Origin of the sequence: Streptomyces inhibens (assembly GCF_003389455.1) — a bacterium.
GTDB lineage: Bacteria > Actinomycetota > Actinomycetes > Streptomycetales > Streptomycetaceae > Streptomyces > Streptomyces inhibens.
On record NZ_QUAC01000014.1, the window covers coordinates 113,999 to 165,011 of the forward strand.

A 51,013-nucleotide genomic window follows, 5' to 3' on the forward strand; every position below is an offset into this window, starting at 1 on the left:
TGGCGGCCCACCCCGCCCGCCCACCTGCCCTTCATCGACACCTGGCTCGGCACACTGCGCCCCCTGCTGCTCACCTCCCCGGCCCAGTTCCGCCCCGTCGAGCCGCCCGCCCTGTCCTCGGCCCGCTACGCCCAGGACGTGAACGAGGTAAAGGTCATGGGGACGAAGACCGGCTCGCCCCGCACCGCGCACCAGACCGAAACCGCCCTGTTCTTCGGCGGCAATCTGGCCGTGCAGCTCCAAACGGCCTTCCGGGACTACACCGCCCGGCACCACCTCGACATCGCTGACACGGCACGGATGTTCGCCGCGGCGAACGCGTCGGCCACCGACGCCGTGATCACCGCATGGGACGCCAAACTCCACTACGGATTCTGGCGGCCGATCACCGCCATCCAGCTGGCCGACACCGACGACAACCCCGCAACCGAAGCCGACCCGCAGTGGCAGCCACTGCTCATCACGCCACCGCACCCCGACTACATCAGCGGTCACGCCGCGGTCACCGGCGCCGTCACCCAGACCCTGACCGGGGTCCTCGGCACCACACACCTCGACCTCAACATCCCCTCCGAAGTCACGGGCACCACACGGCACTACGAATACGCCGACCAGTTCAACGAGGACATGATCAACGCCCGCGTCTGGGCCGGAATCCACTTCCGCACGGCGGACATCGCCGGGTGCCAGGCCGGCAACCGCATCGGCGGCTGGACGCTCACCCACTACTTCCAACCCCTCCGCCCGACACACCCGCAAGCCTCGCCGCCGGCCCAGCCGACGTGCCCGCACGACGGCGCGAGCTGACCAGGCCCGCTCGCCGCTCGCCGATCACCGAACGCACGGACCGCGGCCAGGAGGAGCCGTACGCACCCGCTGGTCGGCGAGCTGATCAAGATGCCGTACCGGCTGACGTACTTCAGGGGGGAACAGGGCACGCCCAGGATCGCCTGGCACCCGGAAGGCGGGGTGCCGCCGGCACTCAGCAGTCCTGTAAGCGGCGCCGATCAGTCTGACTGTGACTGCCTGTCATACGCAGAGATCACGACCTGCGCTCGCAGGGAGGGGACCGACGTCGTGAGCGACGGCTGGTCTTCGCTGTGGAGTACGAGGACCCGACCGGCAGTGCACGGCTGCCGGCCGACATCTCACGCGCCGGTATGGAAGCGGTCGTTTTGGACCCCGACTCTTAGCCCGAACACCCGCCGAAGCGGTCCCTACGCCAGGACGCTGAGCAGCCCGGATGGCCCGTGGGAATACGCCTCGTCAGCCAGGATCCGGTCGGTCGGCGTCGTGGCCTGCCCGTCCCGGGCCGGGGCGTGAGGATGACGTCCAGCACTGCTGTCTGGAACATCGTGCAGTCCTTGACGTTCCCCGGCGCCAGGACGATCGACAGCGGCAGGCCGTGTCCGTAGACGGCCAGGTGGACTTCTCTATGCGGGCTCCGACGGCGTTCTGGTGAGCGCCGCTGATGGTGGGGCCCACCGGCACCGTCCACTCGATCCTGCCACCACGTCATCGCGGACCTGCACGTGCCCGAGCCGTCTGAGCCATGTGCCACGTGCCACGTGCCATGGGAATGCTCCCGCTGGGTGCGAACGCGAGGCCAACCAGCCCCTCCTCAGCAGCGAGACCCAGTGCCACCCAAAGCGTCAGGCGAAGTAACCAGTCGCCACAAGCTGCTTGACCGTCCTTGACCGCCGGCCCACGGCGACCCAACAGCTGACACCGCACGCCACACCTAAACCCGTCACTCGAGCAACCCGTCAGCGCCGTGATCTTCACTCACTCGGGCTGCCAGCCGAACCGGTCATGGGGCATGGGTCACGGGCCATGGTCATGCCTAACCACCCCAGACCGATCCAGCTCCTCCTTCCACAGCGCGGCGGTGTCGCGGCGAGCGCAGGCGCCGGGCGCCTCGTAGATTGGATCGGGCGGGCGGGCCGTGAGCGGCAGGGATGGGCAGGGAGCGCGTGAGGAGACCGGATCTCGATCATGCGGCGCTGTTCGCCGCGACGCCGAGTGCATGCCTGGTCCTCGATCCGGACCTGGTGATCGTGGACGTCAACCGGGCCTACCTCCAGGCAACCGGACGGACTCGGGACGATCTGATCGGCCAGTACGTCTTCCACGCCTTCCCGGACAATCCCGCCGACCCGATGCCGAAGGGGTGCAGAACCTCCACCCCTCGCTGCGCAGGGTTCTGGCTTCCCGGGAGCCCGACACGATGGCGGTCCAGAGGTACGACATCCCCGTCGCCGGCCGGCCGGGGGTGTTCGAGGAGCGCTGGTGGTCCACGATCAACACCCCTGTCCTCGGGCCGGACGGCACGGTCGCGTGGATCATCCACCGGGTGGAAGACGTGACTGCGTTCGTCCACTCCCGCCGGGCCCGTCAGATGCCCGGCGGGCATCTGAGCGAACGGGAGGAGGCGATGGAGGCTGAGCTGTATGTCCGGGCACGCGCGCTGCAACACCTCAACGAGGAGCTGCGCCGCGCCCACGCCCGCGAGCGCCAGGTCGCCGTCACCCTGCAGGAGGCCATGCTCCACTCGCCCGACCTTGCCCGGCACCGCGATATCGCTGTGCGCTACCTCCCCGCCATCGGCTCACTGAATGTCTGCGGCGACTGGTACGACGTCGTCGACCTCCCGGGGGACACCTTCGCCGTCTCTGTCGGCGATGTCGTCGGCCACGGACTGGAAGCCGCCGCCGTCATGGGCATGCTCCGCAGCGCCCTCAGTGCCGCCGCCCGCTCCGTCGACGGCCCCGCCCAGGCACTGACAGTGCTGGGCCTGTACGCCCATTCCGTAGACAAAGCCCTGGCCACCACCGCCGTCCAAGTGCTGATGGACACCGCCGGCCGCCAGATCATCTACAGCAGCGCCGGTCACCCACCGCCGGTCCTGCTGCACGCCGACGGCACCCACCAACTCCTGGACCAAGCCACCGACCCGCCGCTGGGCGCCCGCCCCGAACATGTGCCCCGCCCCCAGGCCCACCTTCCGTACACACCTGGCGACACCCTCGTCCTCTACACCGACGGGCTCATCGAACGCCGTGACGAAGACATCGACGCCAGTGTGGCTCGCCTCGCCGACGCCCTTTCCCACTGCAGCAAGTTGAGCCCGGAACGCCTCGCGGATGCACTGCTGGCACGCCTCGGCGTCAGCGCCGGCGCCCGCGATGACATCGCCCTCGTCATCGTCCGGCTGTAACGCCCGTACGACTTCGGGATCTTGAGAGACGGGCCGTTGGTAAGATCACCTGCCCATGGACGCGAGCGCACGATACGAGATGATTGCCATCCCACCGGGGCAGGTGACGCTGTCGGACCGGCGAACGCAGCGCAGCTGGTCGGTCGAGGTTGCGCCTTACCAGCTCGCGGCGTTCCCGATCACCCAGGCGCGATACGCACAGGTCACCGGCCGGCGGCCGAGCGCCGCCCAAGGTGACCGCTTGCCCGTCGAGGGCGTTTCGTGGCTGGACGCCGTCCGGTTCTGCAACGCCCTGTCCCAGCAGGACGGGTTGACGCCCGCGTATCGCCTCCACGCCGACGTCGAGGGTATCGAGCGGGACGCATCCGCTGACGGGTACCGGCTACCGACCGAGGCCGAGTGGGAGCACGCATGTCGTGCCGGTACGGCCGGTGCGCGGTACGGGCAGCTCGACGAGATCGCTTGGCATCGCGGCAACTCGCACGAGCGGATTCACGACGTGGGCGGCAAGCAGCCCAACGCATGGGGCCTGTACGACATGCTGGGCAATGTCTGGGAGTGGTGCTGGGACATCTACGATGCCGAGGTCTACGGCACCTATCGGGTGCTGCGTGGCGGTGGCTGGTTCGACGAGCCGTGGAGCTGCCGGGCCTCGGTGCGGCGCCGCAGCCACCCGACCTTCCAGATCGACGACGTGGGATTCCGCATCGCGCGTTCCATCGCGTGCTGATGGGCGGGCCGGCTCTCCGTGACGAGGGTCGCTTCCCGTTCGCCAGCGCTTCCAGGTCGGCCGGCACCTCGCCGTGCAGTGTGCGCGGAGGGCGGACGGGGCCCTCGCCACAGTGCCCTGAGCTGACCTGACCTGACCAACTCGGCCAACAACCCCGGCCGGAACACTACGATCGCGGCATGTCCACATCCTCACTCCTGCTGGCCAGCAGGATCCCCTCCGATTCGCCGATCCTGGATTTCGACATCGTCGTCGTCGGCGGAAGTCCGCTCCTTGTCTGCACCGACTTCAGCGGTGACGTCTTCAGCTGGGATCCGCTGCGCGATCAGTGGGCCGGGCATCGGCTCGACATGCCGTGGCGGCCGGAGGACGAGTACGAGTTCAGCGACATCCTCACGATCGGTGCCGCGGTCGTCGACGGGCGGGTCGTGGTGGGCGGGGGAGGCGACCACCAGCCGTTCGCGCAGTGGGATCTGGCGAGCGGTGCCGTACGGACGTACGCCCGCTACGAGCACGGCGGGGTGGCCTCCACGACCACGATGGAGCTCGACGGCCGGACGCTGTTCCTCAGCGGCTGCACCGGCCCCGCCGTACATCTGTGGGACGCCTCGAAAAGCGACCCCGATCCCGCGGCCGACGAGGTGGAGCTGGCCGGGCACGGCGACGGCGTCGGCGGTGTCACCGCGGGCCGGCTGTGGGACCGGCCGGTTGTGGTGTCCGGCGCCTATGACGGCAGCGTGCTGGTGTGGGACATCGGAGCTGAAGAGCCGTTGACCCAATTCGACGACCTCGACTTCGTGGTTCGCGGAGTGGGACTTGTGACTGTGGACGGCCACGCGCGCGTGGTGGCCGCCGGGGGCCGGGCGCTTGTCATGGGCGATCCCGACACCGGTGCATGGGAAGCGCCGTTCGCCGTGCCGGGGGACGCTATCGAGTGCATGGACGTCGGTGTCGTCGACGGGTTGCCGGTGGCGGTGACCGGCGGTGAGGACGGCACGGTGTGCGTGTGGGATCTTGCGGGCCGGAGGCTGCTCGGGGTGCCGCTCACCGAGCACGAGAAAGAGGTCTTCGCCGTCCGTATCACCCACTTCGACGGCCGTCCCGTCGCCGTCACCGCGGGCCGGGACCGCCGTATGCGGCTGTGGGACCTTCGGGCGTTGCTCAGTACGTGAGTCGGCGGGACCGCGCGGTCTGCTCGTCGCTCGGTCACAGACCAAGCAGACCAACGATCTGATGATCTGACAGAGATGACCGAAGGGCCTGTCTGGCAAAGAGCAACGGCTGGCTGAGCCTCGGCAGAGGCAAAAAGGTCTTGCTGCAGTGATAGTGGGGCCGCGAAGCTGGGTCCGTGCCAGGGCAGAGGAAGCGGAAGAGGCAGCGACAGCAGCAGGGGATGCGTCAGGGGGATGCCGATCGCTTGGCCGCTGACGCGGGACGCTGGGAAGTGGTCTTCGAGACTCAGGACGTGTCGGAATGGCGAACCCAGGTGCGCCGACTGCGTGCCGAGCGCAACCAGATCGACTGGTCGATGGCCCGAATGGACACACTGTGCGGGCGCTTGGTGCATCCGACCACCTATCGGTTGAGTGTGTTCGTGCCGGGCTCCGCGCCTGCCCCCACCAAGGGCAACCCCGGTAATTGATTACGTAATTGATCACGTGGCGGGCAGCGGAGAGCTGACGGATGTCGCACGGGAACGGAGTCTTTCCTCCAGCGCCGCCGCTGCCAACGTTCGCCCTGTTGCGGGGCGGGTAACCGGTTGGTAACCGTCGACGGTGCGTGGATACTGTCGCGGTGTTCTCAGACGCTGACGCTGCCGCGCTGTATGACCTGCTGAATCCGTGGGACCCCGAGCTCTGGCCCGGTGATGGCTTCTACGACGAACTGGTCATGGCCGCCGACTCGGTTCTGGATGTCGGCTGCGGGACCGGCTCCATGCTGCACCGTACGCGCGAGCAGGGCCACACCGGACGTCTCGTCGGCCTCGACCCGGACGGTGCCGCGCTGGCCCGGGCCCGGCGTCGTACCGACATCGAGTGGGTCGAGGGCACCGCGGCGGACGCGGGGTGGGATACCGAATTCGATCTCGCGACGATGGCCGGTCACGCATTTCAATGCCTTGTCACCGACGACGACTTGCGCGCCTCACTCGCGGCGATCCATGCAGCGTTGCGCGAGGGTGGCCGCTTCGCGTTCGAGACGCGCCACCCGCAGGCGCGTGCCTGGGAGGGCTGGAACCCGTCGAGGGTATCCGAGATCGCCGACAAGGCCGGCCGCGCCCTGCGCATCTGGCACGAGACCGAGTCCGTCGCCGACGACGTCGTCACCTTCACCGAAACGACGGCCGAGCCTGACGGCAGCGTCCTCCGCGTCGACCGCACGAGCCTGCGCTTCCTCGACGTTGTGAGGCTCGACGCGTTCCTCGTCGGCGCGGGCTTCGAGACCGAGGCCCGGTACGGTGACTGGCACCGCGGACCGGTCACCGATACGAGCCGGGAGATCATCACGATCGCCCGCCGGAAATAGCCCCACCGGGCATCGGGCCGCAGCCATGAGGCCCGGAGCCTGCACCCCGTCCGTCGGCATGTGGCCCGCGATCATGTGGGCGTCAGGTCGACCGACGTGGGCGTGGCAGCGGCCGGCGTTCATCGTCGATGACGTGCCGCACAGGGGTGCCTGCTCTCCGCCTGCACGGTGGGTGGTTCACCCCACGCGTCGCCTGACAAGATCTGCTGAGCCCGATACACGTATCATGATCATCGAATCGAGGATCTGGAGCGATTCACAGTCCCTCGCCGACACCAACCGCGACCCGGTACGGCACCACACCGGACGGGCCCAACAGATCGTCTCCACGGCTACGTCGGCGGAGCTGAACCTCGCCGACATCTGGGCCGCGGCATCGGCCCCGACGTTACGGCTGGCCCGCGCCGCATCCAGAAGCTCGTCGGACGCAGGCCCGACCGTGCGACCCATCACAACCCGACCACGGCTTACGGCCGTAGAACACCAAGGAACGTCATGCCCCCCTCAACACCGCAGCCGCACAACAAGATCGTTGGCAATGTCCCTCGTCCTGCGAAGCCCGACTACAGCAACGTCTTCATCGAACCGGTCTACGAAAACAGCTTCCCCGAAGTCGACCTGGAGGACGATCTCGACGTGCCTGCCATCTCCCGCTTCGAATACTGACAATCTTGGGCACGGAGCGGCAGCTCACGGCCCACCTCCGCCTGCGCGGAGGGCACGCATCTTGGCCGAAGCGCAGGCGTCCGGCGGACGGTTCACCTCCGCTCGCGTGGAGACTGCACGTAATGGCGAGAGCAGCAGCGTCTCAGCCTGCAGTTCGAGCCGGGAGGCTATTCGGGGAGCCAGGGCGTCGGGCAATGCGATGCCGGCCTCGTGGTACTCCTCGGCAAGGTAGTCATCAAACTCCTCGGGGTGGGATTCCCCCAGCCGCTGGACCGCAATCCGACCGACCTCGCCCCGGCGGCGTTCTGCTGCAGATTCCTTGCGTCGCTTCGCCCGCTGCTCCGGCGTTTCGGAAGTGTGGCGACGGCGAGGATTTGCGGCCTCTGCTTCGTACTTACGTTGCCGCAGCGAACTGTGCGCAATGGTGGCTCTTTTCCGTCATTCGTCCGTCGCCGGGATTGTTCTTCCTCTGAGCGAACTGTCGGTCAAGGGCCGTGATCTAGGCCCATTCGTCGAGCAGGGTGCGGTGGAAGCATTCGACTTTGCCGTTGGTCTGTGGCCGGTAGGCGCGGGTGAATTTGCCGGTCGCGCCGAGGTCGGTCAGGGCCGGTTTCCAGGCCAGGTCTTTGCGGTAGGACCAGTCGTTGTCGGGCAGGTCGCGTTCGATGCGGGTGATGCCGTGGGGTGCGGAAGAACGCGGCGGCGCGGGTGAGGAAGTCCACGCAGGTGGCGACCTTCTCATCCGTGTGGATCTCGGTGTAGGTCGGGCGGGAGTGGCCGTCGTGGCATGCGCGTTCGGCTCGTTACGCTTCGAGCCACGCTTCCTGCATGACCGAGGTGGCCTCTTCGGTGTGCCGGACACGGAACAGAGACATGGCGCGGCCGTCGTGGTTGAGGGGGCGACGCGTTCGAGGGCGAGTTGGGCCGGCGCATCCCGGGGGAAGATGTAGTCGGGCTCGTCGAGGTGGATGCCTGCTTCCGTCAGGGCCTCACTGGTGATGCCGAACGCGTCGATAACGGCTTGCGGTTCTCCTTCCACGTACCAGTCGTCTTCTTGAGCGTGCCGGCCAGACGCCAGGAGCTTTGTACCGCTGGGGTGGAAGATCGCCCAGGCGCCATGGGCGGTGTTGTCGTCGATGGTGCACGCAGCGGTGATCACCGCGTCGGGGAGTTTCTTGTGGAGTTCTTCCGTCAACTCCAGGACGGGGAAGTCGTCCGCGGTGTGTCCAAGAGCGGGGTCGATTATCTCCCTCACGCTGCCCCAGCATCCGACGCGGACCAGTTCCAGGTCGGCTCGGGTGCCGGCGGCTACGTCAGCGGTCGCGGGGACAGTTCCCAGGTCTTCGAGGATCGTGTCGACGGTGCCTAAGCATTCTGCGAATTGGCGGGCCACGGCTGGGTCATGAGCGGGGAGATCGGCCGCGTCCGTGGGGGATCCGGGGTGGACGATGGTGAGGCTGTATTCGCCGTAGCGGAGAACACCCGCGTCCGCGGGAAGTCCCAGAAGGAGGATTCCGTCGTGCCCGTCCCACTAAAGGGGCGCGAGGGCAGGCCCCGACAGACAGAGGGCCCCCACCAACGGGGTGAGGACCCTCCGGCTGCACCCGGGTTCGGTCAGGCGCAGCCGATATAGGCGACGTAGATCCCCACGCCGGTGGTGCCGCTGGCACGTCTGGGGTCGCCAGGCACGGACAATGAGGAACTTCAGGCCGAAGCGTTGGTCGGACAACCCGCGGCTGAACGTGGCTGGCCGCACAGCAGGATGCGTTCCCCAGTGGGAGCGGGAGCCCGGCGGCGGCTGGGACTTCACTGTCGACTCCCTTGACCGGCCGGAGGAACTGAGCCGGGCACGGCTCGCCTCCTGAGAGGAGGCGAGGAAGGCCGAGGACAGCCCGTTCCTGTCGGTCGCGGCCTGGTTACTTCGGCGAGGTGCAGAGTCGCAACGTCGGGACGCTGTGGCAGTGTCGCCCCGAAGTGGACAGACCCCATGTTCGATGGGATCTTCGTGACCGTGCCCTGACACCGATGGGCGCCCACGAATTGGCGGATGCAGAGGAGCACGAGGGGCTGTACGACGATGAGGACGAGGAGTACCGGCCCTTCTGAAATCCGGCGGACGAGATCCAGGCCCTGTTCCTGCGCATGCCGGACAATCACCTGAGCAGCGCCTTGGACCGGTGCACCCGCTGACACCCACCGGCCCCGCGCGGGCGAAGCCGTTGCCCATCTCTCCACCAGGAGCCCCGTATACCCCTTCCTCTTCCCCGGCATGAAGACGCCGGTGTGCCCGTCATCCGAACCGACTTCACCAACCCCGACGGCTGGGAGCGCCTCTTGCAGGCTCTGCTGACGCCCGTAGGGATGAGGGATGCCTTCCAGCAGTCGGACGACGCCACGGACAACTATGACCGTGCCGTGCATTACGTCGGGGAACTGGACCACGACAAGTACCGGGGTACGCGGCCGGGCGATGTGCTCGCCGCGGCCCCGGCAGGTCACGGGCTGGCCTACGGCCATGTCTACCTTGCCGACGCCGTGACGTTCGCTTCGGACGATCTTCCTCTTCTGGGTGTCGACATCGACCCCGAGGAGGAGCGGGTAGAGCCCTTTCGCGTCCCGGCGCTCCATGTAGCCAGCGTCGAGGCCAACGTTCACATCGCCAACATGTTCTTCAGCGAGTTCAACGGCTTCGACTGGGACGACCGCGATCTTCTCGTAGCGGGTCCGGGGACGGACGTGTGGAAGGAGTTCGAGCGGATGGACCGGTACGACGAAGACGAAGGCGACGACGAGCCGGAATAGACCAGAGCGTGGTGTGGCCTGGAGCGGCATGGTGCTGCCGGGGAGGACGGGGCGGGCAAGGGCATGGGCAAGGGGAAGGGGAAGTACCGGTACCTGCTCTCGTGCGAGTCGCTGGGCGAGCCGGAGGCGGAGACCAGCGCGCAGGATGAGGCGGTGTCCGAGCCGGATCCGCGAGTCCTGGTCAGCGCGGCCGGTGCAGTGCCTGCGGATGATGCGGAGCGCGGCGAGATGCCGTAGCCGTCTTCTCCGGCGTGGGCGCATCCGGCGTGGCTTCTGCGGGAGCTTCCGCTTGTCCATGCCATTCAGGGAGTACGGGCCTGAGGGGGCCCAACTGTCTTGTTCATCAACCGATCGATACATGAGCGGCAACAGGTCTATGGGGGGAAGCAGTTCTGCTCACGCGCAGCCGGTCCGGGTGGCGAGCACGGTGGCCAGGGCGCACGGCGCGAGCAGCAGCCCAAAGGCGGCGCCGTAGCCGACGGCGTCGGTCGAGCCGGCGCCCAGGCAGGCGTTGAACAAGGCGGAGGAGACGCCCAACACCATCATCTGGCCCAGATTCTGGGTTGTCTGCATCGCGCTGCTGGCATAGCCCTGACAGCCGGGCGGGCTATGGGTGAGTGACAGCACTGTGAGGGAAGGGGCGTACATACCCATGCCGACGGCCGCGACGGCCATGGCCGATGCGGCGGTGTACGCGGGCGTTGAGGGAAGCGTCCCGGCGACCGCGAGCGCCACTGCCACCGCCTGCACCAGCGCACCGGCCACGACCAGGCGGTGCCGGGGGCAGTGCTCCAGTAGCCGCCCCTGCACCAAGGAGGAGCCTGCCCAGGCCACGGCAGCACCCGTGAAGGCCAGGTCGATCACCATGGGAGGCGCGTCCCGTTCGGTGGCCAACAACAGGGGCACGTACGCCTCCAGCGTGAAGAACACCCCTGAACCCAGGCCGCGCAGCAGAACTGTGGCCGGCAGGCCGTGTGCGGCACGCCAGGTGCCCGGCGGTAGCAGCCGTGACGCGAACGCCGCCAGCAAGGCGAACCCGCCCGCGGTGAACAGCAGGTGGCGCATGTTCCAGCCCGAGACGCCGTACTGCCCCAACGCCGCACCCAGGCTTACGGCTGTCGCAACCATCAGCGCAGGGCGCGGCGGCCTGTCTTCCGACGGGGCGGGGGCGGCCGCCCAGGAAGGGCTGAACTCCATCACCCGCTGCCGTATGCCGGCCGTCATGGCCGCTGCTGCCTTGGCTGTTCTCTGTCTCTCCGGATGCACCACCGACTTCCCGCCTGAGCAGCAAAAGCGGCTGGACAAAGCCGCCGGAGCCGCCGGCTTGGCCGCCGCTGGCGCGGCACACGTATGACGCCATCGCGCCCGCCGTCGACCACATCAAGCAGGGCCGGCCCCCGCAGACCCTCCCCCAGGCGGTCGTCGATGACGCGGTCGCCTCCGCCCCCTCAGCCACCCTCGCGGGCAAGAGCTGACCCCGCCCCGCCCGCGGGGGCTACATCCGCCCCCGCCCGAGCCACTTCGACCGCAGCAGGAGGCGAGAGAGGAATGCGCGTTGCCGCCGACCACCAGGGCCCCTGCACCCTTGTCGGCCCGCTCTCGCATCGAGCTCATGGGAGGCAGCCTGTTGATGAGCCCCAGCCCCGGCATTCCACCAGCGCCCTCACACCGCCTCGCTGCTCTCCCGGAGGCGGCCGCGCTCGCCGCAGCCGCGCCCGTGGGGGTCCTAGAGGCCATCAACTTGGTCGTGCCCGACGGACTGCTGATCCCCAATTGCCGTTTGTGACGCCGAAGCTACGGCCGCGGCCGGCCTGACCATCGGCGCGTACGACTCAAGGCCCGATGTTTGGGAGTGCCGACGGTGCACCGGTGGACGCTTCAGTGTCGCGCAGACCCACGCAGTCCAGCGCCCAGAAGGTGTCGGAGTAGACCAGGGTGCCAGTCATCCAGGGTTCGTGTGCTGCCAGCCGGACTACCTGGAATGCAGGGCCCGGGATGCGTAGCGACGGCGAGCGGAAGCCCATTTTGTCGGCGCGTTCGAAGCCGCGCGTTGCGTAGTAGTGCGGCGAGCCTTCGAGGAAGACCAGTGGCGCGTGTTGGGCATCGGCTGCTGCGAGGGCGTGCTCGATGAGTCGGGTGCCGATGCCCTGGTTCTGGAATTGCGGGAGCACGCCCAGCGGTGACAGGACCAGGACGTCCACGATCCGGCGCGGGGCATCGAGTCGGCCGGCGCTCAGCAGGACGTGCCCAACCACCTGTCCTTCGATCGTGGCGACGAACGACATCGGCGCCAGGGGCGCTGCCGCGCTGCGAAGGGCGTCCACGAGAGCCGGTACATGCTCATCGCCCTCGAACGCGGCAAGGTGGAGCGCGTGTACTGCCGGATGGTCGTCACCGTGCTCCTGCCGGATCGACAACCCTGCACTACGTGGATCTGCTCTGGTGTCGTCTCTGGTCACGGCCGCGAGAGTAGAGGGCACCGCAGTACCCGTGCCATCCGATTTGGACCGCAGGTCCGAACCTGCCCATCCAGGAAAGAAGAGGTTCGGACCATCTGCGAACTGGAGTCATGGAATCGGTTGTCACCGACGAAGCCAGCCGGTGGAGCCAGATCAACTTCTTATGTCTGTGGAGCCACTTCGCCTCTCCATGGTGGAGCCACACAAGTGCTTACGAACACGTCTACCGTTGCTGGTCCATGGGCCGATCCTCTCCTGCCGACAGGCTGTACGTACCCCAAGGCCGGGCGCGCGGACGCCGATCGTCGAGCGTCTCCGACAGCGAGGGTGACGCTCAACGATCGCCGCGCTGTTCGAGCTGACGCCGCCGCTGAACTCCGACGCGGACGAGGCATGGCGGGCGAGGCTGGTCACCCGGTTCGGCACGGTGCGGCCGTTCTTGAAGCTGCTGGTCAAGGTCGTGGACTTCGGTGCCACCCCGGAAGGGCTGCCCGTCCTCAACGCGCTGAAGTGGCTGCCGGACCTGATGGGCCGGAAGAAGGTCAGCCCCCAGGAGATCGACACCGGCTTGCTCGTGGGGTCGTGGCGGCGCCTGGTCCTCGCGGTCCCGCACCTGGAGCCGGGCACGGTGGTTTGGAAGGCGTACGTATTCTGCGTGCTGGAGCAGTTCTACCGCATGCTGCGCTGACGAGACGTGTTCGCGAAGAACTCCTCCAAGGGGGGCGCCCCGAGGGCGAAGCTCCTGGCCGGGGAGGCATGGGAGCAGGCCAAACCCACTGTGCTGGCCTCCCTCGGCCTGCCCGCGGCGGCCGACGAGCACCTGGCGGCGCGGGCCGCGCTGCTGGACGGCACCTACCGCGAGGTGGCCGGACGTCTGCCGGACAACGCGCAGATCGTCTTGGACGACGACGGCCGACTGCACTTCGCCGCCCTGGAGCCGGAGCCTGAAACGGCGTCGCTGCTGGACCTACGGGCGGCGGTGAACGCGATGCTGCCGTGCGTGGACCTGCCGGACGTGCGGTTGGAGGTGTTCTCCTGGACCGGCCAGGCGTTCAGTTCGGTCACCGGCAGCGAGGCCAGATTGAAGGACCTGCACGTCACGAGCGCGGCGCTGCTGGTCGCTCACGGCTGCAACGTGGGATACACCCCGGTCATCGGCGGCGTCGCCGCGCTGAAGTACGGGTGGCTGTCCCGCGTCGACCAGTCGTACCTGCGGCTGGCGACCTATTGGGCGGCGAGTGCCACGCTGATCCAGACCTAGGCGTCGATCCCGCTCGCGCAGGCGTGGGGCGGCTGGCTGGTGGCCTCGGTGGACGGGATGCGGTTCGTCGTGCCGGTACCGAGTGCGTACGCCAGGCCGACCCCGAAGTACTGCGGCCGTCAGGGCGGCGCGACCTGGCTCAACACGATCAACGACCAGGCGGCTGGGCGCCAAGACCCTGCGCATCCTGCGCTTGGCCGACGAACCCGGCTACCGCCGACAGATCAAGGTCCAGGCGAACCTCCAGGAAGGTCGTCACGCGCTCGCGCGGAAGATCTTCCACGGCCGGACCGGTCAGCTCTATCAGCGCTACCAGGACGGCATGGAGGACCAGATCGGCGCCCTCGGCTTGGTCCTCAACGCCCTTGTCCTGTTCAACACCCGGTACATGGACGCCGCCGTCACCCAGCTACGTGCCGACGGCTTCGAGGTGCGCGACGAGGACGTGTCCCGCCTCTCGTCGTTCGCGCGGCATCACATCAACGTGCTGGGCCGGTACTCCTTCCAGCTCCCCGATCTGCCCGGTGGCCTGTGGCCCCTGCGTGATCCGGCTGCGGTCGATGAGGAGTGAGGCTCAGCCCAGGACCGGGCCGAGATCGGCGGACGGGTCCGCCGAGACAGAACCGTTGGCGCCCCTTGTTCTCTTCAGCTGGCGGCCGAAGTCTCATCCGCGCTCGCGGAGGTACGCCTCCAGCTCGGCGGCCCCGGTCAGCATCGCCCGCCCGCGGGCGGACAGTCGGCCGCGCCAGTCGCACAGTGCGGCCTCCAGCGGCTCCAGCCCGCCGGCCGTCCGCACCTGGGCGATCAGCGGGGCGATCTGCTCCAGCAGGTAGCCGCCCCGCCTGAGCTGGTGGGCCAGCCGGGCGTCCCGTACGTCGGCCTCGTCGTAGACGCGGTACCCGGTCAGCGGGTCGCGGCGCGGGCGCACCAGCCCGGCATGCTCCCATTTGCGCAGCGTCGCGGGCCGGATTCCGAGCTTCCCTGCGAGCGGACCGATGAACGTGCTGCCGGGCCCGGACACCGCGGCTGGCTCGGACCCCACACCGGGCTCGGACGCCGTGGTGGGCTCCAGGTCGCGGAGGGCGCTCTCCACGGCCTGGAGGGTCCGGCGGTCGTCGAGGAGCTGGGCGTGGCTCTGGTCGATGAGGCGGAACGCCTCCTCGGCCGCGCCCTCGTTCACCGCCCGCATGATCGACGTCGCCGTCTGGTGGCCGTGGCCGGGCATCAGGGCAAGAAACGCGCGCAGGGCCCCCGCGTGCAGCGAGGTATAGGTGCGGTAGCCGTGGGGTGTGCGACCGGCGGCCGGAAGGATGCCGGCCTCCTCGTAGTTCCTGATCGCTTGCGTGGACAGACCGTGCTCGCGCGCCAGATCAACCGGCCTGAGCCGCTCGCCATTTTGAAGGTTTCGTCCCATGGGCCTGCCGATATCGTGGAGAAGTTTCAACCGAGGGTTCAACGATACCGTTGAAGGCATGGCTACTGACATCAAGGACACCGCCCATACCGTCGAGGCCGCCGCCGTCATGAAGCTGCTTCCGGCCCGGCCGCGGCTGCTCGCCCTGGGCGAGCCCACCCACGGCGAGGACACTCTGCTCGACGTGCGCAACGAGCTCTTCCGCCAGCTCGTCGAGCAGGAGGGCTACCGGACGATCGCGATCGAGAGCGATTGCATGATGGGCCTGGTCGTGGACGAGTACGTCACCTCGGGCACGGGCACCCTCGACGAGGTCATGGAGCGCGGATTCAGCCACGGGTTCGGTGCGTCCGCGGCCAACCGCGAACTCGTGCGTTGGATACGGGCGTACAACGACGGTCGGCCCGCGTCCGAGTGGCTCCGCTTCGCCGGTTTCGACGGCCCGCTGGAGATCACCGGCGCTGCGAGCCCCCGGCAGGCCCTCACCGCGCTCCACGGCTACCTCTCGGCCCAGGTGGAAGCGGACCTGCTCCCCTGCACCGCGGAAACGCTCGACCGCCTGCTCGGCGCCGACGACCCGTGGACCAATCCCGCTGCGATGATGGACCCGGACCGGTCCGTGGGGCAGTCGGCCGAGGCCAGGGAGCTGCGGCTGCTCGCCGACGATCTGGTGGCGCTGCTCGACGCGCAGACGCCGCACCTGATCACGGCGACCTCGCGGGACGACTGGTACCGGGCGCGCCTGTACGGGCGCACCGCCATCGGCCTGCTGCGCTACCACTTCTGGATGGCCGACACCTCACCGAGCCGTATGACGCGGCTGGTGGGCCTGCGGGACCAGATGATGGCCGACAACCTCCTCGCCCTCGCCGAACGGGGCCCGGCACTGGTCCATGCCCACAACGGCCATCTCCAGCGGGACAAGAGCACGATGTGGATGGGCGACATGCCGGTGGAGTGGTGGAGCGCCGGCGCGCTCGTGAACGCCCACCTGGGCGAGGGGTATGCCTTCCTGGCCACGGCCCTCGGCACGATCCGGCACCAGGGAGTGGACACCCCGCCCCCGGACACCGTCGAAGGACTCCTGTACGCGCTCCCGGACGATCGCTACGTCATCGACGCCCCTCGGCTGGCCACCGCCCTCGGCGATACGCCGCCCGCGCCCCGCGTATCCCCCTGGTTCGGCTACTCTCCGCTTGACCCGGCCCACCTGGCGGACAGCGACGGCATCGTGTTCGTCAAGGACGTCCCGCAGAGTTAGTGCCACCATCAGCAGTTCGGCCTGTCGGGGCGCCTCGGATGCGCGGGAGGCGCCCCGGCCGTCAACGGCGAATACGACCGCTCAGCGCCGGGCGCCCCCGGGTGCCGGCAGGCTGGTGACCTCCGCGATGGCCTCCGGCGACGGCTTGAAGTACCGCTTACGTTTTCCGGCTTGCGATGCCTCGACTTGGGCATGAGGATCAGCAGGCTCGCTCCGGCCTCCCCGAGGTGGGTCAGGCCGGAGTGCCCCCACTCGTGTAGGTCCCAGCCGGTGCCCTGCCCGGCGGACGCGGTGTGGTGGTCCAGCAGCACGCGGGCCTGCCCGTACGACAGCCGGGCCGGCCCGGTGTCCGGGCACACATCCCGCGGCGAGACGACCTTGCCCGGTCCCGGGCGGCGGTGGGTGACGAACACCGGCCGCGGGTGCGGTTGTTGATCAGGCGGGGCAGCAGCCGCGCGGTGCCGGCGTCCCAGTGGACCGTCTACAGCACGAAGTCCTTACGCGCCCGACCGCCCCGGCGCCGCGCGGCCGCCCCCCCCCGTCGCCTTCACCGGCGCTCGGCGCTCGGCGCCCGGCGCCTGGCCAGGTCCAGCTCCTCGATGATGACGCCCAGGATCTCCTCCGCCCGGGCGCAGGTCTCGTAGAGCATCCGCTACTGCTTCACCGCATCCGTCCCGCGCGAGGGGCTGCGGCTCTTGCGCGCCCCGGACGCGGTCGACCTGGACGACGATTACGACGGCCGCGAGGAGTGAGTGCGCTACGGCTGGGGCGGGAGCAGGGTAGTCCTGACGTTGCGGTCCAGGTACAGGCTGAAGGGTGCCGCCAGGGCCTCGCCCGCGGTCTCGGCCGGCCACTGGTCGTCACCGGCTTCGCCGCAGCGCACATACAGATGCCCGTCGAGTCCAGGAGCAATGCGGCCCGGCCAAGGCGCTCGCGGACAGGATCGGCGAAGGCGAGCTGCCCGGCATCTCATGCGTTGCATACGGCCTTGTGGACCGTGGGCAACTTGTGCGCCACCAGCGGCCAGGCGTACCCGGGACCGGGAAGCCGCGCGATACGGAAGCTCGCCCAGGTGTCGGCGTCGTTGCTGCCCTCGGGCTATCCGCAGTCGCGGGCCAGGTCGGCCCAGCGGTTGGCGTGATCACGGCGTCGGAGCCGTCCTGGCGCCCCGTTCACCGGGCTGAGCCCGCGCCCCTTCGGCCCGGGAGTCCTGGCTCAGACACCAGGAGGCAAGCAACCCATCAGAGGCTTTCGGTGGTGCTGTCACGGCTGGGTGCCTGCTGGGGCAGGGTCTTGTCGAGGTGCCGGTGGATGGTGGGGCGGGTGACGCCGAATTCGTCGGCTGACGTGCGCCGACGGCCGGGAGACGCAGGTCACATTCGTGCATGTCACAGGGGGTCGGGCTACCTCGTCTCAGGGGGTGTAGCCACTGACGACCGCAGAGGAGCACACCATGGACGCGCGACTGAACTACGCCACCGGCCCGACCGCCCCCAAGGCCTTCAAGTACTTGATGTCGGCGGGCAAGGCGCTCAAGGACGGGCCGCTGCCGGCCGCGACGCAGGAGCTGGTGGCGCTGCGCGTGAGCCAGATCAACGGCTGCGCCGTCTGCATCGACATGCACACCAAGGAGGCCGCCGCTGCCGGCGAGACCTCGGTGCGGCTGAACCTGGTGGCGGCGTGGCGGGAGGCCACGGTCTTCACCGAGGCCGAGCGTGCCGCGCTGGAGCTGGCGGAGCAGGGGACCCGGGTCGCGGATGCGGCCGGTGGGGTCAGCGACGAGGTGTGGGCGTATGCCGCCAAGCACTACGACGAGGAGCAGCTCACCGCCCTGGTGGTCCTGGTCTCCTTCATGAACATGGTGAACCGGCTGAACATCATCACCCAGCAGCCGGCCGGCAACTACGAGCCCGGGCAGTTCCACTGAACGGCATCGGCGATCGGCCCGGGGTCCGGCTGCGGGCCACCGGGCCCCGGGCCAGGGGGCGTTACTCTGGCCCGCCGGTGGTCCGGATGATCACCAGAAGATGTCCGCGCCGGCGCGTACGGCCGGGTGGGAGGGCTTCAAGGGGAGGGGATTCGGCGTGAGCAAGGTCGAGGAGTTCGAGGAGCTGCGGCCGCTGCTGTTTTCGATTGCCTATCGGATTCTGGGCAGTGTGGGTGAGGCCGAGGACGCGGTGCAGGAGACATGGCTGCGCTTTGACGGCTCGGCGACCCGGCCCACGTCGACCAAGGCTTTTCTGTCGGCCGCGGTGACGCGGATCTCGATCGATGTGCTGCGCTCCGCGCGGGTGCGGCGGGAGGAGTACGTGGGCCCGTGGTTTCCCGAGCCGCTGCTCGCCGACCCTTATGAGGATCCGGCGCGGTCGGTGGAGCTGGCCGACTCGGTGTCGATGGCGGCGCTGCTGCTGCTGGAGCGGCTCAGCCCGCTGGAGCGGGCGGTGTTTGTGCTGCGGGAGGTGTTCGGCTTCGGGTTCGACGAGGTCGCCGCGGCGGTGGGGCGGTCGGAGGCGGCGTGCCGGCAGTTGCTGGTGCGGGCGCGGCGGCACATGGAGGCCGGGCGGCCGCGCTTCGAGACGGTTCGCAAAGAGCAGGAGGAACTGGCGTCGCGGTTCTTCGACGCCCTCCGCGAAGGCGACGTCGCCGGCCTGCAGGAACTGCTCGCCGCCGACGTATCGATGGTCGGCGACGGCGGCGGCAAGGCCCCGCAGCTGGCCAGGGCCGTCATCGGCGCCGCGAACGTGGCCCGGCTGCTTGCCTCCGTCTTCCCCCGGATGGCCCGGATCGACGTGACGTTCGAGCCGCACGAGGTCAACGGCCAGCCGGGCGCGATCTTCCGCGACCGGGACGGCAAGGTGCTCCACACCCTGGCGCTCGATGTACTCGACGGGCAGATCCAGACGATCCGCTCGGTGATCAACCCCGACAAGCTCGGGCACGTGGGCCCAGTAGCGGACGCCTGGGCAATCCACCGCGAAGTAAGACAGGCACGCCGGCCCACGGAATAACCGCAACAACCGACCGCACCTCGAATCCCCTACAAGCAGCTCAACACCTCCACCGGCAGGAGCACTTCGCCATCCCAGGGGATGAGGCAAGGCAGACGGCTGGGGAACGCCCGGACTCCGTGGGCGTTCCCCAATGCGCGATGCAGGCGTCGAGGTCGGCAGGCAGGTACGCGCCATCGCGGCATGTGGGTGCGATCGTGCGGGGCAGTTGGTCATCGTCTCCAGAACAGGAGGTGAGTGACTCCGCTGGGGCTCGGCACTGACTCAAGGTGGAAGCGGTCGAGCAGGTCGGTGTGGCTCTCCCACAGGCGTTCGCCTCGACCGAGGTCGACGGGCGCGACGGCGATGTGCATCGTGTCGACCAGGTCGGCCTCGATGAACTCGCGGGTGGTGGCAACTCCACCACCGAGGCGCACGTCCCGGCCAGCGGCGGCCTGCTTCGCGCGTGCCAGCGCCTCGGCCGGTGTCGCATTGAGGAAATGGAAGGTGGTGTCAGCCAGGGTGAAGGACGGGCGTTCGTGATGGGTGAGCACGAAGACCGGTGTGTGGAACGGCGGGGTGTCTCCCCACCATCCCTGCCACTCGTGGTTCTCCCAGGGGCCACGTTGGGGGCCGAACTTGTTACGCCCCATGATCTCCGCTCCCCTGTTGCGGGCGTGGTCGCGGGTCAGGTAGTCGTCCAGGCCGCGAGTGCCGCCGGGGTCGGTGCGGTTCACCCAGCTGGCGGTAGCACCCGCCCAGGAGAAAAGGGGGGAGGGGTCTGCGTGTCCAAAGGGCCGGTCCAAGCTCTGCCCCTCGCCGGCACCGAACCCGTCCCGCGACACGTTGAAGCACTGCACCCTCAACAGCTGCGACATGCAGCCGCCTTTGGGAGCCGACAAGCAACTTCTGATTGCAATCAACAACCGGTCGTACTGCACTGCCTTATGGACATGCCGCAACCAGTACGGACCGGTCGGCTGCCCGTGCCGGAGGGGAAATCGGGCTGCCCGACTAACTTGACCGTCGAGCTGCTGGGCGACCGATGGAGTCTGGTCGTGCTGCGGGATGTCATGTTTGGCGGCCACAGGCACTTCCGCGAGCTCCTCACGAATTCGGTCGAGGGCATCGCCTCGAACATCCTTGCCGCCCGCCTGTCGAAGCTCGTGGGCGCCGGCCTGCTCACTCGGCACGACGACCCAAGCCACCGGCAGAAGATCGAATACCGGCTCACCGAAGCAGCGATCGAACTCGTTCCGCTCATGACGCAGCTGGGCGCCTGGGGCTCCCGATGGTTCCCGACATCACCCGAGCTGTCGATCCATGCCCAACTTCTTGCTCGTGGCGGCCCTGATATGGGGGAGAGGTTCATGGACGAGCTCCGCGCCATGCACCTCGAAGGCCGTCCGCAACGTGCCGACGGCGTCCTGGCCGAACTCACCCTGGCCTACGAACGCGCCGCTTCCACAAGCTAGTTGTCACGATCGCGGATCGGCTGGTTTGCTCGACCAGCCAACTCTGTCTTCGCGGCTTTATGCCGCGTAGTGCGGCTTGTCGGCACCCTTCAGGACTGCCCGGTGATCGCCCGAACGGGACAGCCGGGACTGACGTGATGCCCGCACCCCGACTCCGCGACCCGCACCGCCGACGCTGACCACCGACTGGTAGGAGTCGTTGATCGAGAGATCCTTGTTTGGCCCGCTGCCGGTGGCGGGACGCGATGGTGCCCTACGCAGGGGGGGCGCGGGCTGTGGTCGGTCAAGCGCGGTACCTACCGCAACCAGCCGCTCGGCGGCCCGCATGACGCGGTCGCCGACCGCCGACTCCTGCTTGCGAAGGTCGAACAGACTGCCGCGACGGCATCCGTCGCTGGCTGGTGATCACTCCCCTCCCGCCAGGATGGCCGTGTTTCACAGGAGTTCGCCCGTGAAACACCACGCCGCCCGCCGATCATGCTGCGGGTTCTCTGGTCCTCGCCAAGGCGCGACCCAGGGCTCCGCCACCCACCGAGGTCCTCATAGGCACTCGCTGTCAAAACTTCCGACAGCAACACCGGTTCTCTGTTCCGTTCCCACCCGGACCCCAATCCCGGGCAGGGTCCGTTCCGTTGCTCTCCGGCCCGGGCTTCCTCACGTACGGCGCTTCCATGCCTGCCGGTAACTTGCAGCCGGGTGGCAGCCGTCCGCGTCCGTCTGGGCGTCGGCGGACGGCACCGCAATGTCGGCCCGAGACGGGGCGGCGTGAGGACCGGCGAGACTGTCAGCGGTCGACGGTGACGACGATCTTGCCTACTTGGGTGCCTGCCTCCAGGTAGCGGTGGGCTTCGACGATCTCGTCCAGGCCGAAGGTGCGGTCCACGACGGACCGGAATGCACCGGTACGCAGGCCGGAGGAGACGAACGCCTCGGCCCGGCGCAGTCGCTGCTGGTCGGTGGTCGTCTCGAAGAGGGTGTAGGTGCGCATGTTCAGCGCGGGCATGCCGAGCTCGAAACCGGGATAGGGAGTCACCTCGCCGCTGAGCGCCCCGTAGACAAAGAGCGTGCCGCCGGGGGCGACGGCCTTGGCCAGATCCACCACACCGGGGCCCGCGACAGCGTCGAAGACGAATTCGGCGCCCCGCCCTCCGGTCAGGCCGAGCACTCGCGGGGCGATGTCCTCCTCGTCGGTGACGATCACATCGGCCGCACCCGCCTTGAGCAGCGCGTCCTTCTTGGCGCCGGTGCGGGTGGTGGCGATGGGCACCGCCCCGATGCGCCGGGCGATCTGGATCGCGGCCAGGCCCACGCTGCTGGAAGCGGCGGTGAGCACCACCGTGTCTCCGGCCCGCATCCCGCCGACCTCGACCAGCGCCCCGTAGGCCGTCAGGTAGGGCATCCACACCGCCGCGCCGTCGACTGCGTCGAGCCCGTCGGGGCGGTGCACCACTGCGGTCGCGGGGACGAGCGCGTGCTCGGCGTAGACGCCGTAGTCGTTCATCGAGAACGCGGGCACCACGCTGACCGGCTGGCCGACCTCGAATCCCTCCCCCCAGCTCTCGGCTTCTCGCGAGGAAGCGGGACCCCCATCGTGCGTGCCGATGGCCTCGACCACTCCCGAGGCCTCGGCGCCGAGCCGGGCGGGGAACTGCTTGACCGGTTCGATGTACTGGCCGCTGCGGAACAGCACCTCGGCACGGTTGAGGCCGATCGCGTCCACGCGGATCAACAGCTCACCGGGGCCAGGTTCGCCGACCTCCACGTCCTCCAGTCGCAGCACGTCCGGCCCGCCATGTTCGTGGAACCGCACCGTTTTGGCCATCACACATCCCCCTTCTGATCGGTGACGGCGACGCGGAGGACGCGCCGCCGCGCCTCACCCAAGCTGAAAGTACGGTGACTGTCAAACTTTGATGTGCATCGTACTTTGATGGATGTCGTACGATGCTTGCGGGAGGTCAACAGGCGATGGCAGTAGCACGACGAAGTGGGCAGGAACGCATCCCGCCCCACCCGGACATCCAGACGATCGGTCTTCAGCAGGTACTTGAGGCCCTGGTCGACCCAGTACGCCGCCAGATCGTCAGCGAGCTGTACGCCGCCCGCCAGGACCTCGCCTGCGGCACGATCGACCTGCCGGTCAGCAAGTCCACCGCCACCCACCACTTCCACGTGCTGCGCGAGGCGGGCCTCATTCGCCAGTACTACGCCGGCACGTCCCGTATGAACGCTTTGCGGCGCGACGAGATCGACGAAGCCTTCCCGGGACTCCTCCGCGCGCTGGTGGCCCGGCGCGACCGGGAATGAGCCGGGAATGAGCCGCCCACGCCAGGTGGTGTTGACCCTCGGTGGACCCGTCGAGCGGTGGCGACCGTCCTGCACTGGCAACCGACTTTGCGGACGAACGGCGCCGCGCTCGTGGACGGGCGGTGCAAGCCGGACCGGGGAAGCGGCTGGGCGCGCAGGCGGTCACTGATGGCGGCCATGGCGCAGCTTGGGCGTTCTGGGAGCTGAACGGATCGCCTGGCGCGGCTCGTCGAGCCGCCGATGCCTGCATCTGGCGGTCCGTGTCCACCAGTTCGGTCGCCGAGTACCCCGGCATGACCAGCCGTCGAGTTGCTCTCGAATCTCTTCTCGGAGAGAGCTGCGGCCCCGCCGGTGATCCCGCCACCGCCCACCCCGCTACGGAGTCCGATCCGGCAGCAACGGCTCAATCCGCGCCCACTGTGCGCTGGAGGAAGCGACGAACGGTCCCGGCGGCGGGTACTACGGGCGGTGCTGGCATTCGCTCGGCGACTGCCTGGACGGCGGTTTCGGTGCGATGCCGCCGTTCCCCCTGGTCTGGCACGACTTCGACGTGGCCCGGCGGGCGCTCGCCGACGAGCGGCTCTCGGACGGCGAGCCCTACGCCGAGCTCGTAGTCCGCACCGAGGGACTCATCGGGTACGCCCGATAACTCGGCATGAGACGTGTTCGCGCGTGGGCGGCTAGCTGTGCAGCTCCCCGAAAGCCCGCTGCCTCCTGTTCGTCAACATGTGCTCGTGTCTCACGGGATGGTATGTCCGCTCGGACTTCCGGAGCGGGCTTCATTGTTGATACGCGGCTACGTGAAGACGGACCGGGCTGGGGAGGCCCGTCACCCCTCCGTCCCGGAACCTGCATTCCGGGGCTCTGGCGACGGCGGTGTGGGGACGGTCCCAGCCGGGATCGTCGGATCGTTGCCGGTGTTCGGCGGTGTCCCGTAGATGGTGGCGAGTTCGATGGCCAGACGCGCGAGCCATTCCCTTGCTTCTGGGGGGTCGAGGACCTCGATACGCGCTCCCAGTCCGGCCAGTTGCGCCGCCAGAACCTCTGGTGATGGCCCATCTACCTCTATGTCCATCCACTCGTCGGGATGCGGCCGGCCGATCCGCAGCCGGCCGCCGAACAGCCGCTGCAGGATTGCCTCGGCGCCTGGTTCGGCCCGGGCCCGCACGGTCACCGCGTGCATACGGTGCTCCATCCGTGCGGCGAGGGAACGCCAGGCCGTGGCGAGGTCGAAGTCGTCCGGCCGTACGACGGGATCGCCGGTCGCCTCGACGGAGGTGACGCGGCTGAGCCGGAAGATCCGCAAGCCGTGGTCGGTGCCGGCGACGAGGTATCCGACGCCGGCCTTGGACGCGAGGCCGAGCGGGTGGATCGTCCGCTCGCCGGCAGGCTTGCCGGGGCCGGCGTACCCGAGCCGGACCTGTATTCCGTCCACCACGGCACGCTGGAGCGCGTCGAGTTGGGGCTCAGTGGCCGTGACGGCCGTACGGGACCAGTCCGTGCCGTCGGCAACACGGGCGCGCGATGCGGCCTCGGCGTCCGAACGCAAGGTCGCCGGCAGGGCCCGTACCAGCTTGCGCAGTGCCGTTCGCAGCTCGGGCGTGGTGGACGACGGTCCTGCGACGAGGAACAGCGCTCGGATCTCATCGGCAGTCAGCCCGGTGAGGTCGGTACGGGCTCCGCCGATCAGCGACCAGCCGCCGCCCCGCCCGCGCTGCGAGTAGACGGGAATGCCGGCGGTCGCCAGTGCCTCCAGGTCGCGGCGCGCCGTCCGTTCGGCCACCTCCAGCTCCGCTGCCACCTCGGCCACGGTCACCCGCCCACGCGTCTGCAGGAACAGCAGCGTCGCCACCAGACGATCAGCTCTCATGCCGATCATTCTCTTTCAGAAACTGGCCAGAAGATGGCCTATTTGCCTTTCAGGATGGCGTCATGACCGAAACCGAGAACTTCGGCGAGACGCTGACCGCCGTCACCGCCACCAACCCGGACCCCGATCCGCGGCCGGGCTTCATGCAGGCCGTCGGATTGGCCGGGCGCACCATGGCCGCCGTCCGTGTCGACCAGCTTGACGGACCGACGCCCTGTACCGGGTACACCGTCCGGCAGCTGTCCAACCACCTCGTCGCCATCCTGCGCAGGGTTGCCGTTATCGGGCGCGGCGGTGACCCCTTGAGCGTTCCGGCCATCGCGGACGATGTCGCCGACGGCGACCGGGTGAGGGAGTGGGCCGTCGCCGCCCGCGATGTCGAGGCCGTGTGGTCGGATCCCACGATCCTGAGCCGACCGCTGCGCCTGCCGTTCGGCACCCTGCCGGGTGCGGCCGCCGCCGTTGTCTACACCACTGAGTTCACCTTGCACACCTGGGACTTGGCCACCGCGACCGGCCAGCGCCCCTCATGGGACCCGGCGGTGCTGGCGGTCTCCCTTGCGGCCATGCGGCGCGCCGTGCTGGCCGAACCACGCGGCGGCCAGGTGCCGTTCGCCGCGGTGGTGGACGTCGCGCCGGACGCGCCGGACATCGACCGACTCGTGGCGTGGTACGGCCGTAAGCCGTAAGCCGTAAGCCGTAAGCCGTAAGCCGTAAGCCGTAAGCCGTAAGCCGGAAGGCGCGGCAATGACAGCCAATGTGAATGGCCGCAGTACATATCGAAAGGGAAGCTGATCATGATCGTGATTACAGGAGCCACCGGGAACGTCGGGCGACCGCTCGTGGAGGCACTCGCGGCAGCCGGTGAGCAGGTGACGGCGGTGTCCCGAGGGGTCTCGGATGTGGCCGTGCCGGAGGGTGTCCGGCACCGGCAGGCGGACCTTGCCGTCCCCGAGAGCCTTCGGCCCGTATTCGACGGCGCTGACGCGCTGTTCCTGCACGACTCCGGTGCCGGTGCGCATCTGCTGAGCCCTCGGGACATCCTCGACGTCGCGAAAGCCGGCGGAGTCGGACGGATCGTGTTGCTGTCTTCCCAAGGAGTCGTCACCCGACCGCAGTCGGCTTCCCATGGGGGCACGGGGTTGTCCTTCGAGGATGCCGTCCGGCAGTCGGGCATGGACTGGACGGTCCTGCGGCCCGGTGGCTTCGCCTCCAACGCGTACGCATGGGTCGAGTCGGTCCGTGCCCGAAGGACCGTCGCCGCGCCGTTCGGTGACGTCGGCCTGCCGGCCGTCGACCCGTCCGACATTGCCGAGGTCGCCGCCGCAGCCCTGCGCGAGGACGGTCACGCCGGGCGGGTCTACGAGTTGACCGGGCCCGCCCTCAGCACGCCCAGGCAACGAGCCGAGGCGATCGGTGACGCGCTCGGCGAGCCGATCCGGTTCATCGAGCAGACCCGCGACGAAGCCCGTGCGCAGATGCTGCAGTTCATGCCCGAGCCCGTGGTCGAGACCACCCTCGCCATCCTCGGCGAGCCCAACCCCGCCGAGCAGCGCATCAGCCCCGACGTCGAGCAGGTCCTCGGCCGCGCGCCTCGCACCTTTGCCGAGTGGGCGGTGCGGAACATCGCGGCCTTCAAGTGACCCACCTGGTGACCCACCTGGGGTGGCATTTCGCCGGTCCCGCACTCGTACCGGGGCGCTGGTACGGGTGCGAGGCCGCCGGCCGCGCAACCTCTTGGACGCTTCCAGGTCCGCAATCTGAAACCCGGTCACCGACCGCCGGTACCCAACGTGCCCGAAGCTCATGACGGCGCTGATGGACCGTATCCGTGCCGCGCGGCCGGGACCTTTTCCGGACTGAGGAATTGATCATGGGGCGGTCGTCCTGAGCACGCGAGGAAGATGGACGTGGAGGTGCTCGACCTCGACGTCAAGGCCGCGTTCGCGGAGTACTCGGGGCGATCGTGCTTGTTGGCGGCCTTTTTGAACAGGGACTCGGCGCGCTCGTACGACAGCCGGCCGCGGCCGGTGCGGGGGCATGGGGCGGCGGCTGCGGGTGTGCGGAGGCCATGTCGCCGCGACGGTTGACCCTGACGCAGGGGCAACGTCTCAGCATGGTCGGCATGACTACGAGAACCAGTGCGATCGACGTCGCCGGACTGCGCAAGTCGTACGGCGACCATGAGGTGGTCGCCGGAGTCGACCAGAGACTTCACCAACGGACGATCACCGACATGCCGACCGGCGACGACGGGGAGCGGATCGAGAGAGGCGACGGGACGATGCGGCACTTCACGGTCCACCACGACGGCGTCACGATCCCGGTATCCCGCGGCGGCCGGGGACGGCCGCTGGTCCTGTGCCCTGGACTGAACTCGACACAGGCCGACCTGCACGAGCTGACGGAGCTGCTGCGGCGCGACCACGACGTGGTGACCTTCGACCTCAGGGGCCATGGCCTGGCCTCGGCCGCCGACCGGTACTCCTTCGAGGCGTTCCTCAGCGATCTCGTCGCCGTGCTGGCGGAGTTGGGCCGCCTCGACCTGCCCGAGGCGCCCGTGCTCGTGGGCTACTCGCTGGGCGCGGACCTGGCCGTGCACTATGCCTCCGAGTGTCCTGACACCGTCGCCGGGCTTGTCCTCATCGACGGGGCGAACCCGTTGCCCGAACCGTTCATCACAGACGCTGACCTGGCGGAATTCCGTGCGATGGCGGAGGGCCTGGCGACGCGGCAAGAGACCGAGCGAGCCAGGGGCACTGCGCGTCAGGTGTCGCTCACCGCACAGGACATCCACGACCTGAACCTTGAGATCGATGTGGTTCGGTCCGGAATCCTCGACCGGTACGGGAAGATCGACCGCCCCATCAGCATGATCATGTCGACCTCGATCGCCGGCGACAGCGGCGAAGGGCGTGCACCGCGGCACAATCAGCTCTGGCGCGCCGGCATCGAGCGGCTCGTCCGCGAGCGGCCGCACATCTCCACGTCCTGGCTCGACGCCGATCACCGGCTGGCCTTCACCCACGCCCCGGACATCGCGGAGATCATCCGGAGCGCGCACCATCCAGCCGGCAGGCCGACTTCCTGAACAGCTCCTGGGAGACTGGTTCGATGCTGACCATCGGCGAGCTGGCGTCGTACGCCGGAGTGACGGTGCGCGCGGTGCGGCACTATCACGCCAAGGGACTGCTGCCGGAGCCGGAGCGGGACCACTCCGGCTATCGGAGGTACGGCGCCGGCGCCGTGGTCGAGCTGATCAAGATCCGGACCCTCGCCGAGGCCGGGGTCCCGCTGGCGCGCGTGCGGGAGCTGCTCCAGGCCGACGAGGAGGAGTTCGCCGCGGCGGTCGCAGACATCGACAAGAGGCTGCGGGCGGAGATCCGGGAGCGGCAGCGGCACCGCGAGCGGATCGCCCGCCTCGCCGCCGGGGACAACCTGGCACTGCCCCCGGAAGTGGTCGAGTTCCTCGATCGACTGCGGGCGCTCGGGGTCGACGAGCGGATCGTCCAGGTCGAACGCGACGGCTGGATCCCGCTGGCCGCGCACTCACCCGAGCGAGTCCCGGAGTGGATGGCACGCAAGCGGGAGCAGATCGCCGACCCGCAGCTCATCGACTTCTATCTCACCCTGGGCCATGCGCTGGACCGCACCGACGACGACCCACGACTGGTCGAGCTGGCCGACAAACTGGCCGCCTACCTCACGCGGATGGCCGACGAGCAGGGCGAGGACTACGTCGACGATGCCGACATCGCGCCACCGTTCGTCAAGCTGATGGACACCCTGGCGTTCGACACCGCGCCGCCGGCCCGTCGACTGTTCGAACTGCTGACGAAGCGAGGCTGGACCGGTTGGACCAAGCTCAAGCGCGTGGCTCCAATACGGGGTGCGGCCGGAACGCGGCAGGAAGACACTGCGGTGCAGCGTTCTCGGTGTGAGCGGTGACGGCGGGCGGGGGCATGCTGGGCGAGGGCGAGGGCGAGGGCGAGGGCGAGGGCTTCGGCGACGGCTTCGGCGCTGATGTTGACGTGTATGGCCAGGCTGCGGATGTTCTCGTGGCCGCTCAGCGCCATCGGCATCGGAGCAGACCAGCAGCTTGTCCTTTTCCGGACGTTGGAAACGATCACGAGGCGGCCGACTTCAGCACGCGGGTCAGATGGACGTGGAGGTGCTCGACTTCGACCTCGTGGCCGCGTTCGCGCGCAGCTCCTCGCGCCGGGCATCGAGCTGATCGCCCAGGAGCGAGGCCGACAGAGGTGTGTCGATGAATCCGGCAGCGATGAGGTTCACCCGGATTGGCGCCGGTTCGAGCGCCAGGTTTGCGGTGAGGGTGGGCAGAGCCGTGGTGAGGGTGGACACGACGGCCAGGCCGACGCCGGGGCGCCGACCGCCGGTGCCGCCCATGAACGCAGCGTGCCCCAGGCTCGGACCTCGTCGCGGCTGTAGAGGGCGACCCCGAGTGTCATGGCGAGGCGCTGGTCGAATTCGCGGCGGGCGGCAGTGAGGTCAATGGATTCCAAGGGCATGTAGGAGGGGCTGCCGACTGCGACCATCACGTGGTTGACCAGGCCGGGCAGATCCTGGAAGAACTGCTTGAGGCGGTCGGCGTCGGTGGCGTCGAACGCTGCTGTGCCCAGAGGGTGGAGCTCGAACGCAGCTTGCTGGACCTGTTCGGGGTTGCGGCCGACCAGGACCACCCGGCCGCCGCCTGCGCGTACATGGCGGGCGGTTTCGAGTCCGATACCCGCGCTGGCGCCGATCACCACGACAGTCTGGTCGGCGAGGTCAGGCTGGCGTGGCGGTGGGTGCCGGGAACGCTGGGTGGGGCAGTCATGACGAAGCGCCGCCGCCGAGGACAGTCGCGTCACAGTCGTAGTTCCCGGGTATCAGTCTCTGGTCCTATCGTCGCGCTTCAGGCCGCTGTTCGCCTGCCGGCCAACCCAGCTGCCTGCGGTTCCTTGGAACGGGAAGCTGCTCGGTAACCACTGTCTCGGCTGCGACCGCGTCGCGGGCGTCCTCTTGACCCGAGACCCAGGCGGTACCTTCCCGCACCACCAAGACCATGCGCCCCGGTACTCGGAAGCCGCGTTCCACACCTCCCCGGCGGCCGGGGCGGGGCGGCCACCGGCCTTCAACCGAGGTCTACGAGCGCCGCAAACGTCGTCGAGCGCTGCTTCAACCGCCTCAAGCAGTGGCGGGGCATCGCGACCCGATACGACTCGATATGACAAGTACGACCCGATACGACAAGACTGCCGAGTGAGTCCTACAAGGCGGCCGTCACCCTCGCATCACTCCTGCTGTGGGCGCGGCATGTGACGACAGAGCCTGGCGCGCTATGCGTCGTCGAAGCGCAGTACGAAGCGTCGCTGCCAGGGGGTTTCCACAGCGCGACGGTGGTAGTGCCGGCGGACGAACGTTACGGCTTCGTCTGCCGGGACCCCGTCGAGAACGGCCATGCATGCCAGGGCTGTTCCGGTCCGTCCGTGCCCACCGCCGCAGGCGATCTCGACGCGTTCGTTCACTGCCCGGGTCAACGCCTCCTTGAACACATTCCGAGCCTGCCGGCGGTCCTTGGGAAGCCAAAAGTCAGGCCAGCGCAGCCATCGAGCGTCCCACTCGGTGGGTGGAGGCTGCTTGCCGAGTAGATAGATCGCGAAGGATGGCGTCGGTCCTGAGGGAAGGGGGTGACGCAGGCCCCGGCCGCGCACCAGGACGCCTGAGGGGAAGCGCATTACCCCGGGGTCTGTCGAGCTCCAGTTCTCAGCCATTTGACCACTGTATCGATGGTCCATTGACCACTCTATCGATGGTCCATGCGCGGCTGAATCCGTGATGGCAACGCATTGCGTCGGTCGGGCCGGCGGCTACGGCGTTGACCCGGGTAGCGTCGGGCGCAAGTTTCAAGTCCCAGCTGCGGGGCAGCTGTTATGGGCCGGTGGCCTTTTGTCCACGGTCGGCGGTGTCGGGTCCGCCCGGCCCGGCCCGTCCCGGAAGCAGAACCAGGCGTCCCCCTCCCCTGCGCTATTCGATTACGGGTTGATGCCGTCGTACTGCAGCACCCAGTAGGGCGGCTCGTTCAGCTTTCCGTTCCACTGCGACACGATCAGGGTGAGGGACGTGGCGCTTGCGCTGCCGGGGTGGATGTACCCGCCGTAGAGGTACGGGGTCTGTGGCTTGCCCCAGTGGCTCGCCGGCCATGTGTTGTTGCCGACGATCTGCGGAGTGGGGGCGGTCCATGCGGCATCCGGCCGAGGTGCGGTGCGCGTACAGATCGAATAGTCGTCCACGTCGAAGTAGCTCATGCAGTAGGTGTTGCCGATCCGTTTGACGGAGAACTCGCCGATTCTGTTTCCGGACAGGATGGCCGACGGTGCGGCCGATTTAGTCCACTGCCAGGAATTGTTGACGTAGGCCCAATTCTGCTGGGCACCGAAGTTTCCGTCGCGGAAGTCGTTCGGCTGAATGCGGAACAGCTGGATTGCTCCACCATCGCCGGTGTTTACGTGAGTGCCGTTCCAGCGTTTCGAGAAGATGTACAGCCAGCCGTCGGGGTCGATGCCCGCGAACGACCACATTCCATACATGGACTGGTTCGTCCCTTGGGTATCGCCGGGCCAGTGATAGGGGTAGTCGTTCCAGGTCACGCCGTAGTCGTCGGAGTAGGCGACGCCGGACATCAGCGAGCCGTCGTAACCAGCGGGCGGCTCCCACGTGGCGACGGACGTGTACTGGATATAGGTGCGACCGCCGAACTCGATGCAGTCGTTGGGGATTCGGCTGATCTCGTCGCCGTAGCCATTGTTCTGCCTGTGCTGATAGTCGAACAACTGACGGGCGCGGCCGCCGGTGGGCTGCGCCCAGGTGAACGAGATCGGTGTTGCGCCGGAGGAGTCGAAGTTTGCCTGGTTCAGCATCACGGGGGACCCGATGTATTCGTCGGTCTGCTGGATCCCGGTCCACGCGTCACCGAAGACGTAACCCCATGAGCTGTCGTGCTCTCGGTAGTACGGAATGGCCAGGTCGCCGGACCCGAGTCCCTGACTGCTTGCCGAGTCACCAGGCTGGTCACACAACGGCGTACCGCGTTGGAGCAGTCGCGCATTCTTCTTGTTCCCGGTGACAGGCGGCCTGGCGTTGTCGCGGGCGGCTGCCGCGGCAGGAGCGGCGCCGAGCAGCCCTGCGCCCAGGGCAAGGCCCACGCCGGCCTTGAGCGCTGATCGGCGGGTGGCCGGGCGGCGGTCCGGCTGCGATGGGGCGGAGGGGGTAGACGGGGTGGGCATTGATCGATCCTCCATGTGTGTCGGGCTTCGGAACTCGGAGCGTGCCGCTGGGCCGCCCATGCCCGGTTGGGCTCTCCGCCGTGACGAGCGCTTCTTGTACTCGCCCGCTGACGGGACGTCATGGATGTGGGGGAGGGGGTGGTTCGGCGTCAGGGGGTCGCGTCCGAAACGGTGCGGATGTCGGCTGGAACGTCCGTCTTGTTCGTTGCATGTCACGCGCCGCCGTCGCCGCGCTTCTGCTGGAGGCCGTGAATGCGACAGCGCCGCGTGCTTACGCCGCCCTGGTCCGGTTCGCGGACAAGGGCGCCGTATGCGAGGTCGTCCCCCTTGACCGGTCAGGCGGTGTAGCCCTTCGGCGGGATCAGTGTGGCGAGCTGGTCGAAGGAGAGCCAGTAGATCTGGTTGCCGCTGAAGGAGGCGGGGTCGGCTATGAGGACGGTGCGGTTCGCGTCGTCGTAGCCGATGATGGTGAAGTAGTGGTAGATCGTCTGGTCCGAGGGGTAGCCGGGGGGTTGGTTCCCGGGCGGGGCGACGATGTTGGCCACCAGCGGGTAGTTGTGGTCGATGTCCACGACGATGTCGTTCCACAGCAGGTCCCTCTGGGCCTGGGTGGGCGGGTCGTCCGGCATCTCCTTGGTCTCGTACCAACCCGTGCCGAGATTCGCGTTGAGTACGCCGGTGACCTGGCCGATGTGGTCGGTGCCCGCCTCGGTGGTGCCGAGCTGCGCGGCCAGATCGGCCTGGCTGGGCGGGGCGATGCGCGCGGAGAGCGCGATACGTGTCGAGGCCGGGCCGCACCAGTAACCGGTCTCCTGGACCTGGTAGTCGACCTGCAGCGTGTGCGCGTTCGCGGTGCGTGCGGGGGCGATCTTCAGCCGGGTGCCTGGCTGGTGGTGTCCGCTGACGACGGCCGTACCGGCCTTCGAGCCGTGGGCGAGCACGGACACGGACGGGGTTCGTGGTGTGGGCTTCGCCTGGGCGATGCCGGGGGAGACCAGAGCTCCGACGGCGGCGACGGCGATCGCGGTGGACACAAGTCTTCTGCGCATGACGGCTCCTGGAAGGTGTGGGCCTTGCGGGAAGAAACGGCCTCGGGGAAGACGCGGCCGTGTGACGGCAGGGCCAGCGTGGTTCCTGGCCCGCGGCAGGTGCAAGCGATGAAAGTTCAGGCTTACCACCGAACTTGGGCTCGGCCTTGTCACCGGATGTGGAGGGGGCGGTGTGCTCCGGCTACTCCAGGCCCGCCCGCTCCGCGGTGCTCAGCAGGGCCCGCCCTTCCGCGGTCGCGACGTGGAAGGACCGTCCGGCCTTGCGGACGGTGGTGACCAGGCCCGCCGCGCGCAGCACGTTCACATGTTGGCTGATGGCGGGGTGGGTGACGTCCAGGAGGCGGGCGACCTGGACGGTGGAGCAGCCGGTGCGGGCCGCACGCAGGATGGCCGCGCGGGTGTGGCCGAGCAGCGGTCCCAGCGGCCCGGAGCCTTCTGCGGGGCGGCCGTTGGGGACGGTACTGGCCCAGTCCGCGGCGTGATGGATGGGATAGACCAGGACGGGCGGCAGCTCCGCGTCGGCGAGCGTGATCGGTGTGGGCCAGCAGAAGAACGACGGCTGAAGGATGAGCCCCCGGCCGCGCAGGCACAGTTGCTGGTCGACGGGGTACGCGACTTCCAGTACGGGCGACCGCCAGCGGAACTGCGGCCCGAGACCGGCCAGTAGCCCCTCGGTGCCACCGTCGAGCAGGCTGAGCAGCCGGACGGCACGGTCGGCGTCGATATGGGCGTGGACACGCCGCCAGAACGGCGCGAGCGCCTCCCCGTGGTAGGTGCGGACGGCCAGGCCCAGCCGACGGAGGGTATCGACGTCGCCGCGGGCCAAAGACCCTGCCCAACTGGGGAGTTGGAGCGAGGCGGCCAGCTGCGTCAGATCGGTGTGCAGCCGTGGGCGGGGAGTGCTCAGCAGGGTGTCGACGGCCGCCTGCAGCGTGCCGCGGTCGCCGGACGTAGGAGTGAGGAAGTCCGGTGAGTAGCCGCGGGGCGGCAGCAGGGTGGACAGCAGTCGGCAGCTGTCCGAGAGCCGCGGCCGCGCCCACTGGCGCCACTCGCCGAACACCCGGGCACCGTCCCGCCGTTGCAGCGTCTGCACGCTGTTGCTGATCTCCCAGAGGAAGTCCGGCCCCGGGGCCACCCGAACCCGCGCCAAGTCCTCGGACGTGAAGTACACCCGCAACATGGTCGCTCCATCGAGAAGTGAAGGTGTGCTGCTGCCGGCCACGGCTGTGCCTGTCGGATGGGCGAGCGCGCGGCAGCAGAGCGATGGCCCGGACGCCGCCGGCTGCACCCCATGCTGTCCTTGCGTGGCGCGACTGCTACCGCTTGGCGGCCTGGTCCCGCCCGGGGGAGTTCCCCGGGCGGTGGAGCCGTCACCGGCCCGTGCCGACGAGATAACGAGGCCGGGCCGGTGGGCTCTCGGAGCGGTTCAGGACGCGAGGTGGAAGCCGGCGCCGACTCCGCCGTTGGCGTTCATCTCATCGATGATGCTCAGGATCGGCGAGCTGTGCTGGGCGCCCCAGGCGTTGCCGACCAGCGTCTGGCCGGCGACGACGGGGGAGCCGGAATCACCGCCGTCGGTCCAGATGAGGTGGGTGAACCAGATTCCGTGGGTGCCCAGCTTTATGCCGCAGGTGAGGCCTGTCCGGTGGCCTTGCTTGCACATGCGGGTTCCGTTGGCGGGTGGGGCTCCGATCGACGTGATGGTCACTCCGCCGACGGTGTTGGTGGGAGCCACCCGGCTCTCGTCCAGCTTGATCACCGCGTAGTCCAGGCCCTTGGGGCCGGTGCTGAGCAGGTTGTTGGGCGTGCTGACGTAGGTGACCGTGCCGATGGCCCCCGTCTCGAGGTCGGGGCGGCTGTCGGGGATCGGCGCCGGGGCGGCGGCTGTCCCCGCGGGCGAGGCGTCCCGGTAGACCTTGTCACCGACCAGCTTGTTGCCGTGCTCGTCTATGAAGCAGTGGGCGTTGGTCAGGCCCACCAGGTTGCCGGCTGAGTCGCGGCCGACCGCGGTGAGGGTGCAGACGTAGTAGCCCTTGTGCTCCTCCGGGGTCGGCTGGAGCCGGAAGATGATCCCGGTGCCGCCTCCGATGGCCGTGCGCGTATCCGCGCTCGCGGACGGGGCTGCAACGAGGGACATACTCGCCAGGAGGACGGTGAGACCAAGGGCGCGTAACACACGTAACATGCGATCACTTCCCGTGTGAGGTTGGGGGTGACGGGGCCGAAAACAAGGACGACGGCTCTGGCCAGCCACCTAATCGACTAGAACTATTTTCTAGTTTCTATCACGCGGGCGTGACGAATTACAGGCCGCTTCGTGTTTGTTTCCTGGGGCGGGCCGCACGGCGGGGTGGATGCGGGTGGTGGATCCGCAGACAGGGGGGTGGCGGAGGTCGCGACGTCCGGGCGCGGTGTGCACCTCGCACCCTCAGCTCGCGGCCGCCCTGGCCGCCGTCGCCTTTGCCGGCGCTCGGTAGCCTCAACTGGCCGTCTGCTGGCCCCGGGAGCTCGACCCGCGGCTGTGTCCTGCGCGGCTCGCGCAGTCCACCCGGCGCGGCGTGCCATACGTGCACTCGCGCCCCGCTGTTGATGCGCGAACGGGGCCGGCTCGCGGTCGGCCGCCGGAAGCGTGGCTGTCCGATCGCGCTATCGGCGCAGCGGTCAGCGGCCAACTCCCGTTCCGGCAGCGCTCCTAACGGCGATCGGGCATCCGGGAATCTCCGCAGCCCGATACGGCATCTCGAGACCAGGATCAGCGAGAAACCGCAGGTCACGGTATTCCGTCCGCAGCTGAGGTCCAGGTCCTCGGATTCTCTCCGACCGACGACGTCGACCAGATCAGCTACAGCGAGGCGTACTGCCGGGGAACGCGCGCGCCCTATGCCAAGTGGGCCCCGGCCCTTGCTGCTTGAGCTTGGGTCCTCGGTGGACATCGCTCGCTGCTGGGCCGTTCATGGCAGCGGTTCTTGCGCGACGCCGGCGATGACCGTGGTCACGACCTTGTGGACGGCGCCGGCCTCCGGTGGGGTGCCTTTCCGGTCGGCGAAGAGCATGTGCCCGGTCCCGATCAGCGTGGGGGCGAGGGTATCGACGTCGGCATCCGCCGCGATGCGGCCCAGTTCGCGCTCGGTGGTGAGGTAGGAGGCGATCATGGCCGTAGCTTCCGTGAGTATCGGGATGCCGGTCGGTGTGGTCCGGCGGAGCCGGGCGCGCAGGTCGTCCCGGGAGGTGACGAGGCCGACGATCGCCACAGCGACCGCCCCGAACAGGTCCGTCAGGGCGCCGGTGAGGTTGTCGGCGACGGTGCCGGTCCCGGCGGAGTTGCGCAGGACGGCGGCCTGGCTCTCGATCCGGCCGATGCGGTCCAGTACGAGCTCGGCGAGGAAGGCGTCGAAGTCGGCGAAGTGCCGGTGCAGGACGCCCTTGGCGCAGCCTGCCTCTGTGGTGACCGCCCGGCTGGTCAGCGCGCTCGGCCCGTCCCGGAGCAGGACACGCTCGGCGGCGTCGAACAGCTGCTCGCGTGCGTCGTGGATGGCTACCCCTGTCGGCACCGTGCATCCCGCCTTCGCTTGCTGGGTCCGCCCGGTTGACGAGTGGGCGCACGCCCACTAATAGTGGGCACATGCCCACTATACCGCCGGAGCGAGCACCCATCTCCGAACACGAGCCTCATGCACGCGGACAGGTAGCCGAGTCGTTCGGCTCGGACGCCGAACGCTACGACCGGGCCAGGCCCCGCTATCCCGAAGAAATGGTGGACCGGATCGTCGCCGGTAGCCCCGGCCCCGACGTCCTCGACGTCGGCTGTGGCACCGGAATCGCCGCCCGGCAGTTCCAGGCGGCCGGCTGCAGGGTGCTCGGGGTGGAGCCCGACGCGCGGATGGCCGACCTGGCGCGGCAGCTCGGGGGCGGGGTGGACGTAGCGACGTTCGAAGCCTGGGACCCGGCCGGCCGGGAATTCGATGCGGTCGTCGCCGGCCAGGCCTGGCACTGGATCGACCCGGTTGCGGGAGCGGCCAAGGCCGCACAGGTGCTGCGCCCCGGCGGCCGACTGGCAGCATTTTGGAACGCGTTCCAGCTTCCGCCCGAGGTGGCGGAAGCCTTCGCCGCGGTCTACGGGCGGGTGATGCCCGACTCGCCGTTCAACCTCCAGTCGATGACGAAGCAAGCCCTGGACGGGTACCAGGTGCTGTTCACCAAGGCCGCCGACGGGATCCGGGAGGTGGGCCGGTTCAGCGACCCGGAGCAGTGGCGATTCGACTGGGAGTGGTCCTACACCCGGGACGCGTGGCTGGACCAGATGCCGACCCATGGCGCCTTCACCCAGCTCCCGTCGGACAAGCTGGCAGAGGTGCTGGAGGGTGTCGGCGCCGCTATCGACGCGATGGGTGGCAGCTTCACGATGCGTTACACCACGGTGGCGGTCACCGCGGCGCGAACCGACGCCACCTGACCCGGCTCTACGGTCCATCCGCATTCGCGATCTCCTGCGACCTGTTGCTCACCATCAACACGGCCGCCATCGCCTTCCTCCCGCGATCCCGTTCATCCTCGCGGGCAGCAACATCGGAGCCGCCGAGACCGCCCAGCACTCCGACGTCGCCGCCCTCGCCCCCAAGGACCTCCGCGGCTCCGCCTGCATGGATGCCGGTTGAAGTCCCAGTTGCCCTGGTCCGGCTCCACCGTTGCGACCTGATGCCACGCCTGGTGGCCAGCCGCGACCGGTAGTCACGACTGTGAGTTCCTGAAGATCGTTACGAGGCTGTCGGGCTCATCGCGCTGGTCGAGGAACTCGCAGTCGCCAGTCGCCGGCGGTCAGTTCAGGTTGTAATCGAAGGCATACGGGACAGTGGGTTCACCCTGTTTGGCGGTGAAGCTGCCAGTGCCGCTGAGGGTGGCCAGGTCACCGCTGCCTGATCCTGGTACGACTTCGAAGGTGCAGTGCACAGAGCCGTCGGCATCGAACGAGCCGCGCTCCTCCACGGCGAAGCTGCCCTCTCGCCCGTCGAGGCTGCCGGCCAGCAGCTCCATGCCGGTGAACGTACCGGTCTTCTCCGAGACGTAGACGATGGTGTACTCGCAGGTGGTCTCGGCAGCCGTGATGCCCCCGACGAAGGTGTTGGTGACGGAGGCATGGGCGAGTTGGGGGCTCGCCTCGCTCGGGCTGATGGTGCGTTCCTCCCAGTTGGCGAAGGTGAAGTGGCCGGTGGTACGCGCGGGCATGGATGTCCTCTCGATCGGCCGCAGGGTCTCTTCCGTACGGCGTGTGAGGATCCTGACTGCTGTACCTGACATCTCCTGTCAGGTACAGCAGGACAATGGCTCCATGCGTGCCGACCGGCTTCTCTCCCTCCTTCTGCTGCTCCAGAACCGCGGGCGGATGACCGCCCCTGAGCTCGCCGCTGAACTGGAGGTATCCGTCCGTACGGTCTACCGGGACATCGAGGCGCTCAGCCTGTCGGGCGTCCCGGTCTGCGCGGATCGCGGTCCTGCGGGCGGCTACCGCCTGATGGACGGGTACCGCACGCGACTGACCGGGCTCACCGACTCCGAGGCCGGATCGCTCTTCCTCGCCGGAGCGCCAGGTCCGGCGCGTGATCTGGGCCTCGGCGCGGCGCTGGCGACCGCTCAACTGAAGTTGCAGGCCGCGCTGCCGGACGAACTGGCCGACCGGGCACGGCGTATTCAGGACCGCTTCCACCTGGACGCCCCGGCATGGTTCCGGGACGCCGACCCGGTCCCGTATCTTGCGCCCATCGCCCAGGCGGTGTGGGAGCAGCGTGTGCTGCGTACCCACTACCGACGGTGGAACGGTGAGGTGCACCGGGAGCTGCACCCGCTCGGCATCGTCCTCAAAGGCGGTGTCTGGTACTTGGTGGCACTGGCGGACGAGGCCCTGCGGACCTACCGAATATCGCGGGTCCTGGCCGTGGACACCACAGGGGAAGGATTCGAGCGGCCGGCCGGATTCGATCTCTCCGCTTTCTGGGAGCAGTCCTCACGGCGCCTGGAGGCCGCGCTGCATCAGGGAACCGCGCGACTGCGGATCTCGCCTCGCGCACAGAGGCTGCTGCCCGCGCAGTTCGGCGCGGCAGGCGCACGGGCCCTTGACGGAGCCGGACCGCCGGACGACGAGGGCTGGGTGGAGGTGGAGATGCCGGTCGAGGCGCAAGCCGTTGCAGTCAGCGATCTGCTCAGGCTGGGCGTTGAGGCAGAGGTACTCGGTCCGCGAGAGCTGCGGGAGGCGATGGCCCAGACCGTGGCCGAACTGGCACACCGGTACGCACCCTCGCCCTGAGCCTCGCCCGGACTGTTGCCGCACTTGCCCTTGTCCCTGACGTGCGAACCGGAGTACGCCGGGGAGACAGACGAAAGACGACCTCACGAGACAGGACATCGAAGAATCCGGCGAAGCAGATCGTCCGAGATGGCGCGCGAAGCGGACCAGTTCATGCGAGACGGGAAGCAGATCGACCGGGACGGGACGGCAGAACTGGACCCACCCCGCCCGGCGGCCACTGTCCTGTCTTCGTGAACCTTGATCACGTCTCGGCGAAGGTGGAGAACCTGGTCGAGAGTTCTCCTACAGCGGCCTTGGTGGACCCATTCCTCATGGACATTGCCGCTGGCCGCTCATGGGGGTGAAGCACCCGTCAGAAGGCCGTAAGCGGCGATTGGCGCTGCTGCGATCGCTTGGCGAGGTCGATCGGTTCGGCAGGGTAGGCGCATGAACGGCGTGGGTGCGAAGGCGCGGTGGCTGGCGCGTATGGCAGTGAGCACGGTATGTGTCGGGGCGGTGATGGCTGGCGGGGCGCCGACGGCGTTTGTCGGCGCGGCGGGGCGCAACAACCGGACCTGCGTCGCGGTCGTGGGCAGCGGCCTGCGCGTCGAGTCGGTCTCGGCGTCGACGACCTGGCGTTGAAGCTCAGCTGGATCGAGGGCTTCGACTCTGAGGTAGGCAGCCCCGGCCCGTGGCCCTTCACCGGCCTTCTCCGACCCCAGCCGCAAGGTAGCCCCGGCGCCCCCGCCGCCTCCCGACCTACCCTCCGGCGACCGGCCGATAGGTGCACACATGCACGCCCGTACCGCTGGTGACAGTCGAGACCAGCTCGAGCGTACGCAGCGCTCCGTCGTCGGGGAAGATCGTCTTGCCGCCGCCGAGGATCACCGGCATGAGCATGAGCCGGAGCTCGTCGACCAGGCCCTCGCGCAGGAGGGCGCGCACGAGCGTGGGGCTCCCCATGACCAACAGGTCGCCGCCGTCGGTCTCGTGCAGCTCCCGGATGCGGGCGACGGCCTTGTCGCCAGGGATGCGCGTGCTGTTGTCCCACGTCAGCGCGTCGTCGCCCAGCGTCTCGGACACGACGTACTTCGGGATGGCGTTCATCCGGTCGGCGAACGGGTCGCCGGCCCGCTCGGGCCACGCCGCGGCCATCGTCTGCCACGTGCGGCGCCCGAACAACAGCGCCTCGGCGTTGCTCAGCGCGTCGACGAAGGCACCGCCCACCACCTCCGGATCGAAGAACGTGTGCGACCAGCCGCCGTGGGCAAAGCCACCGTCGGTGTCCTCGCCGGGCCCGCCTGGCGCCTGCACGACGCCGTCCAAGCTCATGAACTCACTGATCACGATGCGCATGGGACTCGCTCCTCTTTTCTTCCTCGCTCGGGGGATACGTCGATGCAGACTGTCACCCCGCTGCAAAATCATCGCCCCCACTCGGATCCCCAGTGGTGATGTAGAGCACATAGCTGTACGCACAGTCGTACGTGTCTCCGACTGCGACCGCAGGCGTCGAACAGCGCGCGGGCGACTTGGGTGCGCGTCTACGTCCGACGACGTCCCTTTCAACCAACGGAACGGACAGAGCCGTTGGATCCCGGACACGGCGAAACGCCTGGCCGGTCAGTGGGGTGGAACGTCGTCCAGTCACAGTTGAGAGCAAGACCAAGGCCGACACTCCTCACCGCACCAGATGGGGAGCTATCCCATCCTGCTATGGGAGTCAGACAAGGCATCCCGGCAGTCGTTGCCCAGCCGTGCGCTCGAACTCATCGGGTGTGCTTTGGCGGTAACGCAGCAGTTTCGACGTAGAGGCAACGGTTGAAGGACGTTACGGACACAGCAACGGGCGCTGTAGGGCTTGGCGTTGGCGGAGACGGCCGAAGAGGTGTTGTAGTGCCGTCCGCCACCGCCGTGGCCGATGGCGGATCGCCAAGCCAGATCAAATCACGCAGCCGGACTGACGCCATGGCCAGAATTCAAAACTCCCACTTGGCGAATGTCCTACGTTTCGGGGGGTGGGTCTGGACCGGTCATTCGTAGGGATAGCTGAAGAACTGTCAGCTCGGTTGACCACCCACCGGCCGTTCGCCGAGGCCGAGTTCGGCGGTGCGATAAGCGGAGTGCTGCTTGCCGGCTGTGATGTTGAGGGCTGCCTGGCGTCGTGGGCGGGGGCCTGGGACTGATTCCTTAGCCCACCTGGCCCTAACCGGTGTCGATGAACGACGTTGACTCCAGCCCGCCATGCTTCCATCTCGTCATGGAGGTGCTCACATGATGGCCGAATACCGACAGCAGGACAGTCACCCGCACGCGGGTACGCCGCGGCGGCGCGTGCTGGCCGCGGCCGCCCTGGCTCCGATGCTGGCCGGGACGCCAGCCCCCGCTCGCGCCCTGCCCACCGGGACGGCCGAGGTGAAGAGCCCCAGGCTGGTCGAGCCGGTTCCCACTGTCCTATCGGACTGGGAGCACGTCGCCAACACGCTGGGCCGAACAGGCGATATCAAGCGAAATGCGATGTACCACACAGCCCTCCCACGCGGGGACCTCCGGGTGTGCTCCCGCCGCATCGTCGTCAAACCGGCACTCGCCCTCGGCTCGCACGTGTCCTTCATCCGTTACGCCGACAAAAGCACGCTGGTGATGGGCGATGTGGTGGTCACCGAGCACGAACTGCAGCCTTTCACCGATGCCCTGCACGAGCACAAGATCGGGCTGACCGCGATCCACAAGCACCTCCTTTCCCAGAGCCCCGACATCTGGTGGATCCACGTCCATGGACACGGCCACGAAACAGTGGCTCTGGCCAGCGGCCTGCGCGCAGCGTTCGACCGTACCGGCACCCCGCCTCCGCTACCGCCGACCCCGCAACGGTCCGTCGACCTGGACACCGCCGGCATCGATGCCGCGCTGGGAGTCAAGGGCTCCATCGACGACGGCATCTACAAGTGCATCTTCGTGCGCCGCGAGACGATCACCGACGGGAACCTGGTACTACCCCCGGGACTGGGATCGACCAGCGCGTTCAACTTCCAGCCGCTGGGCGGCGGCCGGGCCGCGATCAGCGGCGATTGCGCCATGATCGCCGAGGAAGTTCAAGACGTCCTGGTGGCCCTGCGGCGTGCCGGGGCCGAGCTCGTCGAGCTGCACAACCACGGCTTGACGGACGAACCCCGCCTGTTCTTCACGCACTTCTGGGCCGTGGGTGACGGCGTCAAGCTCGCCCGGGCCCTGCGCCCCGCGGTGGCCGCCACCAACGTCGTTCCGGCCGGCTGACCACCGCGCAGGCAGCGGGCTCGACCCGGCGGACCACGTCTGAGTCTGTCCGCGATCATCTCCACGGCCAGGACGAGAACACGTCCTCATCGTCTGGCCGTCCGAACGCAGCGTCCCGCTCTACCGCCGAGCCGGGTTCCACCCCTCCGTCGAACTGCTGGAAGCACGATGAACCGGCGACAGGCCCAAGAGCTCGACGGCTCAACGGCGACACCGCCACCCTGCTTCAACGACCGTCGCCACATCGTCGACTCCAAGACCTGGGGACGTCACGGTGGGCACCACGGTGGGCACGCCACGATCACTGGGGCCACCACGCAACCCGTCCGCCCCGGGCCGTAAGACTTGATCACTCTGGCCGGCCGCCCACGGTGCGTCGCAGGTCCTCCGCCCGCGGCGCACCGCCGCTGCTCAGGCATCCGAGCAGTGGGCCGCAGCGCGGTCGGCGTACGCGTCGGACCACCCGGACCACGACTGACGGGAGCACCGCCGTGCAGAACACCGAGAGTCTCGTCCACGCTTGGTGCATCGACGACCGGGAGTACCGGCGTCAGGAGGAGCGCCGCGGCCGCCGCTTCGCATACACGAGCTTCGAGCCCACCCGCACGGCGCTGGTCATGGTCGACATGGTGCCGTTCTTCGTCGACGCCAACCTCTACGCCCGCGGCATCGTCCCGAACATCCAGCACCTCGCCGACCGCCTTCGCACCGCTGGCGGAACCGTTGCCTGGGTCCTGCCTGCCCGCACGGAACGCACACCGGTCGGCGACGAATTCCACGGCCCCGAAGCGGCCGAGATGTTCCGCAACGCCGGCGGCAGCGGCCCGCTTCCCGACCGGCTGTGGCACGGCTTCACCCTCGGCAGCGACGACGTCCTCATGGAGAAGTCCGCGCCCAGCGCGTTCTTCCCGGGCCGCTGCCCGCTCCCCGAACTTCTGCAGGAGCGCGGGATCGCCGTGCACCTGGTTTTTTCGCTGGCTACGACTCGGACAAGACCCGCGCCCTGCTCGACGAACGCGGCCTGCACGGCCGCATCGCGCGCAAGGGCGAGAAGGCGCCGATCCAGGCAAGTCAGAGGTGGCACGTCGAACGCACCCACGCCACCGCCTCGCTCGCTGCTACGAGCGCCGCCCCTCCGTCATCGATGCCTTCTTCGACCTCACCGACACCATCATCACGGTACGTAGCCTGATCCGTCGGGCATGGACGACCCACCGATGGGACGAACGCCCGAACCGCCGCCCGTGACCAGACGCCAACTCTTGGGCGAAACCGACCATCGGCCCGCCCGATGCGATCGCGGCATCGCTCCGACTCGGCGGTGTTCCCGGCCCTCACATCGGGCCGGCTTCCGTCCTTTCCCGGGGTGGTTCCACCCTGGCAAAACCTTGCCAGGACCGTTCACTGGTTCAGGAGTTCAGCGAAGCGGTCCAGCGCACGATCGGTGCGTTGGCGGTCGCCGGTAGCTGTGAGATCGAACAGCAGACCCCGGACAACGGCCATGACCAACGTGGGCGTGACGGTGTCGTCAGGACCGGTGGAGACGTCGCGGAAGGTGGCGCCGAGCGTGTCGAACCAGTCCGTGATCGCCTCGCCCTGGTCGGGGTAGGTCTCGGGGTGAACCAGTCCGTCGGCGTGCACCTCGAAGAACAGCCGGACGAACGGCGCACGTTCGTCTGCGCCGATCCACGCCCAGATGCCACGCAGCCGCTCTTGCGCAGAGCCCGTCTTTGGCGGAAGGTGCTCGGCCAGGCGCACAGCACCTCGGCGACGGGCCTCGGCCAGGACCGCAGCAACCAACTCCTGTTTGCTGCCGAAGTCGTAGAGCAGCATCCGTGGGCTGGTGTCGAGGGCTGCGGCCAATGGCCGCAGGCTCAGCCCGGCCAAGCCGTGCGCCAGCACATAGTCGGTCGCCCGCGCCAGCGTGCGCTCGCGACGGGCGGGATCAGCGGGTCGCCCCACGGTGGATCTCCTCTCAGCAACTCGGAGTTGAAACAGCATTAGCGAGTATATGGTACGACTGTTTCAATAACGAGGGAGATCACCTTGCACACCTTCGACCGAGCACTCGTCCTGGGTCCTGGGAGTCACGTCGGCACCGCCTGGATGGCAGGGCTGGCCTACGGATTGCGCCGCGATGGCGTGGAACTGGGCGAAGCCGACCTGATCGTCGGGACGTCGGCCGGCGCGATCGTCGCAGCGCTACTCGCCACCGGCCAGGACCCGGGGCGGCTCGCGACGTCGGCCCGCCAGCCAGCTCACCGGCTCAAGGTGGACCCCAGGCGGATGGGTGAGGTGTTCGCCGTACTCGGCGACCGCAGCCTGGAACCCGGCGAGGCCAGGCGTCGCGTCGGCCGGCTCGCGCTCGACAGCACCGACGTCCAGGCCGAGGAGGCGCTGATCGCGGGGCGCGCCGCCTTGATCGGCGCGGACGCGTGGCCGGAGCGGCGACTGCTGATCACCGCCGTGGACGCAACCACCGGTGAGCCCGTGGTGTGGGACCGCGACAGCGGCGTGCCGTTGGTGCACGCGGTGGCAGCGAGTAGCGCCTTCCCCGGGGCCGCGCCGCCCGTTGCCATCGACGGCCGGCGGTACATGGACGGTGCGCTGCGTGCGGGCCCCAACGCCGATCTCGCCGTTGGAGCCCGCACGCTGGTCGTGGTCGAACCGATGGCCCACCTGTTTCCCCGGGAGCCACTCAACCAGCAGCTGGCGGCCGTGGGGGCAGGCACCGTGGTGACCATCGGCCCCGATCCGGCCTCGGTGCGCGCTTTCGGCTCGGACATGGGCGACCTGGCAGCCTGGGAACCGGCCTACCAAGCGGGTCTTCGCCAGGCGGGCGACGTCGACGCGCAACTCCGCTCCATGTGGAGGGCAGAAGCCGACGCGGGCTGACCGCTGATCAGGTCGGTGATGTGTGGGCGCTGGCAGCCCACCGGAGGGGTCGCCGCGTAGGCCATCGTGATGCAGCAGACTCACCTCCGACGGCGGTCTTGGAGCTGGTGAAACTCGCGCTCTGGTCAGCGCAAAGGATCACGCCAAGACCGCCGTTCACGCCTGCTGAACTCCCTGGTGAGTGACGCTGTTAGAGGTCAGGTCATGCTGAGCAAGCTCAGCATTCGGATACCCGGTCAGGGGACACCGCACCGTCGTCGCTCATGATCTCGGTACTATCGTCGATGTAGCCGGACCCGCCGTCGTACGACACCTTGTAGCTCCCGCCGTAGCCATAGCCGTTGGCGTCTACTTTGCCCGGCACGTGGCAGTCGACCGTCACCGTCATCAGTGTCGTCAGCTTGCCCACTGGTGTCTGGCCTCTCGCATCTGCGGACGGCCACACGGTCACGTTGTCGTAGTTCCCGATCTTGCCTTCAACGCCACACCCGGCTAAAGCCGCCATCGCGAACACGACGGCTCCCACCGACAGTGCGACATGCCTGTTGAGTTTCACCCCGTACGTCCTCCCCGTTAGTACTGCCAAGTTGTGGCAGGCAGTAATTGTGGGTGCGGTGAACTGCGGGGGACAAGACCGCGTTGCCGCACTGCGGCCGTGCCTCGTCTGTATCTCGGTTCATGGCGGGCTTGCCTTCGTCGCCGGCGCACACCCACTGGAGCGGCTGAGTCGCAGAGCCCAGACCTTCGGCTCGGTCCCGGGTCATCCGGTGGGCGGTATACGGCAGCCTGCGGCCGGTGAAGGCGATCCGGGCGCACCTCCCATCATCGTTCCGGGCCTCCAGGAACCGGTGACCTGACGAGCAGCTCAGGCTCGGACCATAAAGGACGAGCTCAATCGGCAGCTCAATCGGCCGAGGGCGCCTCGTAGTGTTCCGCGAAGGCCGCGAGCAGTTCCGGGGACCAGGTCAGGTCGCCGTTCCGGAGGTCGCTGATTACTGCCCGGACCCAGCGTTCCTCGGCGACGACCATGGCGTGCACGTATTCGTTCTCGATGAGAGTCACGCGCGGGAGGCCGGAGCCGGCGTCGACGGCCTGGCGCGCCTCCAGGTCGGTGCGCTGTGCGGCGAGGTGCTCCGCGCGCTTTTCCAGCACTTCCAAGGCCTCGGCCGGGGTGAGCATGGGCACGTTGGAAAGCGCGGCCGGGAAGACCGGGAACTCGCTCTTGGGGACGGCGAGCATCTGCTCCAGCCACTGACGGGCGACGGCGCGGCCTTCCGCGGTGACCTCGTAGACCGTGCGCTCGGGGTACTGCTGGTCGCGCTCGGTCTGTCGTACGGCGATCAGTCCGCCTGCGTGCAGCCGCTCGATGGTGCGGTACAGGCCTGCCCGCTGGCCGACGTTGACCACCTGCTCCTTGCCCCACTGCTTGATCAGTTGCTGGAGGCCGTACGGATGCAGTGGTCGGTAGTGCAGCAGCGCCAGCACGGTCAGGCCGAGCGGCGAACTCTTCACGGGAGCGGTCATGCCGGTAAGTCTAGTAGGGACGAAACTAGTTGCACTGAGACTAGGTGCAGTGCAACTATGAGCGGGCCGGGCACGCGGCCCGGCGCGAACGAATCCACAGTGGGAGCGGTCATGAACATCCACGACGGTCAGGGCGTCAGCACCGGCGTACGGACGGCATTGGTCATCGGGGGCGGGGTGGCAGGTCCGGTGACGGCACTCGCGCTGCGCAAGGCGGGCATCACGGCCACGGTCCACGAGGCGTACCCCGCGGCGGCGGACGGCGTCGGCGCCTGGCTGGCTCTGGCCCCCAACGGCCTGACGGCACTGCGGACGATCGGCGCCGACAAGGCGGTGGAGGCCATCGGTCAGCCGGTGCCCGGCGTGGTGATGGCGGACGGCGCCGGGCACCGCATGGCAGGCTTCGGCGGGTTCACCGAGCTGCCCGCGAGCCTGGCGATGCCCCGAGCCGCGCTCTTCCGGGCGCTGACCGATCACGCGGTGGCGGAGGGCGTCCACTTCGCTTACGGCAAGCGGCTGGTGAGCGCGGAGGAGACCCCCGACGGTGTCACCGCCCACTTCGCCGACGGTACGTCGGCGACCGCCGACATACTGATCGGCGCCGACGGCATCCGCTCCACCGTCCGTACCCTGATCGACCCGCAGGCACCCGATCCGGAGTACGGCGGCGTGCTGAGCTTCGGCGGCCACGCCACGGACAGCGGGGTGGAGGCCGAGCCCGGCACGATGTACTTCGCCTTCGGCCGCACCTTCATCGGCTACTGGCAGGGCCCGGACGGGCAGTTGATCTGGTTTGCCGGGCTGCCCACCGACACACCGCCCGGTCCGGCCGAGCTGGCGCAGGTGCCGGCCGCCGAGTGGCTGGCCAAGCTGCGCGAGGTCTACGCGGGCCATGTCCCGGGTGAGCGGCTGCTGCGGCACACCGATCCCGAACGACTGATCACAGTCGGCCGGATGGAACGCATGCCGTCGGTGCCGCACTGGCACCGCGGCCGCATGGTGCTGGTGGGCGATTCGGCGCACGCCCCCTCCTCCAGCTCCGGGCAGGGTGCCTCGCTGGCCATCGAGAGCGCGGTCGAACTGGCCCGCTGTCTGCGTGACCTGCCCACGCCTACCGAGGCGTTCGCCGCCTACGTCGGCCTGCGCCGACCGCGGGTGGAGGCGATCGGACAGAACGCGGCCACTGCCAACAAGATCAAGGCCGGCAAGGCCGAGGCGGCAGCTGTCACCTTCCCCACGCCTGAGGAGATGTTCCGTCCGCTGCACTTCCATCGCATCGACTGGGAGCAGCGCGTCACCGTCACCGCCTGACGGCCGGCGTTGCTGTGGTGGAGTGTCAGGGTGCCGAGGGGCGGTGGTGTGTCCGGAGGCTGGTGCGGGTTCGTCAACGCCCGGGACGGCGCCGGCACGTGCGGGGAGCAGTTCGGCGCCGGGGGCGGCAGCATGCTGGAGAAGGACGATGCCTGCACGCGCGGGGAGCAGGTCCGCGCGAGTGGAGGCGAGCCAGCCAGGTCAAGGGCCTCATCGCGGCCGGCGCCGTGCTCTCCGCGCGAGCGGCGGTGAGCCGTCACGGCCATCCAGACCCCGCGCTGGCCGTGCAACTAGGTGAAGGCTGCGTCTGAGAGAGCCCTCGTCGGCGGCGCTCTCGTCGTCACTGGTGCCACTGCGCCGGTCCGCAGGCTCCGCCGCCATGAACCGCGCCGGCCGAGGAACCGGCGCTCCTCCCAGCGGGATGAAGGCCCTCGTCGGGCCGACTGATCGGGTGTAGACGNCTCCCAGCGGGATGAAGGCCCTCGTCGGGCCGACTGATCGGGTGTAGACGGCCTTCGAACACCGCGCCCGCGTCGAGCGGCACTGAAATCAGGTGCTGTTGCGCCTGGCCTTGATGCTCTGGATCGTCTCTGCGGCCAGCATGCCGGTCGCGATGGTCATGGCGGCCGATCGGCTCACAGCTGATGGGTGTAGTGGGGCCGATGGGTTTAGTGGGAATGAGCCGTGCTGAGGCCGTGGCCCTCGTGCAGCGGATCACGGATGTGGACCACGCCTCCGAACAGGAGGCGGATCCTTCTCCTCGTCGATCCAGTGCTTGAACTTCGTGTGCTCGTAACCGCCGTGGGACTCGGCGGCTCGGGGGAGGGCTTCGATGCCGTCGTGGAGGCTGAGCGTCTCGGCAGCGTGGACGCGGCCACGACCGACCGGCGGAGCAGCGGTGGCCGATCCCGCAGGCGCCCTCCCCGGTGCGCAGCCGGAGAGAGCGCGATCACCTGCGGGTCCCGCTGTGGGGTAAGCCTTCGGGTATCCGGCTTTGTTCACGAGTTTCGGCTCTGGCACAGCTCCGTGGAGCGTGATGTTGGGTGTGTCCGAAGTCGCAGGTTGTGCACTGCTGTTACCGCCTGGACGCGGCTTCGCAGCACTCGCCCTGCCATATCAGGCAGCTCTTGCCCTGCCGGCGGGCTTCGGAGGCCGTCAATTACTCGGCAGGTAATCGACGCTTCGCGGGGCCTGGCACATGATCATCCGTGTATCACCAGGGGAGAGGACCCAACCATGACGAGCACCACCGACCGCACCCGAGCTGTCGTAGAGGACTATCTTCGCCGTGCCGCAGAAGGGAACCCGGAGCGTATCGCCGCCGTCTACGCGGAGAAGGTCGACTGGATGGTGGCCGAGAACCCGCAAGCACCGTGGATCCGCCCCCGTTCTACTCGCGCTGATGTCGCGGGCCACTGGGTTGACCTGGCCGCGCACACGGTCCCAGGCCGAGGCGGCTTCTCGATCGACACGATCGTGGTCGAGGGCACTGAGGCAGTGCTGACGGGTCACCTCTCAGGAACGGTACGGGCCACCGGGAAGACCTTCGAAGGGCCCTTCGCGCTGCGGCTGTCCATGGACGACGGGCTGATCACCCGGCACCATGTCTACGAGAACAGCCTCTCGGTCGCCGAGGCCTGCACCCCCGATGGTGGCCACCATCAAGCTGACGGCCCTGGCCAGTAACGCGCGCTGGCTCACGTCGGGCGAGCGGGACCCGTTTGCGCAGAAGGCCGAAGCCCGCGCGTGCCGAACATCTGGCGCTTGAGCATCGGCATCTTGATCCGGTTGACGTGACCTTCGACGACGCCGGAGCTCCAGGGCAACGTCGGACCAGCGATGACCGCGTCGCGGTCGCGGTCGATGCCTGCGGCGAGGGTATGAAGGGTGGGCAGGCCGTCCTGCCGGACGGCGTCGAGCCGGTCCGGGAGTCGTTCGTCCTGATGCTCGGCGAGCATGTGGGCGAAGGACTGGCGGCATTCAGGTACGGATATTCATGCGTTGAGCCGTTGGCATTGCTTACTTTGCGCGGGTGCCTACGAACTCGACACCACAGCAGCACCACTCCCGGAAGGAGGGACTGGTGCTGCTGCCTGCTGCCCGCTGTCCGCTGTTTGCCGTGCTGCCCCTCGTCTGGTTCGTCGCCACCCCCTTTCTGCCCGACGAGGTGTTCGGGGCCCCGATTTAGCTGGTGGCCGTGAACTGGAACGGCAACGACCCCCAGGGCGGCATCAGCTACTTGTTGGGCTAGAGACGGGCTGGGTCTGCCCCGCCCGTGAACAACACCGGCCACGGATTGGCCATCTCGCCTGACCAGCAGTTACGGGACAACCTTTAGAGGGTGTCTCACGTGGCAAGTTTCGCGAGCTTCTTGTAGCAGGTCAGGGCGGCGGCCAGGCCGAGGAAGGCGAGGAAGT

General features: G+C 68.5%; 46 protein-coding genes and 8 pseudogenes (1 of these 54 only partly in view). 31 read left to right on the forward strand and 23 right to left on the reverse strand.

Annotated features, from left to right (window positions below; translation table 11 throughout):
• From DY245_RS02260 to DY245_RS44080, 7 genes and pseudogenes are all read left to right on the forward strand, one after another.
• On the forward strand, positions 1-807 hold the 3' portion of the coding sequence (locus tag DY245_RS02260) for a vanadium-dependent haloperoxidase (RefSeq protein ID WP_244942772.1). It extends 477 nt beyond the left edge of the window; only the last 807 of its 1,284 coding nucleotides appear in the window; its start codon lies beyond the left edge, outside the window; its stop codon occupies positions 805-807.
• 1,151 nt (positions 808-1,958) lie between these two features.
• Positions 1,959-3,217 (forward strand): annotated as a pseudogene (locus DY245_RS02265) (PP2C family protein-serine/threonine phosphatase).
• 55 nt (positions 3,218-3,272) lie between these two features.
• Positions 3,273-3,947 (forward strand): formylglycine-generating enzyme family protein, encoded by a 675-nt coding sequence (locus DY245_RS02270; RefSeq protein ID WP_220377842.1) that lies wholly within the window; start codon positions 3,273-3,275, stop codon positions 3,945-3,947.
• A 179-nt stretch (positions 3,948-4,126) separates the two neighbouring features.
• Positions 4,127-5,119: a WD40 repeat domain-containing protein gene (locus DY245_RS02275; protein ID WP_128502891.1), complete on the forward strand. Its 993-nt coding sequence runs from the start codon at positions 4,127-4,129 to the stop codon at positions 5,117-5,119.
• Positions 5,120-5,364: 245 nt separating this feature from the next.
• Complete coding sequence (locus DY245_RS02280; protein WP_244942773.1) at positions 5,365-5,589, forward strand: hypothetical protein; 225 nt, start codon at positions 5,365-5,367, stop codon at positions 5,587-5,589.
• A gap of 152 nt (positions 5,590-5,741) precedes the next feature.
• Positions 5,742-6,473 carry a class I SAM-dependent methyltransferase gene (locus DY245_RS02285; RefSeq protein ID WP_128502971.1) on the forward strand — a complete coding sequence of 244 codons (732 nt, stop codon included), beginning with the start codon at positions 5,742-5,744 and terminating at the stop codon, positions 6,471-6,473.
• Between the two features lie 495 nt (positions 6,474-6,968).
• Positions 6,969-7,139: a hypothetical protein gene (locus DY245_RS44080; protein WP_181923480.1), complete on the forward strand. Its 171-nt coding sequence runs from the start codon at positions 6,969-6,971 to the stop codon at positions 7,137-7,139.
• A gap of 502 nt (positions 7,140-7,641) precedes the next feature.
• On the opposite strand, the pseudogene DY245_RS02290 reads toward DY245_RS44080, so the two are convergent.
• Together DY245_RS02290 and DY245_RS45100 are read right to left on the reverse strand one after the other, a co-directional pair.
• Positions 7,642-7,921 (reverse strand): annotated as a pseudogene (locus DY245_RS02290) (IS481 family transposase); the annotation flags it as partial.
• A 119-nt stretch (positions 7,922-8,040) separates the two neighbouring features.
• Positions 8,041-8,652 (reverse strand): annotated as a pseudogene (locus tag DY245_RS45100) (DUF6333 family protein); the annotation flags it as partial.
• 770 nt (positions 8,653-9,422) lie between these two features.
• On the opposite strand from DY245_RS45100, the gene DY245_RS02300 reads away from it, so the two are divergent.
• Both DY245_RS02300 and DY245_RS44085 read left to right on the forward strand, forming a co-directional pair.
• Entirely contained in the window at positions 9,423-9,941 is a 519-nt protein-coding gene (locus DY245_RS02300; protein ID WP_128502898.1) for a DUF6924 domain-containing protein, read from the forward strand.
• Between the two features lie 63 nt (positions 9,942-10,004).
• The gene (locus DY245_RS44085; protein WP_181923481.1) at positions 10,005-10,178 is read left to right on the forward strand and encodes a hypothetical protein; all 174 of its coding nucleotides are present in this window, start codon (positions 10,005-10,007) and stop codon (positions 10,176-10,178) included.
• 159 nt (positions 10,179-10,337) lie between these two features.
• Here DY245_RS44085 and DY245_RS02305 read toward each other — a convergent pair whose 3' ends face one another.
• Complete coding sequence (locus DY245_RS02305) at positions 10,338-11,069, reverse strand: MFS transporter (RefSeq protein WP_342354162.1); 732 nt, start codon at positions 11,067-11,069, stop codon at positions 10,338-10,340.
• 704 nt (positions 11,070-11,773) lie between these two features.
• A complete protein-coding gene (locus DY245_RS02310; protein ID WP_244942774.1) occupies positions 11,774-12,400 on the reverse strand; it encodes a GNAT family N-acetyltransferase in 627 nt (208 codons plus the stop codon).
• A 334-nt stretch (positions 12,401-12,734) separates the two neighbouring features.
• Here DY245_RS02310 and DY245_RS47775 point away from each other — a divergent pair.
• Positions 12,735-14,232: pseudogene (locus tag DY245_RS47775) on the forward strand (Tn3 family transposase); the annotation flags it as partial.
• 93 nt (positions 14,233-14,325) lie between these two features.
• On the opposite strand, the gene DY245_RS02320 reads toward DY245_RS47775, so the two are convergent.
• Positions 14,326-15,075, reverse strand: a complete 750-nt coding sequence (locus DY245_RS02320) for a TioE family transcriptional regulator (protein ID WP_128502900.1) — start codon at positions 15,073-15,075, stop codon at positions 14,326-14,328.
• A 58-nt stretch (positions 15,076-15,133) separates the two neighbouring features.
• Here DY245_RS02320 and DY245_RS02325 point away from each other — a divergent pair, with 58 nt between their 5' ends.
• Positions 15,134-16,336, forward strand: coding sequence for an erythromycin esterase family protein (locus DY245_RS02325; RefSeq protein WP_128502902.1), 1,203 nt, complete (start codon positions 15,134-15,136; stop codon positions 16,334-16,336).
• Between the two features lie 81 nt (positions 16,337-16,417).
• Here the strand turns inward: DY245_RS02325 and DY245_RS02330 are convergent.
• Positions 16,418-16,988: pseudogene (locus DY245_RS02330) on the reverse strand (site-specific integrase); the annotation flags it as partial.
• Positions 16,989-17,789: 801 nt separating this feature from the next.
• Between DY245_RS02330 and DY245_RS02335 the strand changes: the two are divergent.
• Together DY245_RS02335 and DY245_RS02340 are read left to right on the forward strand one after the other, a co-directional pair.
• The gene (locus tag DY245_RS02335; RefSeq protein WP_128502904.1) at positions 17,790-18,263 is read left to right on the forward strand and encodes a carboxymuconolactone decarboxylase family protein; all 474 of its coding nucleotides are present in this window, start codon (positions 17,790-17,792) and stop codon (positions 18,261-18,263) included.
• A 157-nt stretch (positions 18,264-18,420) separates the two neighbouring features.
• A complete protein-coding gene (locus DY245_RS02340) occupies positions 18,421-19,344 on the forward strand; it encodes an RNA polymerase sigma-70 factor (protein WP_128502975.1) in 924 nt (307 codons plus the stop codon).
• A 212-nt stretch (positions 19,345-19,556) separates the two neighbouring features.
• On the opposite strand, the gene DY245_RS02345 is transcribed toward DY245_RS02340, so the two are convergent.
• Complete coding sequence (locus DY245_RS02345; RefSeq protein ID WP_128502906.1) at positions 19,557-20,201, reverse strand: dihydrofolate reductase family protein; 645 nt, start codon at positions 20,199-20,201, stop codon at positions 19,557-19,559.
• A gap of 141 nt (positions 20,202-20,342) precedes the next feature.
• Between DY245_RS02345 and DY245_RS02350 the strand changes: the two genes are divergently transcribed.
• Positions 20,343-20,798 carry a winged helix-turn-helix transcriptional regulator gene (locus tag DY245_RS02350; RefSeq protein ID WP_220377843.1) on the forward strand — a complete coding sequence of 152 codons (456 nt, stop codon included), beginning with the start codon at positions 20,343-20,345 and terminating at the stop codon, positions 20,796-20,798.
• Positions 20,799-21,582: 784 nt separating this feature from the next.
• Here DY245_RS02350 and DY245_RS02355 read toward each other — a convergent pair.
• Positions 21,583-22,620: a zinc-dependent alcohol dehydrogenase family protein gene (locus DY245_RS02355; RefSeq protein WP_128502908.1), complete on the reverse strand. Its 1,038-nt coding sequence runs from the start codon at positions 22,618-22,620 to the stop codon at positions 21,583-21,585.
• A 146-nt stretch (positions 22,621-22,766) separates the two neighbouring features.
• On the opposite strand from DY245_RS02355, the gene DY245_RS02360 reads away from it, so the two are divergent.
• Positions 22,767-23,105, forward strand: a complete 339-nt coding sequence (locus tag DY245_RS02360; RefSeq protein WP_128502910.1) for an ArsR/SmtB family transcription factor — start codon at positions 22,767-22,769, stop codon at positions 23,103-23,105.
• Between the two features lie 514 nt (positions 23,106-23,619).
• Positions 23,620-23,754 (forward strand): hypothetical protein, encoded by a 135-nt coding sequence (locus DY245_RS47780; protein ID WP_342354163.1) that lies wholly within the window; start codon positions 23,620-23,622, stop codon positions 23,752-23,754.
• A gap of 180 nt (positions 23,755-23,934) precedes the next feature.
• Here DY245_RS47780 and DY245_RS02370 read toward each other — a convergent pair whose 3' ends face one another.
• A complete protein-coding gene (locus DY245_RS02370) occupies positions 23,935-24,975 on the reverse strand; it encodes a helix-turn-helix transcriptional regulator (RefSeq protein WP_181923482.1) in 1,041 nt (346 codons plus the stop codon).
• A gap of 62 nt (positions 24,976-25,037) precedes the next feature.
• On the opposite strand from DY245_RS02370, the gene DY245_RS02375 reads away from it, so the two are divergent.
• From DY245_RS02375 to DY245_RS02395, 4 genes are all read left to right on the forward strand, one after another.
• Complete coding sequence (locus DY245_RS02375) at positions 25,038-25,664, forward strand: TIGR03086 family metal-binding protein (RefSeq protein WP_128502914.1); 627 nt, start codon at positions 25,038-25,040, stop codon at positions 25,662-25,664.
• Positions 25,665-25,772: 108 nt separating this feature from the next.
• Complete coding sequence (locus DY245_RS02380; RefSeq protein WP_128502916.1) at positions 25,773-26,618, forward strand: NAD(P)H-binding protein; 846 nt, start codon at positions 25,773-25,775, stop codon at positions 26,616-26,618.
• 482 nt (positions 26,619-27,100) lie between these two features.
• Complete coding sequence (locus DY245_RS02390) at positions 27,101-28,066, forward strand: alpha/beta fold hydrolase (protein ID WP_244942778.1); 966 nt, start codon at positions 27,101-27,103, stop codon at positions 28,064-28,066.
• Positions 28,067-28,089: 23 nt separating this feature from the next.
• The gene (locus DY245_RS02395) at positions 28,090-28,923 is read left to right on the forward strand and encodes a MerR family transcriptional regulator (RefSeq protein ID WP_128502918.1); all 834 of its coding nucleotides are present in this window, start codon (positions 28,090-28,092) and stop codon (positions 28,921-28,923) included.
• 207 nt (positions 28,924-29,130) lie between these two features.
• Here DY245_RS02395 and DY245_RS48090 read toward each other — a convergent pair whose 3' ends face one another.
• Positions 29,131-29,382: an SDR family oxidoreductase gene (locus DY245_RS48090; RefSeq protein WP_425329335.1), complete on the reverse strand. Its 252-nt coding sequence runs from the start codon at positions 29,380-29,382 to the stop codon at positions 29,131-29,133.
• On the reverse strand, positions 29,265-29,744 hold the full coding sequence (locus DY245_RS02400; protein ID WP_244942780.1) for an SDR family NAD(P)-dependent oxidoreductase: 480 nt from the start codon (positions 29,742-29,744) through the stop codon (positions 29,265-29,267). The genes DY245_RS48090 and DY245_RS02400 overlap by 118 nt, the downstream gene beginning before the upstream one ends.
• A 349-nt stretch (positions 29,745-30,093) precedes the next feature.
• Here DY245_RS02400 and DY245_RS48095 point away from each other — a divergent pair.
• A pseudogene (locus DY245_RS48095) lies at positions 30,094-30,308 on the forward strand (hypothetical protein); the annotation flags it as partial.
• A 6-nt stretch (positions 30,309-30,314) separates the two neighbouring features.
• Here DY245_RS48095 and DY245_RS02410 read toward each other — a convergent pair.
• The 6 genes from DY245_RS02410 to DY245_RS02435 form a co-directional block, all read right to left on the reverse strand.
• On the reverse strand, positions 30,315-30,749 hold the full coding sequence (locus DY245_RS02410) for a protein-tyrosine phosphatase family protein (protein WP_128502921.1): 435 nt from the start codon (positions 30,747-30,749) through the stop codon (positions 30,315-30,317).
• Between the two features lie 261 nt (positions 30,750-31,010).
• The gene (locus DY245_RS02415; RefSeq protein WP_128502984.1) at positions 31,011-32,261 is read right to left on the reverse strand and encodes a glycoside hydrolase family 183 protein; all 1,251 of its coding nucleotides are present in this window, start codon (positions 32,259-32,261) and stop codon (positions 31,011-31,013) included.
• Positions 32,262-32,596: 335 nt separating this feature from the next.
• On the reverse strand, positions 32,597-33,310 hold the full coding sequence (locus DY245_RS02420) for a C39 family peptidase (protein WP_128502923.1): 714 nt from the start codon (positions 33,308-33,310) through the stop codon (positions 32,597-32,599).
• Positions 33,311-33,491: 181 nt separating this feature from the next.
• Entirely contained in the window at positions 33,492-34,490 is a 999-nt protein-coding gene (locus DY245_RS02425; RefSeq protein WP_128502925.1) for an ArsR/SmtB family transcription factor, read from the reverse strand.
• A gap of 246 nt (positions 34,491-34,736) precedes the next feature.
• Entirely contained in the window at positions 34,737-35,447 is a 711-nt protein-coding gene (locus DY245_RS02430; protein WP_244942782.1) for a trypsin-like peptidase domain-containing protein, read from the reverse strand.
• 814 nt (positions 35,448-36,261) lie between these two features.
• On the reverse strand, positions 36,262-36,861 hold the full coding sequence (locus DY245_RS02435; protein WP_128502929.1) for a TetR/AcrR family transcriptional regulator: 600 nt from the start codon (positions 36,859-36,861) through the stop codon (positions 36,262-36,264).
• 71 nt (positions 36,862-36,932) lie between these two features.
• On the opposite strand from DY245_RS02435, the gene DY245_RS02440 reads away from it, so the two are divergent.
• Complete coding sequence (locus DY245_RS02440) at positions 36,933-37,763, forward strand: class I SAM-dependent methyltransferase (RefSeq protein ID WP_128502931.1); 831 nt, start codon at positions 36,933-36,935, stop codon at positions 37,761-37,763.
• A 362-nt stretch (positions 37,764-38,125) separates the two neighbouring features.
• Here the strand turns inward: DY245_RS02440 and DY245_RS02445 are convergent, their stop codons facing one another.
• The gene (locus tag DY245_RS02445) at positions 38,126-38,533 is read right to left on the reverse strand and encodes a DUF3224 domain-containing protein (RefSeq protein ID WP_128502933.1); all 408 of its coding nucleotides are present in this window, start codon (positions 38,531-38,533) and stop codon (positions 38,126-38,128) included.
• Between the two features lie 103 nt (positions 38,534-38,636).
• Here DY245_RS02445 and DY245_RS02450 point away from each other — a divergent pair, with 103 nt between their 5' ends.
• Entirely contained in the window at positions 38,637-39,608 is a 972-nt protein-coding gene (locus DY245_RS02450; protein WP_128502935.1) for a helix-turn-helix transcriptional regulator, read from the forward strand.
• Between the two features lie 429 nt (positions 39,609-40,037).
• On the forward strand, positions 40,038-40,232 hold the full coding sequence (locus tag DY245_RS02455) for a hypothetical protein (protein ID WP_128502937.1): 195 nt from the start codon (positions 40,038-40,040) through the stop codon (positions 40,230-40,232).
• Between the two features lie 117 nt (positions 40,233-40,349).
• Here the strand turns inward: DY245_RS02455 and DY245_RS02460 are convergent, their stop codons facing one another.
• The gene (locus DY245_RS02460) at positions 40,350-40,946 is read right to left on the reverse strand and encodes a dihydrofolate reductase family protein (protein WP_128502939.1); all 597 of its coding nucleotides are present in this window, start codon (positions 40,944-40,946) and stop codon (positions 40,350-40,352) included.
• A 918-nt stretch (positions 40,947-41,864) separates the two neighbouring features.
• Here DY245_RS02460 and DY245_RS02465 point away from each other — a divergent pair.
• From DY245_RS02465 to DY245_RS02480, 3 genes and pseudogenes are all read left to right on the forward strand, one after another.
• Positions 41,865-42,866, forward strand: coding sequence for a DUF1259 domain-containing protein (locus tag DY245_RS02465; protein WP_244942783.1), 1,002 nt, complete (start codon positions 41,865-41,867; stop codon positions 42,864-42,866).
• Between the two features lie 617 nt (positions 42,867-43,483).
• Positions 43,484-43,810 (forward strand): annotated as a pseudogene (locus tag DY245_RS45710) (cysteine hydrolase family protein); the annotation flags it as partial.
• Between the two features lie 29 nt (positions 43,811-43,839).
• A pseudogene (locus tag DY245_RS02480) lies at positions 43,840-44,114 on the forward strand (IS5/IS1182 family transposase); the annotation flags it as partial.
• A 153-nt stretch (positions 44,115-44,267) separates the two neighbouring features.
• Here the strand turns inward: DY245_RS02480 and DY245_RS02485 are convergent.
• Positions 44,268-44,828, reverse strand: coding sequence for a TetR family transcriptional regulator (locus DY245_RS02485; RefSeq protein WP_181923483.1), 561 nt, complete (start codon positions 44,826-44,828; stop codon positions 44,268-44,270).
• Positions 44,829-44,972: 144 nt separating this feature from the next.
• Here DY245_RS02485 and DY245_RS02490 point away from each other — a divergent pair, with 144 nt between their 5' ends.
• Positions 44,973-45,761: a patatin-like phospholipase family protein gene (locus tag DY245_RS02490; RefSeq protein ID WP_128502943.1), complete on the forward strand. Its 789-nt coding sequence runs from the start codon at positions 44,973-44,975 to the stop codon at positions 45,759-45,761.
• A 217-nt stretch (positions 45,762-45,978) separates the two neighbouring features.
• Here the strand turns inward: DY245_RS02490 and DY245_RS02495 are convergent, their stop codons facing one another.
• Positions 45,979-46,317 (reverse strand): hypothetical protein, encoded by a 339-nt coding sequence (locus tag DY245_RS02495; RefSeq protein ID WP_220377844.1) that lies wholly within the window; start codon positions 46,315-46,317, stop codon positions 45,979-45,981.
• A gap of 347 nt (positions 46,318-46,664) precedes the next feature.
• A complete protein-coding gene (locus DY245_RS02500; RefSeq protein ID WP_128502946.1) occupies positions 46,665-47,285 on the reverse strand; it encodes a PadR family transcriptional regulator in 621 nt (206 codons plus the stop codon).
• A 111-nt stretch (positions 47,286-47,396) separates the two neighbouring features.
• Between DY245_RS02500 and DY245_RS02505 the strand changes: the two genes are divergently transcribed.
• The gene (locus DY245_RS02505; RefSeq protein WP_128502948.1) at positions 47,397-48,596 is read left to right on the forward strand and encodes an FAD-dependent monooxygenase; all 1,200 of its coding nucleotides are present in this window, start codon (positions 47,397-47,399) and stop codon (positions 48,594-48,596) included.
• A gap of 1,236 nt (positions 48,597-49,832) precedes the next feature.
• Entirely contained in the window at positions 49,833-50,282 is a 450-nt protein-coding gene (locus DY245_RS02515; RefSeq protein WP_128502950.1) for a nuclear transport factor 2 family protein, read from the forward strand.
• A gap of 11 nt (positions 50,283-50,293) precedes the next feature.
• Here the strand turns inward: DY245_RS02515 and DY245_RS45105 are convergent, their stop codons facing one another.
• Complete coding sequence (locus DY245_RS45105; protein WP_220377847.1) at positions 50,294-50,554, reverse strand: hypothetical protein; 261 nt, start codon at positions 50,552-50,554, stop codon at positions 50,294-50,296.
• A gap of 74 nt (positions 50,555-50,628) precedes the next feature.
• On the opposite strand from DY245_RS45105, the gene DY245_RS44090 reads away from it, so the two are divergent.
• Positions 50,629-50,784 (forward strand): hypothetical protein, encoded by a 156-nt coding sequence (locus DY245_RS44090; RefSeq protein WP_181923485.1) that lies wholly within the window; start codon positions 50,629-50,631, stop codon positions 50,782-50,784.
• The last annotated feature ends 229 nt before the right edge of the window (positions 50,785-51,013 follow it).

Bases quoted from the DNA above. Each gene is read 5' to 3' on its own strand.
- DY245_RS02270 (WP_220377842.1), top strand. From the start codon at position 3,273: ATGGACGCGAGCGCACGATACGAGATGATTGCCATCCCACCGGGGCAG.
- DY245_RS02275 (WP_128502891.1), top strand. From the start codon at position 4,127: ATGTCCACATCCTCACTCCTGCTGGCCAGCAGGATCCCCTCCGATTCG.
- DY245_RS44080 (WP_181923480.1), top strand. From the start codon at position 6,969: ATGCCCCCCTCAACACCGCAGCCGCACAACAAGATCGTTGGCAATGTC.
- DY245_RS44085 (WP_181923481.1), top strand. From the start codon at position 10,005: ATGGGCAAGGGGAAGGGGAAGTACCGGTACCTGCTCTCGTGCGAGTCG.
- DY245_RS02305 (WP_342354162.1), bottom strand. From the start codon at position 11,069: ATGGTTGCGACAGCCGTAAGCCTGGGTGCGGCGTTGGGGCAGTACGGC.
- DY245_RS02320 (WP_128502900.1), bottom strand. From the start codon at position 15,075: ATGGGACGAAACCTTCAAAATGGCGAGCGGCTCAGGCCGGTTGATCTG.
- DY245_RS02325 (WP_128502902.1), top strand. From the start codon at position 15,134: ATGGCTACTGACATCAAGGACACCGCCCATACCGTCGAGGCCGCCGCC.
- DY245_RS02335 (WP_128502904.1), top strand. From the start codon at position 17,790: ATGGACGCGCGACTGAACTACGCCACCGGCCCGACCGCCCCCAAGGCC.
- DY245_RS02345 (WP_128502906.1), bottom strand. From the start codon at position 20,201: ATGTCGCAGCTGTTGAGGGTGCAGTGCTTCAACGTGTCGCGGGACGGG.
- DY245_RS02355 (WP_128502908.1), bottom strand. From the start codon at position 22,620: ATGGCCAAAACGGTGCGGTTCCACGAACATGGCGGGCCGGACGTGCTG.
- DY245_RS02360 (WP_128502910.1), top strand. From the start codon at position 22,767: ATGGCAGTAGCACGACGAAGTGGGCAGGAACGCATCCCGCCCCACCCG.
- DY245_RS47780 (WP_342354163.1), top strand. From the start codon at position 23,620: ATGCCGCCGTTCCCCCTGGTCTGGCACGACTTCGACGTGGCCCGGCGG.
- DY245_RS02370 (WP_181923482.1), bottom strand. From the start codon at position 24,975: ATGAGAGCTGATCGTCTGGTGGCGACGCTGCTGTTCCTGCAGACGCGT.
- DY245_RS02375 (WP_128502914.1), top strand. From the start codon at position 25,038: ATGACCGAAACCGAGAACTTCGGCGAGACGCTGACCGCCGTCACCGCC.
- DY245_RS02380 (WP_128502916.1), top strand. From the start codon at position 25,773: ATGATCGTGATTACAGGAGCCACCGGGAACGTCGGGCGACCGCTCGTG.
- DY245_RS02390 (WP_244942778.1), top strand. From the start codon at position 27,101: ATGACTACGAGAACCAGTGCGATCGACGTCGCCGGACTGCGCAAGTCG.
- DY245_RS02395 (WP_128502918.1), top strand. From the start codon at position 28,090: ATGCTGACCATCGGCGAGCTGGCGTCGTACGCCGGAGTGACGGTGCGC.
- DY245_RS48090 (WP_425329335.1), bottom strand. From the start codon at position 29,382: ATGGGCGGCACCGGCGGTCGGCGCCCCGGCGTCGGCCTGGCCGTCGTG.
- DY245_RS02410 (WP_128502921.1), bottom strand. From the start codon at position 30,749: ATGGCTGAGAACTGGAGCTCGACAGACCCCGGGGTAATGCGCTTCCCC.
- DY245_RS02415 (WP_128502984.1), bottom strand. From the start codon at position 32,261: ATGCCCACCCCGTCTACCCCCTCCGCCCCATCGCAGCCGGACCGCCGC.
- DY245_RS02420 (WP_128502923.1), bottom strand. From the start codon at position 33,310: ATGCGCAGAAGACTTGTGTCCACCGCGATCGCCGTCGCCGCCGTCGGA.
- DY245_RS02425 (WP_128502925.1), bottom strand. From the start codon at position 34,490: ATGTTGCGGGTGTACTTCACGTCCGAGGACTTGGCGCGGGTTCGGGTG.
- DY245_RS02430 (WP_244942782.1), bottom strand. From the start codon at position 35,447: ATGTCCCTCGTTGCAGCCCCGTCCGCGAGCGCGGATACGCGCACGGCC.
- DY245_RS02440 (WP_128502931.1), top strand. From the start codon at position 36,933: ATGCCCACTATACCGCCGGAGCGAGCACCCATCTCCGAACACGAGCCT.
- DY245_RS02445 (WP_128502933.1), bottom strand. From the start codon at position 38,533: ATGCCCGCGCGTACCACCGGCCACTTCACCTTCGCCAACTGGGAGGAA.
- DY245_RS02450 (WP_128502935.1), top strand. From the start codon at position 38,637: ATGCGTGCCGACCGGCTTCTCTCCCTCCTTCTGCTGCTCCAGAACCGC.
- DY245_RS02455 (WP_128502937.1), top strand. From the start codon at position 40,038: ATGAACGGCGTGGGTGCGAAGGCGCGGTGGCTGGCGCGTATGGCAGTG.
- DY245_RS02460 (WP_128502939.1), bottom strand. From the start codon at position 40,946: ATGCGCATCGTGATCAGTGAGTTCATGAGCTTGGACGGCGTCGTGCAG.
- DY245_RS02465 (WP_244942783.1), top strand. From the start codon at position 41,865: ATGATGGCCGAATACCGACAGCAGGACAGTCACCCGCACGCGGGTACG.
- DY245_RS02490 (WP_128502943.1), top strand. From the start codon at position 44,973: ATGGCAGGGCTGGCCTACGGATTGCGCCGCGATGGCGTGGAACTGGGC.
- DY245_RS02500 (WP_128502946.1), bottom strand. From the start codon at position 47,285: ATGACCGCTCCCGTGAAGAGTTCGCCGCTCGGCCTGACCGTGCTGGCG.
- DY245_RS02505 (WP_128502948.1), top strand. From the start codon at position 47,397: ATGAACATCCACGACGGTCAGGGCGTCAGCACCGGCGTACGGACGGCA.
- DY245_RS02515 (WP_128502950.1), top strand. From the start codon at position 49,833: ATGACGAGCACCACCGACCGCACCCGAGCTGTCGTAGAGGACTATCTT.
- DY245_RS45105 (WP_220377847.1), bottom strand. From the start codon at position 50,554: ATGCTCGCCGAGCATCAGGACGAACGACTCCCGGACCGGCTCGACGCC.